The organism is Streptomyces albireticuli (assembly GCF_002192455.1).
Lineage (GTDB): Bacteria > Actinomycetota > Actinomycetes > Streptomycetales > Streptomycetaceae > Streptomyces > Streptomyces albireticuli_B.
This window is the reverse complement of record NZ_CP021744.1, coordinates 7,214,462-7,272,132: the sequence shown is the minus strand read 5'-3', so window position 1 is coordinate 7,272,132 and position 57,671 is coordinate 7,214,462. Positions and strand designations below refer to the sequence as shown.

The following is a 57,671-nucleotide window of genomic DNA, read 5'->3' as shown; positions in this document are numbered from 1 at the left end:
CTTGCCCCGGCGGTGGCAGACCTCGGCGAGGCCGGCGAGGTCCGCGCAGGTGCCGTACGGGGTGGGGCTGGTGACGAGGGCGCCCTCGGCGTCGGGGTGCCGCTCGAACGCCTCGTCGAAGGCGGCGCGGGACGGCGGGTGGGCCAGGTGCAGCTCCGGGTCCCATCGCGGGTCGACCCAGACGGGCCGCACGCCGGAGAGGATGAGCCCCGAGACCACCGACTTGTGAACGTCCCGGCCGATCAGCAGCTTCTGGTGCGGCCGGGCCACCGCCAGCATGGCCGCCTTGACGGACAGGGAGCTGCCGCAGGTGGAGAAGAAGGTGTGCTCGGCCCCGACGGCGTCGGCCATCAGCTCCTGGGCCCGTTCCAGCACGTGGTGGGAGGACGTACGGTCGTCCAGCCCGCTGATGGCCAGGACGTCGTGGGCGAACACCGCGTCCCCCAGGACGGCCCGCACCCGCGGGTCCGCGCCGCGCCCTTGTTTGTGGCCGGGTGGGGTGAAGGGGGTCTGGCCCGTCCTGCCGTAGGCGGCGAGGGCCTCCAGCACCGGCGCGCATGAGTGGTCCATAAAGTCTCCGCTCCCCGTGGAACGCTCGCTCCTTGCCGGGATCCCTGTGCGGGTGACCTGTTTGCCGCAAGGGAAACGCGTCCGACCGGGTGCCGGGCGCGGCCGGAGCCGTGGCCGGGGCTCCGCGAAAAAGGGATGTCTCGGGCCGTGGATCGGGGGCACTCGCCGGGTGACCCGGTTTTCCCACCCCATTCCTGAGGAGAGGTCAGCCATGTCCCAGATCGAACAGTCCATCGAGGTCGAGGTGCCGATCAGCACCGCCTACAACCAGTGGACGCAGTTCGAGGAGTTCCCCCGCTTCATGAAAGGCGTCGAACGCGTCGAGCAGCGCACGCCGACCCTCACCCACTGGGTGACGAACGTCGACGGTGTCATCCGTGAGTTCGACGCGGAGATCAGTGAGCAGATCCCGGACGAACGGGTCGCGTGGACCACGGTGGGCGGCGAGGTCCGGCAGGCCGGCGTCGTCACCTTCCACCGCCTGGACGTCTCCCGCACGAAGGTCATGCTCCAGTTCGACCACGCGCCGGAGGGATTCGTGGACACGGTGGGGGACGTGCTGGGGTTCGTGCGGCGGCAGGCGAAGGGGGATCTGGAGCGGTTCAAGTCGTTCATCGAGGCGCGGGGGTTCGAGACGGGGCGGTGGCGGGGGCGGTGATCTAGCGCGGGTCGCGCGCGGCGACGGCGGCGGGGGTGCCGCCCTGCGGGGGTTTTCCCCACCCCGCCCCTCCCCGGATCGTGCTCAATCGCCGGGCGGGCGGAAAGGGCCCCGCAGGGCCCCCACCGCTCACGTCCGGGACTTGCGCGACTCCGCGATCAGCAGGCCGATCAGGTACAGGCCCCCGACCGTGCCCGTCGCCGTCCCCACCGGCAGCAGCGTCGGCGAGAAGACCCGCTGCACCGCGAAGTCGCTCACGGCCAGCAGCACCGCGCCCATGAGGGCCGCCGGGAGGAGGCCGGGGCCGGAGGAGCGGACGAGGCGGCGGGCGAGCTGGGGGGCGGCCAGGGCGACGAACCAGATCGGGCCGGTCGCGGCGGTGGCGACGGCGGCGAGGCCGACGCTCACGGCCAGCAGCACCAGCCGGGTGCGGGCCGCGTCGACGCCGAGCGCCATGGCCGTGTCGTCACCCATCTCCAGCAGGGACAGCCTGCGGCCGAACCGGAAGGCGACCGGGAGGAGCACCGCGAGCGCGATCCCCGTCATGGCCGCCTGGTCCCAGGTGCGGCTGTTGAGGCTGCCGATCAGCCAGGTCTGCGCCTCCAGCGCGTCCTGGAGGCTCGCCCGGGTGATCAGGTAGGAGTTGACGGCGAGCAGGATGGCGCTCACACCGATGCCGATGACGACGAGCCGGAAGCCCTGCGAGCCCCGGCTGAACGCCAGCAGGTAGACGGCCACGGCGGTGGCCAGTCCGCCGATCAGCGCGCCGAGCGCGATCTGGGCCATGCTGCCGTGGAGCATGACGATGACGACCAGGGCGCCGGTCGCCGACCCGTTGGTGAAGCCGATGATGTCCGGGCTGCCGAGCGGGTTGCGCGACAGGCTCTGGAGGATCGCGCCGCTGACCGCCAGGGCCGCGCCGACGGCCATCGCGGTCAGCAGCCTTGGCAGGCGCAGGGTGTTGACGATGAAGTCGGCGCTCCCCGAACCCTGGCCGACGAGCGCCTGGAACGCCTCCCCGATCGACAGCTCGAAGTCACCGGTGGTGAGGGTGAATCCCATCGTGACGACCAGGGCGGCCAGCAGAACCAGCATCACGGCGAGCGGACGGACCTCGATCCGCAGCGACACCCGCCCGCCCCGGCTGCGCACGATCACACCACCCGGCCCGCGGGTCTTCGGGCGGGCTTCCTGGACGGGGCTCACAGCATGACCAGCTTCCGGCGGCGGCAGAGGGCGAGGAACAGGGGGCCGCCCAGGAAGGCGGTGACGATGCCCACCTGCACCTCTCCCGGGTAGCCGAGGACGCGGCCCAGCACGTCCGCGCCGATCAGCAGGATCGGCGCGAGCAGGGCGGAGTAGGCCATCACCCACCGCTGGTCGGGGCCGGCCACGAAGCGGGCGATGTGCGGCACGGCGAGGCCGACGAAGCCGATGGGCCCCGCGGCGGCGGTGGCGGCGCCGCACAGCAGCATCACGGCGACGGCGCCGAAGAGCCGGGTGCGGCCGACGTGGACGCCCAGCGCCCGGCCCACCTGGTCGCCCATGGCCAGGGCGTTCAGCGGGCGGGCCAGGGCGAGCGCGATCAGGGTGCCGACCACGACGAACGGCAGGATCACGTACACCACGTCGAACTTCCGGCCGCCGAGCGAGCCCACCGTCCAGAACCGGAACTCGTCGAAGGCGCGCGGGTGGAGCAGCAGGACCGCCGAGTTGAAGGCGTAGAGCACCGCGGTGACGGCCGCGCCGGCGACGACCAGCCGGTCGGGTGTCACCAGTCTCCGCCCGGACGAGCCGAGGAGGTGGACGGCGACGGAGGCGAGGGCGGCGCCGAGGAAGGCGAACCACACATAGCCGAGGACCGTGCCGACGCCGAGGAAGGCGATGCCCACCACCACACCCGTCGAGGCGCCCAGGCTCACTCCGAGGAGGCCGGGGTCGGCGAGCGGATTGCGGGTCAGGGCCTGCATCAGCGCGCCGGAGAGGCCGAGGGCCACGCCGACGAGGAGGCCGAGCACGGTCCGCGGGATCCGGTAGTCGTGGATGACGACGGCGGCGCTGGAGCCGTCGTTGTGCCAGAGCAGGCTCCACGTGGCGGTGAAGGGGATGTCCCGGGTGCCGAGCCAGATGCCGGCCAGGGACAGCAGGAGCAGCACGCCGACGGCGGCGAGCAGCCCCAGGCCGCGCCAGAGCCCCGCCGAGGGCCGTCGGGTGGCCGGGGCCGGAGGGCCGCCGGCACCGGTTCCGGGTTTGTCCGGCGCCTCGACTGACAACAAGGGCCTCCCTGGCACTCGGTACGACGGCTGGGACCGGCAACGGAAAGGCCCCGGCAGCGCGACAACTTAGGTAAACCTAATCGAATAACTTCGCCCAGGTCAACGCCGGTTGCCCGGATGGGGGCGGACGCGGTCCGGACCGGCGCGCAACCCGGCCTGACCATGATAGTTAAGGTAGCCTTACCTAACTTATTGCTGTGTCTGTGGAGGTAGAGCGATGCTCGATGGAGGACCGACGGGGGGCGACGTCCTCCGAAGGGCGATCGCGGGCCAACGTCGTCATGTGGCCGGGGCATCGCTCCTGGGCACCGCGCACCAGGCGTGCGAGGCGATGGTCCCGGTCGTCATAGGCCTGGTGATCGACCAAGCGGTGGCCACCGGTTCGTCCGGTGCCCTGCTGCGCTGGCTGCTGGTGCTCGCCAGCCTCTTCCTCGTCCTGTCCAGCTGCTACCGCATCGGCGCGCGGATGGGCGAACGCGCCGGGGAACAGGCCGCCCATCTGCTCCGCCGCGACCTCGGTACCCGGGTGCTCGACCCGCGCGGCGGCGCGGACAAGGACCGGCTCCCCGGTGTGCTGGCCACCATCGCCACGAGCGACGCCAAGCGCGTGGGCGGCGTCGCGACCGTCCTGCCGTACGGGGTGTCCGCGCTCGCCGGACTGGCCATCAGCGCCGTGGCGCTGCTCCGGATATCGGTGCCGCTCGGCCTGCTCGTCCTGCTCGGCATCCCGCCGCTGCTGTGGCTCGGCCACCGCATCAGCCGTCCTCTCGAACGGCGCAGCGGCACCGAGCAGGAGCACGCCGCGCAGGCCTCCGGCATCGCGACCGACCTGGTGTCGGGCCTCCGGGTGCTCAAGGGCTTCGGCGCCGAGTCGGCCGCGGTGGACCGCTACCGGCGGACCAGCCAGGACTCCCTGGCGGCGGCCCTGCGCGCGGCCGGGAGCCGGGCCTGGCACGACGGCGCGATCCTCGCCCTGACCGGGATCTTCATCGCGGTCATCGGGCTCGTCGGCGCGCACCTGGCGATGAACGGTGACATCAGCGTCGGTGACCTGGTGGCGGCCGTGGGCCTCGCGCAGTTCCTCCTCGGCCCCTTCCAGCTGCTCACCTACGTCAACGGCCAGTTCGCCCAGGGGCGCGCGTCGGCGGACCGGATCGCCTCGGTGCTCGCGGCGCCGCCGGCGGTGCCCGCCGGGGCGGCCGCTCCGGCCGAACCCGTCGCCGGGGCGCTCCGGCTGCGCGGCGTACGGCACGGGGCGCTGCGCGGGGTCGACCTCGACATCCGCCCCGGGAGCCTCGTCGGCATCGTCGCGAAGGACCCCGCGACCGCGGCCGACCTGCTGGTCTGCCTGGGCAGGGAGGCCGCGCCCGACGAGGGGTCGATCGAGCTGGACGGCGTCGGCCTGTCCGAGCTGGACCCCGTCGGGACGCGCCGGGCGATCCTCGTCGCCCACCACGACGCCGACCTCTTCGAGGGCACCCTGCTGGACAACGTCCTGGCGGGCGGCGAGGGCGACGCGGCGAGCGCCGCGCCGGCGCTGGCTGCCGCGGCGGCCGACGAGGTCGCCCGCACCCTGCCCGACGGCCTCGGCACGCTGATCGACGAGCGCGGACGGTCGCTCTCCGGCGGCCAGCGGCAGCGCGTCGCGCTCGCCCGCGCCCTCGCCGCCGACCCGCCCGTCCTGGTCGTGCACGACCCGACCACGGCGGTGGACACCGTCACCGAGTCCCGGATCGCCTCCCGGCTGCGGGACCTCCGCGAGGGCCGCACCACGATCCTGGTCACCACCAGCCCCGCCCTGCTCGCGACGGCCGACCGGGTCGTCGTCCTCGACGGGGGCACCGTCACCGCCGACGGCCCGCACACCGAACTCGCGGCCGCCGACGCGGCGTACCGCTCGGTGGTGCTCGCATGACCGCCACCTCGGCTCCGGCCTCCCCCGACGCCACCACGAACGAGAACGGACGGACGATGAGCCCAGCCGGCACACCGGACCGCGTACTCCTGCCGACCGCCACCGGCGCCCAGACGCTCGCCGTCGTCGGCCCGCTGCTGCGGCGCCACCGGGGCCTGGCGGTGGCGGCGGTGACCGTCCTGCTCGTCGGCACCGGCATCGGCCTGCTCACCGCCCCGCTGCTCGGCCACATCGTCGACCAGGTGGTCCAGCGGCGCGGGGCGGACGCCCTGACCCTGCCGATGATCCTCCTCGTCGCGGTCGCCGTGGGGCGCGGCGCCGCCACCGCCGTCGGCAGCTCCCTCGTCGCCCGGCTCGGCGAGACCGTCCTCGCGAGCCTGCGCGAGCAGTTCATCGAGCGGGCGCTGCGGCTGCCGCTCGAACGCGTCGAGAAGGCCGGCTCGGGCGACCTCACCTCCCGGGTCACCGGCGACGTCGCCCTCATCGCGCAGACCGTGCGCCAGGCCCTGCCCGAGTTCAGCCGTTCCGTCTTCACGATCCTGCTGACCCTGGTCGGCCTCGCGGTGCTGGACTGGCGGTTCGCGCTCGTCGTCCTGGTCGCGGCACCCGTCCACTACTTCACCGTGCGCTGGTACATGAGCCGCGCCATCCCCGTCTACGCCGCGCACCGCGTGGCCACGGGGGCCCTCCAGCACCAGCTCCTCGACAGCGTCGGCGGCGTCCGCACCGTGCGCGCGTTCCGGCTGACCGGCCGTCACGTCGATCTGGTCGGGGAGCGGTCGCAGTCGGCCGTCGACCTGGCGCTGCGCGGCAACCGGCTGGTGACGGGCTTCTTCTCGCGGCTCAACATCGCCGAGTTCCTCGGCCTCACGTCGGTCCTCGTCACCGGCTTCTTCCTGGTCGACAACGGCTCCGTGAGCATCGGTACGGCGACCGCCGCCGCGCTGTACTTCCACAGCCTCTTCAACCCGCTCAACGCCGCGCTCGTCCTCATCGACGACGCGCAGTCCGCCGGGGCGAGCCTGGCCCGCCTGGTCGGCGTCTCGACCCTCCCCGGCGAGGAGGAGCCCGACGGGCCCGCCGCGCCCGCGGACGGCTCGGTCCGGGTGACCGCGCTCAGCCACACGTACGTGACCGGCCGCCCGGTGCTGCACGACGTCGACCTGACGGTGCGCGACGGCGAACGCGTCGCCCTGGTCGGTGCCAGCGGCGCCGGCAAGACCACCCTCGCCAAGCTGATCGCCGGCATCCACGAGCCGTCCGGCGGCTCCGTCGCCCTCGGCGGCGTCGACAGCCGGGAGCTGGGCCCCGCGGGCATCCGCCGCGCGGTCACCCTCATCAGCCAGGAGGTCCACGTCTTCGCGGGCACGCTCTCCGACGACCTCCGGCTGGCCCGCCCCGAGGCCACGGACGAGGAACTGCGGGCCGCGCTCGAACGGGTCGACGCCCTGTCCTGGGTGGAGGAACTCCCGGACGGACCGGCCACGGTGGTCGGCGAGGGCGGCCACCGCCTCACGGTGACCCAGGCCCAGCACCTCGCCCTCGCCCGCCTCGTCCTCGCCGACCCGCCGGTCGCCATCCTCGACGAGGCCACCGCCGACGCCGGCAGCGCCGGCGCCCGCACCCTGGAGACGGCCGCGGCACGCGCCCTCTCCGGCCGTACGAGCCTGGTCGTCGCCCACCGCCTGACCCAGGCCGCGACGGCGGACCGGGTCGTCGTCCTCGACGGCGGCCGGGTGGTCGAGTCGGGCACCCACGAGGAGCTCGTGGCGGCGGGCGGGCGGTACGCGGCGCTGTGGGGGGCGTGGGCGGAGAGCCGGCGGGAGGTCGTGCCGGGCTGACGTCCGGCGGTGCGCCGCCGTCTCGACCGCTTGTGCCGAAGGCCCCCGGTGTGTACCGGGGGCCTTACTGATCGTTTCAGAGTGTCGTCCGGGGCCGTCGTAGGCAGGTGATGCCGCAGGCGAGTTCGAGCAGGCCCTGGTGGAGGTCGGCGCGTCGCTCGTAGCGGGTGCGGAGCCGTTCGAACTGGCGCAGCCAGGCGAACGCGCGCTCAACGACCCACCGGATCATGCCCAGTCCGGAACCGTGGGCGACGCCGCGTCGGGCGATCAGCGGTTTTATGCCGCGCTTCCACAGCAGGCGGCGGTACTTGTCGAAGTCGTAGCCGCGGTCGGCGTACAAGCGCCGGGGCTCGCGGCGAGGGCGTCCACGCAGGCCCCGGATCGGTGGGACGGCGTCCAGCAGCGGCAGGAGCTGGGTGACGTCATGGCGGTTGCCGCCGGTGAGCGTGAGGGCGAGCGGGGTTCCGTGGCGGTCGACGATCAGGTGGTGCTTGGAGCCGGGGCGGGCACGGTCGACGGGTGAGGGGCCGACATGGTCCCCCCCTTGAGGGCCCGGACGTGTGAGCCGTCGACCGCGCAGTCGTCCAGGTCCAGCGAGTCCGCTCGGCGCAGTTCGGTCAGCAGGACGGCGTGCAGGCGCGGCCGGACGCCGGCCTCGGTCCAGTCCCGCAGCCGGCGCCAGGCCGTGACGCCGCAGCAGCCCACGCTCTCGGTGGGCACGTCGCGCCAGGCAACACCGGTTCGCAGCACGTACATGATGCCCGCGAGGGCCGCCCTGTCCGGGACGCGGAGTCGCCCGGGATGGCGGTAGCGCCGCTCGGGCGCGGGTGGCAGCAGCGGAGCCACCCGCTCCCACAGGTCGTCCGGAACAAGATCAGCACGCACCCGGACACCCTGTCGACCAAGATCGTCAAACGCAAGACCCACAGCTCAACTCATTCTGAAACGATCAGTAAGTGCAGGCGCAGCGGGCCGGCCGGCCGGACCTGGAGGAGGAGACGTCAGTTCTTCGGGACCGTGCAGCTGGTGGACGAGCGCGGCACCGCGGCGGGCACCGGCAGCGTGCTCATCGGGAAGGTCACGCAGTAGCACTCCGTGCGAACGACGGCGGGGCGGGCGCTCATCACGAGCACCCGCCCCGCCTTTTCCTGTCCGCCGCCCGCGTCGGCTCAGTGCTTCAGCGAGCTCAGGTCGTAGGCGTACGTGCCGACTGCCTGGGCGATGACGTCGATATTGAGGTCGAAGTACTTCTTGTCGATGTTCTTCAACGTGTCGCCCGCGGCGTGGTAGTTGGGGTCGAAGGCCTCCCCGGCCTTCCCGCCCCACTTCCTGGACTGCTCGGGCGACTTGATCTCCTCGGCGCCGGTGGTGGTGCCGCCGGCCGGGATGCCGACCGCGATGAAGGGGCCGTAGTCGGAGCGCCCGTTGAAGTCGTAGCCCTCGTGCTGGACGTGCCGCTTGTCGAGATAGCCGTTGATGAGGCCCTCGATCTGTGCCGAACCGGCCGGGCCGGGGCCTGCTCCCTTCTTGTCGGAGTCGTCGCCGTCGTAGACGAGCTGGGCCGCGTTCGGCGAGGCGATCATGTCGAAGTTCAGATAGAGCTTGATCTGCTTCTGCTGCCGCTCGGTGAGGTTCTTGACGTAGTGCTTCGAGCCGAACAGGCCGAGCTCCTCGCCGGACCACCAGGAGAACCGCACCTTGTTGGGGAGCTGCTTGGGGTGCTTGCGGGTCTGCTTGGTCTCCTTGGCGAGCTTGAGGGCCACCTCGAGCAGACCGGCCGAGCCGGAGCCGTTGTCGTTGATGCCGGGCCCGTCGGGCACCGAGTCGAGGTGGCTGCCGAGCGCGACCACGCTGTCCGGGTTGCCGGTGCGGGTCTCGGCGATCACATTGCGGGTCTTCTTGGCAACGTTCTCGGTAGCCACGTCCAGAGTGACCTCGACCGGGCCCTTGGCGAGCTGCCCGGCCAGCGCCTCACCGTCGGCCAGGCCGATCCCGGCGGCCGGGATGTGGGCGTTGTCCCGCGACTCGACGGTGCCCTGCGCCAGGTCGGTCCCGGAGTGGTTGTAGACGATGATGCCGGCCGCGCCCGCCTTCGCGGCGACGGCCTCCTTCTCCGGGAAGGTGCAGCTGCCGCGCTTCACCAGCGCGATCTTCCCGGTGAAGGTGTCCGAGGCGTAGTCGTCGAGCGAGCAGCCCGGGGTGTCGTCGACGCGGGCGGCCTTCAGCTGGGCGGTGAGCCCGCCGGCCGGGGTCGACCTGCTGAAGGTGTATGCGGCGGTGGGAAGTTGACGCCCGCCCACGGTCAGCTTCTGGCGCAGGGTCTTCGACTCGTAGAACGTGAAGTCCTGGTACGAGACGTCGTACCCGGCGCGCTTGAGCTGCCCGTACACATAGGCCGCCGAGGCGTCGTAGCCGGGGGTGCCTGCGGCCCGGTTGCCGCCGTTGGCGTCGGCGATCTTCTGGAAGGCCTCCAGGTGACGGTAGGCGCTCTCCCCGGACGCCTCCTTGACCAGCTTCCTCGCCAGGTGCTGGTCGTGCTGGTCGTGCGCCCCGCGGGCGACGGCGGGCGTCGCCAGGGACAGGAGCACCGGGGCGGCCGCGAGGGCGGCTATGGCCCGGCTGCGACGGGATACGGGCACGGGAAATCCTCCGGAATGCGGTGCGGTGTCGCCGATGATCGACTCGCTTGCCAGCACCGTAACCAGCGAAAACGACTGTGTAGGGCATTTCTGGGCGAATGCAACGCAGACGCCATGGACTTGTCACAAGTGGGCAGGTGTCCCACACCCCGGACAATGGATTGGACAAGTCCGCCGGCAGGGCGTGAGGCCGGCTCAATTGCGAGCAACGGCCGCAGCCGCTTGATCACCCGGCACACGGTCGCCGGCGAGACGCCGAACAGCGGGGCGAGCTGCCGCATGGTGAGGTTCGTGCGGTAGTGCACAGCCACCGGCAGCACCCGGTCCGCCGGCGGCAGACACCACGGACGACCGCCACCGGGCCCGTTCCCGCCTCGTTCACGCACGACCTTCACCAGGCGCTCGAACTGCCGCATCCGCAGGCCCGTGAACGTCTCCACCCATAACGGCTCAGGCTTCAACACCCCACATATACAGGGGAAATGCCCGCCTCGCCGCCTTCTGCAACACGCTTTACTGATCGTTTCAGAATGAGTTGAGCTGTGGGTCTTGCGCTTGACGATCTTGGTCGACAGGGTGTCCGGGTGCGTGCTGATCTTGTTCCGGACGACCTGTGGGAGCGGGTGGCTCCGCTGCTGCCACCCGCGCCCGAGCGGCGCTACCGCCATCCCGGGCGACTCCGCGTCCCGGACAGGGCGGCCCTCGCGGGCATCATGTACGTGCTGCGAACCGGTGTTGCCTGGCGCGACGTGCCCACCGAGAGCGTGGGCTGCTGCGGCGTCACGGCCTGGCGCCGGCTGCGGGACTGGACCGAGGCCGGCGTCCGGCCGCGCCTGCACGCCGTCCTGCTGACCGAACTGCGCCGAGCGGACTCGCTGGACCTGGACGACTGCGCGGTCGACGGCTCACACGTCCGGGCCCTCAAGGGGGGGACCATGTCGGCCCCTCACCCGTCGACCGTGCCCGCCCCGGCTCCAAGCACCACCTGATCGTCGACCGCCACGGAACCCCGCTCGCCCTCACGCTCACCGGCGGCAACCGCCATGACGTCACCCAGCTCCTGCCGCTGCTGGACGCCGTCCCACCGATCCGGGGCCTGCGTGGACGCCCTCGCCGCGAGCCCCGGCGCTTGTACGCCGACCGCGGCTACGACTTCGACAAGTACCGCCGCCTGCTGTGGAAGCGCGGCATAAAACCGCTGATCGCCCGACGCGGCGTCGCCCACGGTTCCGGACTGGGCATGATCCGGTGGGTCGTTGAGCGCGCGTTCGCCTGGCTGCGCCAGTTCGAACGGCTCCGCACCCGCTACGAGCGACGCGCCGACCTCCACCAGGGCCTGCTCGAACTCGCCTGCGGCATCACCTGCCTACGACGGCCCCGGACGACACTCTGAAACGATCAGTAAGGCGTGGGCGTGGTGGGTACGGGGGCCTGGGCGGCGGTGCGGTCGCCCCGTGCCGGGGGCTTTTTCCCCACCCGCCCCTTCCCGGAACCGGGGGCAAGCCCCCGGGCCCCCGGTTCCGCGCTGACGCGCGGTGTCCTCAAGTGCCGGACGGGCTGAATTTCAGCCCGTCCGGCACTTGAGGACCGGGGTCCGGGGCGGAGCCCCGGTATCGGGAAGGGGCGGGGTGGGGAAGAAGCCCTCCCCGCACGGGACGCCGCACGGGAAAGGGCCCCGCCGGTGGGGAGGAAATCCCTCCCCACCGGCGGGGCCCTTACCTCAAGGCCCGCGCCCTGCGCCTACCCCACGCGCAGCTCCGACACCACCCTCTCCGGGTCGGACACCACCCGCTCCAGCAGCCCCCGCAGCTCCCCCGCCAGCCTCTCCGCCGTCTCCCGGTCGAAGACGTCCGTCGCGAAGATCAGCCCGCAGTGCACGGGCCCGTCCCCCCGCGGTTCGTAGAAGCTGAGGGTCAGGTCGGCCGCCGTGGAGCCCGTCGGGACCGCGTCCAGGGAGCCCAGGCCGCCCTCCAGTTCGGCCAGGTGGGCCTGTTCGTGGTGGATGACCATGACCTGGGGGCCCGCCGGGGCGAGGCCGGTGGCGTGGGCGACGTCGTCGAAGGGGACGTCCTGGCGGTCCAGGGCGCCGAGCGTGGTCTCCCGCACCCGGGTGAGGAGTTCGGTGAAGGAGGGGTCGCCCGCGGTGTCGGTGCGCAGGACGACCGTGTTCGAGAAGCAGCCGACCAGGTCGGTCAGGAGCTCGTCGGTGCGGCCGGCGACCATCGTGCCGATCGGCAGGTCGGTGCCCGCGCCATGGGCGGTGAGCAGCGCGGCGAGTGCCGAGTGCAGGACCATGAACATGCTCGTGCCGGTCCGGCGGGCGAGCTCGTCCACGCGGGTGTGCAGCTCCTCGTCGAGGACGAAGCCGACGACGTCGCCGCCCGGGCCGCCGTGCCCGCGGTCTCCGCGCGCGCCCGGCAGCACCAGCCCGTCCGGCATGCCGCTCAGCGTCCGCCGCCAGTACGCGAGCTGCCGCGCCCCGGTGCTGTCCGGGTCGGCCGGGTCGCCGAGGACCTCGTGCGCCCAGCGCGTGTAGTCCGGGTAGGTGACGGGCAGGGGCTCCCACTCGGGGGCCCGGCCTGCCGTGCGGGCCGCGTACGCCGTGGCGAGGTCACGGAGCAGGGGGACGACGGACCATTCGTCGACGGCCAGGTAGTGCATGGTCAGCAGCACCGCCTGGGCGCCGTCCGGCGCGGTGAGCAGCCGGACGCCCAGGGGTGCCCGCCGCTCCAGGTCCGCGGTCCCGGCCGCGAGCGCGGCCAGGCGGGCCTCCAGGTCGTCGCACCGCTCCTGTTCCAGGGCGGCCGGCGCGGCCGGGTTCTGGAGGACCGTGCCGTCCCGCTCGGTGAAGGCGGTGCGCAGCGGCTCGTGCCGCTGCACGACGTCGGCGAGCGCGGCGTCGAGCGCGGCCGCGTCCAGGCCGCCGGGCGACCGGAGGACGAGCGCGTGGTCGAAGCCCGCGTGGCGGCGGTACACGGTCCAGCGCCACCGCTGGGCGGGGGCGAGCGGCGCGGCGCCGGTGTCGTCCTGCCCGTCCCGGGCACGCAGCCGGGGCCTGCCGGCGCCGGCTCCGGCCTCGTCCAGCTTGGCCGCGAGGCCCGCGACCGTCAGCCCGTCGAAGACGTCACGGATGCTCAGGTCGGTGCCGAACACCGAGCGGATCCGGCCGAGGAGCCGCATCGAGGCCATCGAGTGGCCGCCCAGCGCGAAGAAGTTGTCGTGCACGCCGACGTCGGTGAGCTCCAGGACCTCGGCGAAGAGGTCCGCCAGCCGGGCCTGGGTGGGGGTCGCCGGGCGGCTGTCGCCGGTCAGCTCCGACCAGTCCGGCGCGGGCAGGGCCCGGCGGTCCAGCTTGCCGTTGGGGGTCAGCGGCAGCGGCCCGTCCAGGGGCACCACGAGGGTGGGCACCATGTACTCGGGCAGCATGCCGGCGACGTGGGCGCGCAGGGCGCGCGGGTCGAGTTCCCCGTCCTCCGGGACGGCGTAGCCGACCAGGCGGACGATGTCGCCCTTGCGGTCGGGCACCACGGCGGCCTGGGCGACCGCCGGGTGGGCGGCCAGGGCCGCCTCGATCTCGCCGAGCTCGATGCGGAAGCCCCGGACCTTGACCTGGGTGTCGACCCGGCCGAAGAAGTCGAGGTTGCCGTCCTCCCGCCAGCGCGCGCGGTCGCCGGTGCGGTACATCCGGGCGCCGGGCGCGCCGAACGGGTCGGCGACGAAGCGCTCCGAGGTCAGGGCGGGCCGGCCGAGGTAGCCGCGGGCGAGGCCGCGGCCGGCGACGTACAGCTCGCCGACCACGCCGGGCGGTACCGGGCGCAGGGTGGCGTCGAGCACGTAGCAGCGGGTGTTGGGGTCGGGGGCGCCGATGGGCACCCGGTTGCCGGCCGGGCCGCCGGCCCGCCGGGCGGGCCAGAGCGTGGAGTTGACGGTCGCCTCGGTCAGGCCGTAGGCGGCGATGAGGTCGACCGTGTCGCCCCAGCGCTCGAAGAGGTCCGGCGGCACGGTCTCGGTGCCGACGAGGATCGTCGAGCCCTCGGGGAGCCCGCACTCCGGCGGCAGGGCCGACACCAGCGACGGGGGCAGGATCATATGGGTGATCCGCTGCTCGGCGAGGAAGTCGGTCAGCGCCGGTCCCGCGACGCGGGCCTCGTCGGGGACGAGGACGAGCCGGCCGCCGTGGCACAGCGCCATGGCGAGTTCGAAGACGGCGACGTCGAAGCCGATGGAGGCGAACTGGAGGACCCTGCTGTCGCGTTCCAGGCCCATCCGGTCCACGGCGGTCGCGACCAGGCTGGCGATGCCCTCGTGCGGGACGACCACGCCCTTGGGGCGGCCCGTCGAGCCGGAGGTGTAGATGACGTAGGCGGCTCCGTCGAGGCTCACCGGCGCGGGCTCCGCCGGGGCTCCGGGCGGGCCGTCGAGCGCGGCGGCGGTGTCCGGGGCGTCGAGCAGCAGCACGGGGACGCCGGGTACGTCGGGGATCTTCCCGGCGACGCTTTCGGTGCCCACGACGAGCGCGGCGCCGGAGTCCTCCACCATGTAGGTGAGCCGGTCGGCGGGGTGGACGAGGTCGAGCGGCAGGAACGCGGCGCCCAGCCGGAGCACGGCGAGGACGGTCGCCACCATGTCGACGGACCGGGGGACGGCCACGCCGACGACACTCTCGGCGCCGATCCCGCGCGCGGCCAGCAGCCGGGCGATGCGGTCGGCCCGCGCGTCGAGCCGGGCGTAGCTCACCGAGCGGGAGCGTTCGACGACGGCCACGGCGTCGGGGCGGTCCGCGACCCGGGCCGCGAAGAGGGCGGGGAGGGTGGCCTCCTCGACCTCGCGGGCGGTGGCGTTGAAGCCTTCGAGCACCAGCCGCCGCTCGTCGGCGGTGAGCACGTCCACCCGGGAGACGGGCAGGCCGGGGGCGTCCGCGACGGCGGCGACGAGGAGCCGCAGCCTGTCGGCGAGGCGCTCCACGGTCTCCCGGTCGTACAGGTCGGTGGCGTACTCCAGCCGGCAGCCGAGCGTACCGCCCTCGCCGTCCGCGGCGGTCTCCTCGGTGAAGCTGAAGACCAGGTCGAACTTGGCGGTGCGGGCCTCGAAGGGCACGTACTCCATGTCCAGGCCGGGCAGTTCGAGGGCGCCGGCCACCCGGTTGTGGTAGCCGACCATCACCTGGAACAGCGGGTTGCGGGCGAGGGAGCGGGTGGGGTTGAGCTTCTCGACGACGGCCTCGAAGGGCACGTCCGCGTGGGAGAACGCGGCGAGGTCGGTGTCCCGCACCCGGGCCAGCAGGTCGGTGAAGCTCGGGTCGCCGGTGAGGTCGGCGCGCAGGACGAGGGTGTTGACGAAGAAGCCGACGAGGTCGTCGAGGGCTTCGTCGGTGCGCCCGGCGATGGGTGAGCCCAGCGGGATGTCGGTGCCCGCGCCCATGCGGTGGAGCAGGGCCGCGACGGCCGCGTGCGCGACCATGAACATGCTGGCGCCGCTCTCCCGGGCCAGCTTGCGCAAGGCCCGGTAGGAGGCGTCGTCGAAGGTGAGGGCGTGGTCGGCGCCGGCGAAGCTCGGGCGCGAGGGGCGCGGCCGGTCGGTGGGCAGTTCCAGTTCCTCGGGCGCGCCGTCCAGCGTGGTCCGCCAGAACTCCAGCTGCCGGGCGGCCAGGCTGTCCGGTGCGGCCGGGTCGCCGAGCAGGCGCTCCTGCCACAGGGCGTAGTCGGCGTACTGGACGGGCAGCGGCTCCCAGGCGGGTGCCGCGCCGTCCTTGCGGGCCGCGTAGGCGGTGGCGAGGTCGCGCAGGAACGGGCGGTCCGACCATTCGTCGGTGGTGATGTGGTGCAGCAGGATCACGGCGATGTGGTCGTCGGGGCCGAGCTCGACGACGGTGGCCCGCAGCGGCAGTTCGACGGCGAGGTCGAACGGCCGGGCGACGGCGTCGGCGACGACGCGGGCCGCCTCGGCCTCACCGGCCCGGACGTGCTCCACCACGGGGTGGGCGTCCGCCGGCGGCAGGACCCGCTGGAGGGCCCGGCCGTCGTGGTCCGTGAACAGGGTCCGCAGGGCCTCGTGGCGTGCCGTCACATCGTTGAGCGCCGCCCGCCAGGCGGGCAGGTCGAACGCGCCGCGCAGCCGCATGACCAGGGGGAAGTTGTACGCGGCCGAGGTGCCCTCCAGCTGCTGGACGACCCACAGGCGGCGCTGGGCGTGGGACAGCGGCAGCTCCGCCGGCCGCTCGGCGGCGACCAGCGCCGGCCGGGCGCCCGCCGCGTCCGGCCCGTCGGCGCGGCGCACCAGCTCGGCCACGGTCGGCGCCTCGAACAGGTCGCGGATGGACAGCTCCGCGTCCAGGGCGGTACGGGCCCGGCTGATCAGGCGGGTGGCCAGCAGGGAGTGGCCGCCCAGGTCGAAGAAGTCGCTGTCGGTCCCGACGGGCTCCGGCAGTCCGAGCACCTCGGCGAAGAGCGCGCAGAGCGTCTCCTCCCGGGGCGAGGCCGGCGGCCGGCCGGTGCCGGACCCGGTGTGCCCGGGCGCCGGGAGCGCCTTGACGTCGAGCTTGCCGTTGACGGTCAGCGGCAGGGTCGGGACGGTGACGAGCGCGGCGGGCACCATGTAGTCGGGCAGCTTGGCCTTCAGGTGGGCGCGCAGCCGCCCGAGGAGTTCCCCGGTGGCGGCGTCGGACGACGGCTCCGCCGCCGGCACCAGATAGCCGGTCAGGCGCTTGGTGCCGCCGGTGTCGGTCACCACGACGGCGGCGTGCGCGACCTCGGGGTGGGTGGCCAGGGCGGTGGAGATCTCGCCCAGCTCGATCCGGTATCCGCGGATCTTGACCTGGTCGTCGGTGCGGCCGAGGAAGTCCAGGAGGCCGTCGGGGCGCTGCCGTACGAGGTCTCCGGTGCGGTACATCCGCTCGCCCGGGGCGCCGAACGGGTCGGCGACGAAGCGGGCGGCGGTCAGGCCGGGCCGGTCGTGGTAGCCGCGGGCCAGGCCGGTGCCGGCGATGTACAGCTCGCCGGGGCAGCCGGGCGGTACGGGGCGCAGCATGGTGTCGAGGACGTGGGCCCGGGTGTTGCGGATGGGCCTGCCGACGGTCGGCGCGGGACTGTCGGCGGTGGAGCCGCCGAGGGTGTTGATCGTGTACTCGGTGGGTCCGTAGAGGTTGTAGCCGTAGGTGCCGTCGGTGTCCCGGAGCCGGGTCCAGACGGTGTCGGGCACGGCCTCGCCGCCGAGCAGGACCAGCGCGGGCCGGTGGCACCCGCCCTCCGGTTCCGCGGAGCGCTCCAGCAGGCCCTCCTCGATGAGGAGCTGGGCGTAGGTGGGGGTGACGTTGACGACGTCGACGCGGTGCCGGTCGCAGTAGGCGACGAGGGCCTCGGCGTCGCGGCGCAGCTCCTCGTCGCAGATGTGCACCTCGTGTCCCTCGACGAGCCAGAGCAGCTCCTCCCAGGACATGTCGAAGGCGAAGGAGACGGTGTGGGCGATGCGCAGGCGGCGTCCGCCGGCCGCGGCGATGGCCGGTCCGAAGACCTCCTTCTGGTGGTTGATCTGCATGTTCGTCAGGCCGCGGTAGGGCGTGACGACGCCCTTGGGACGGCCGGTGGAGCCGGAGGTGTAGATGAGGTAGGCGGGGTGCTCCAGCCGGTCCGGCAGGCCGCGGGCGAAGGCGGGCCGTTCGGCGTCGGTGACCTCTGCGTCCGGGAGGGCGGCGAGTTCGGCGGTCACGGCCGGGTCGTCCAGCAGGATCTCCGGTGCCAGGGCGCCCGCCTCGCCGCGCAGGGACGGGGCGACGGCCGTGGTGGTCAGCAGGCACAGGGGCGCGGTGTCCTCGACCGCCATCCGCAGCCGGTCGGCGGGGTGGTCGAGGTCGAGCGGCAGGTAGGCGGCGCCGGTGCGCAGCACGGCGAAGAGTGCCACGACGGTCTCGACGGAGCGCGGCAGCGCCAGGGCGACGGCCTTCTCGGGTCCGGCGCCGCGGGCCAGCAGCAGCCGGGCCATGCGGTTGATCTCGGCGTCCAGTCCGGCGTAGGTCAGGGCGCGCTCGCCGAAGACCAGTGCCACCTCGTCCGGGGTGCGGGCCGCCTGGGCGGCGAGGAGGTCGGCGACGGTGTCGTCGGGCACCGGCTGCCGGGTGTCCTCGCGGGCGGCGCGGAGCGCGGCCCGCTCGCCGGGGAGCAGCAGGTCGACGCCGCTGGTGGGGACGGGTGCGGCGGAGGTGGCGAGGTGGTCGGTCAGCCTCTCCAGGACGGTGGTGAAGCGGGTGAGGACCGTGGTCGCGGCCTCGGCGTCGAACATGTCGGGGCGGGCGGCGAGGGTCACCCGCGTCCGGGCGCCGGGGGTGACGATGAGGGTGAGCGGGAAGTGCGTGCCGTCGACGTTGGAGACGCCGGTGATGCCGTGCCGTTCGCGGAGGGCGGCGGCCCGGTCCTCGCCGTCGGCCGAGCGGAGCACGAACAGGGTGTCGAAGAGGCGGCGGTGGCCGGCCTCCCGCTGGAGCGCGCCGAGGCCCACGTACTCGTAGGGCATGACGGCCGCGCGCTCGGACTGCATCCGGCGCAGGAGGCCGGGCAGGGGCTCGGCCGGGTCGAGGGCGATCCGGACCGGGACGGTGTTGAGGAACATGCCGATGATGTCCTCGACGCCGGGGACCTCCACGGGGCGGCCGGCCACGGCGGTGCCGAAGGCGACGTCGGGGCGGCCCGTCATGGCGGACAGCACCAGGCCCCACGCGGCGTTGAGGACGGTGTTCACGGTGAGCCCGTGCCGGCGGGCGGCGGCCCGCAGCTTGTCGCCGCTCTCCTCGGGCAGCCAGGCGTCGAAGTCGACGGGGATGACGGGGCCGCCGTCGCGGCCGGCGGGGGCGAGCAGGGTGGGCTCGTCGAAGCCCGCGAGCGCCCGGCCCCACTCCCCCATGGCGGCGGGGGTGTCCTGCCGGTCGAGCCAGGCGAGGTAGTCGCGGTAGGAGCCGGCCGGCGGGAGGCCGGTGTCGTCGCCGGCGCGTTCGTAGAGCGTGAACAGCTCCTCCAGGAACAGCCACGCGGACCAGCCGTCCCACACGATGAGGTGGTGGGTGACGACGAGCCGGTCCTTGCCGCCGGGGAGGCGGATGAGCAGCAGGCGGCACAGCGGGGGCGCGGCGAGGTCGAAGCGCTGCCGCCGGTCGGCGGCCAGCAGTTCCTCGACGCGGGCGTCCCGTTCCTCCTCGGGGAGCGCGGAGAGGTCGGTCTCCGTCAGCGGGATCTCGGCGCCGTCCACGATGAACTGCACGGGGCGGGGCAAGCCGTCGCTGGTGAAGCCGGCGCGCAGGCCGGCGTTGCGGGCCAGCAGGGTCCGGCAGGCGGCGCGCAGGCGGTCGGCGTCGACGCGGTGGTCGAGGTCCAGGGCCTCCTGGGACAGGTAGACGTCGAGGGTGCCCACGTCGTAGGTGGCCTCGAAGTACATGCCCTCCTGGAGGGGTGAGAGCGGCCAGACGTCGGCGACGGGCCGTCCGGCGGTGGCCGCCACGCGGCCGGTCTCCTCCGGGGAGAGTTCGAGGCCGACCGGCGGGGGCTCCGGGGCGGCGGTCGGCTCCGGTGTCGCGGAGGCGGCGACCAGCTGGTCCAGGAGTGCTCGCAGGGCGGGGTCGACGGGCGCCCCCGACTGCTGTGCCAGGACGGCCTGGAGCGCGGCGGCGGCCTGTCCGGCGTCGGCGGCGGCGACGGTCACGCCCGCCTCGGCGGCGGGCGCGCCGGCCGGGGGCGCGGGGTCCGGGGCGGGGTCCGGGGCGGCGCCGGCGGCGAGCGCGGCGGGCGTGCGGCGGACGAAGACGTCGCGGGGGCTGATGGCTATTCCCTGCTGTCGGGCGCGGGTGGCGACGGTGATCGAGGTGAGGCTGTCCCCGCCCAGGACGAAGAAGTCGTCGTCGACGCCGGTCCCGGGCAGTCCGAGGACGTCGGAGAAGATCTCGCACAGGGCGCGTTCGCGGGCGTCGCGGGGCGCGCGGCCGCCGCCGGTGGTGGCCGCGGCGGGTGCGGGCAGGGCGTTCCGGTCGAGTTTGCCGCTGGGGGTCAGCGGCAGCTCGGCCAGGGGGACGAGGGCGCCGGGCACCATGGTCGCGGGCAGTTCGCCGGCGAGCGCCGCGCGCAGTGCCTCGGTGTCCAGGGTGGTGCCGGGGGCGGGCACGGCGTAGCCGACGAGCGCGCCGTCGCGGACGGTGACGGCCGCGTGGGCGACACCGGGCTGCCGGGACAGCGCCTCCTCGATCTCGCCCAGCTCGACGCGGTTGCCGCGGATCTTCACCTGGCGGTCGGTGCGGCCGAGGTACTCGATGTTCCCGTCGGGGCGGCGGCGTACGAGGTCGCCGGTGCGGTACATGCGCTCGCCCGGGGCGCCGAACGGGTCGGCGACGAAGCGGGCGGCCGTCAGACCGGGCCGGTCGTGGTAGCCGCGGGCCAGCTGGACGCCGGCGAGGTGGAGTTCGCCGGGCACGCCGTCGGGGACGGGGCGCAGGAAGGGGTCCAGCACGTACAGCCGGGTGTTCCACACCGGGCGGCCGATGGGGACGTCGCGGTCGGTGGCGCCCGTGTAGGGGAACCAGGTCACGTCGACGGCGGCCTCGGTGGGCCCGTAGAGGTTGTGCAGGGGTACGGGCCCGTGTCCGGCGCGGGAGGTGAGGTCCCACCACTTCCGGGCGGTGGCGCCGGTGAGCGCCTCGCCGCTGGCGAAGACCCGGCGCAGGCTCGCCGGCCAGCCGCCGGGGGCCGTGCCGGCCTCCATGGCCTGGACGAACGCGGCCAGCATCGAGGGCACGAAGTGCACGGTGGTGACGCGTTCGGCGTGGATGAGCCCGGCGAGGTAGTCGGGGTCGCGGTGGCCGTCGGGGCGGGCGAGGACGACGGCGGCTCCTTCGAGGAGCGGCCAGAAGAACTCCCACACCGACACGTCGAAGCTCGACGGGGTCTTCTGGAGGACCCGGTCGTCGGCGGCGAGTCCGTAGCTGTCCTGCATCCAGGCGAGGCGGTTGACGATCGCCCGGTGGGTGACGACGACGCCCTTGGGGCGGCCGGTGGAGCCGGAGGTGTAGATGAGGTAGGCGGGGTGGTCGGGGCCGGCGTGCTCGACGGGTGTGTCGGGGACCTCCTCGTCCTGGTCGAGGAGGAGGAGCTCCGGTCCCTCGCCACCGGGCAGCCGGCCGGCCGAGGCGGCGGTCGTGACGACGACGCGGGCGCCGGAGTCGGCGAGCATGTACGCCACCCGGTCGGCCGGGTAGTCCAGGTCCACGGGCAGGTAGGCGGCGCCCGCCTTGAGGACGCCGAGGAGCGCGACCATCAGCTCGGCCGAGCGCGGCACGGCGACGGCGACGCGCTGCTCCGGTGCCACGCCGCGGGCCCGCAGCCGGCGGGCCAGGGCCTCGGCGCGCCGGTCGAGCTCCGCGTACGACAGCCGCTCGCCCTCGTGCACCACGGCGGTGGCCCCGGGGGTGCGCGCCACCTGGGCGGCGAACCCGGCGGCGAGCGTGGTGCCGGGCACGGTGCGCGCGGTGGCGCCGAGCTCGGCGAGGCGCGCGTGCTCGGCCGCGGTCAGCAGGCCGAGCCGGGCGACGGGCAGACCGGGCTCGGCGACGAGGGTTTCCAGCAGGCCGAGGAAGCGGTCGGCGAGCACGCGGACGGCGGGCCCGTCGAGCCGGGCGGCGTCGTGCTTCCACCTCAGGCCGAGGCGGTCGCCCGGCCGGACGACGAGCGCGAGCGGGTAGTGCACGGCGTCGTGGACCTCGACGCCGGTGATGTCCAGGGCGTCGGCCCCCGCCCCGGACCGCTGCTGGTCCGGGTAGTTCTCGAACACCACGAGGGTGTCGAAGAGGTCACCGCCGCCGGCGGTGCGCTGGATGTCGGCGAGGCCGAGGTGGTGGTGCTCCAGCAGCCCGGCGTGCTCGTCCTGGAGGCGGCGCAGCGCCTCGGTGAGCGAGTCGTCCGGCCGTACCCGCATCCGGGTGGGCACCGTGTTGATGAAGAGACCGACGGCCGAGGCCAGCCCGTCGACCTCGGTGGCGCGGCCGGAGACGGTGCTGCCGAAGACGACGTCCGAGCCGCCGGTGAGCCCGCCGAGGAGGAGGCCCCAGGCGCCGTGGACGACGGTGCTCAGGGTGAGGCCGTGGGCGCGGGCGTGGGCGGTCAGGCGCGCGGTGAGCGGCTCGGGGACGCTGGTGTCGAGGTGCTCCGGCCGGGGCTCCGGACGGGTGTCCGTCCCGTCGGTGTCCGGTCCGGTGAGCCGGGTCGGTCCCGGCAGGCCGGCGAGGGCTGTGCCCCAGGCGTCCCGGGCGGCGTCGCGGTCGCGGCCGGCCAGCCAGGCCAGGTGGGCGCGCGGGTCGAAGGGGGCGGGGAGCTCCTCCCCCCGGTAGGCGGCGAGGAGTTCGCGCAGCAGGACGGAGACCGACCAGCCGTCGGCGACAATGTGATGCAGTGTCAGGAGGAGCCGGTGGCGCTCGCCGTCGCGGACCAGGGTGGCCCGGAGGAGCGGCGGGGCGGCGAGGTCGAACCGCTCGGCGCGGTCGGCCCGGAGCAGTTCGGCGAGCGCGGCGCCGGAGGCCTCGGCCTCCCGCCACGGCAGGGTGACGGCGTCGGCCACCCGCTGGACGACCCGGCCTCCGGGGAGCTGGCGGAAGCCCGCGCGCAGCAGCGGGTGCCGGTCGAGGAGGTGCTGGAGGGCGCGGCGGAGCCGGTCGCCGTCGACGGGGCCCGCGAGGTCGAGGAGTTCCTGCACCAGGTACAGGTCGGTGGCGTGCTCGTCGAAGCGGGCGTGGAAGAAGAAGCCTTCCTGGAGCGGGGAGACGGGCAGGGCCGTGTCGTCCAGCTCGACGGGGGCGGCGGCCGGGCCGCCCGTGACCGCGCCGGCGCCGGCCGCGGCGGCGAGCGCGGCGACCGTGCGGTGGCGGAAGACGTCGCGGGGGGTGAGCGCGAGGCCGGCCGCGCGGGCGCGTTCGACCAGCTGGATCGCGACGATGCTGTCGCCGCCGAGGGCGAAGAAGCTGTCGTGGACGCCCACCGAGGGCAGGCCGAGGACGTCGGCGAACAGCCCGGCGAGGGTGGCCTCGGCCGGCGTCGTCGGCGCGGCGCCGCCGGCGAGGGCGGTCCACTCGGGGTCGGGGAGCGCCTTGCCGTCGAGCTTTCCGTTGGGCGTCAGCGGGAGCGGTCCGTCCAGGACCACGACGGCCGAGGGCACCATGTGCTCGGGCAGCGTGCCGGCCAGCTCCGCGCGCGCGGCGGCGACGGCGGCGTCCGTGGCGCGGGGGTCCGCGCCGTCGCCGACCAGGTAGGCGACGAGGCGCTTGGTGCCCCGGTGGTCCTGGCGGACGAGGACAGCGGCCTGGGCGATGCCCGGGGAGGCCATGAAGGCGCTCTCGATCTCGCCGGGTTCGATCCGGTGGCCGCGGATCTTGAGCTGGCCGTCCGCGCGGCCGAGGAACTCCAGGTTGCCGTCCGCGCCCCAGCGGACGCGGTCGCCGGTGCGGTACATCCGCTCGCCCGGGGCACCGAACGGGTCGGCGACGAACCGGCCGGCGGTCAGGCCCGGCCGGCCGAGGTAGCCGCGGGCCAGGCCGCGCCCGGCGACGTACAGTTCGCCCTCGACGCCGACGCCCGCCGGGCGGAGTGCCTGGTCGAGGACGTAGCAGCGGGTGTTGGGGTCGGGCCGGCCGATGGGCACGGGGCCGGGGCGGTCCGGTTCGGCGGACCACAGCGTGGAGTTGACGGTCGCCTCGGTCAGCCCGTAGGCGACGACGACGCGCAGCCGGTCGGACCAGCGGGCGATCAGCTCGCCGGGCACGGCCTCGGTGCCGACGACGAGGACGGAGCCCTCGGGGAGGTCGCAGTCCTGCGGCAGGGCCGACACCAGGGACGGCGGCAGGATCATGTGGGTGGCCCGGTGGGCGGCGATGTAGTCGGTGAGGGCGGGGCCCGCGACGCGGCGCTCGGCGGGGACGACGATGACGCGGCCGCCGACGCACAGCGACATGACCAGGTCCCAGACCGTCACGTCGAAGCCGGCCGAGGCGAACTGCACGACGCGGCTTCCGGCGTCGATGCCGAGCCGGTCGGTGGCGGTGGCGATCAGGCTGCCGATGCCGTCGTGGGTGACGACGACGCCCTTGGGGCGGCCGGTGGAGCCGGAGGTGTAGATGACGTAGGCGGCCTGGTCGAGGGAGACCGGCACGGCTTCGGCCGGGGCGTCGAGGGCGGCCGGTTCGGCGGTGACCGCCGGGTCGTCGAGCAGCAGGCGGGTGCCGCCGGGGTCGTCCGGCAGCTCGCCGGCCAGTTCGCGGGTGGTGACGACGGTCCGCGCGCCGGCGTCTTCGAGCATGTACGCGATCCGGTCGCGGGGGTGGTCGGCGTCGAGCGGCAGATAGGCCGCGCCCGCCTTCATGACCGCGAGCAGGGCGGTCACCAGCTCGGGCGAGCGGGGCAGGGCGACGGCGACGACGTCCTCGGGGCGCACGCCCCGCGCGGTGAGCAGGCGGGCCAGCCGGCCCGCGGCCGCGTCGAGTTCGGCGTAGGTGAGTTCCCGGTCCTCGCAGACGAGGGCGACGGCGTCGGGGGTGCTGCGGGCCTGCCGTTCGAAGGCGGCGGGCCAGGTGAGCTCGGGGGCCTCGCGGGGCGCGGTGCCGAACTCCGTCAGCAGCCGGGTCCGCTCGGCGTCGTCCGTCAGCTCGACGCGGCCCAGGGGGCGGTCGGTGGCGTCCGCCATGGCGGCGAGGACGCGCAGGAACCGGCTCTCGTGGTCGTCGAGTTCCCGCTGTCCGCAGACGTCCGCGTCCGCGTCGAGGCCGACGCGTATGTTCCCGTCCTCGGGGGCGACGACGGTGACGGCGAGGTCGCTGACGCGGCCGAGCCAGACGGGGTGGAAGGAGGTCTCGTGGCCGCCGAAGCGGAAGTCCTCGGCGGCGGGGAGGATGTTGACGGTGGGTCCGACGAGTTCGGCGACGCCGTCGGTCAGACCCAGCTCCCTGGACAGTTCCTCGGCGCGGTAGCGGCCGTGCGCGAGGGTCTCGGCGATCTCGTGCCGGACCGCGTCCACGAGTGCGGCGGTGGTCATGTCCGGGCGGACCGTGACGCGCAGGGGGAGGACGTTGGAGACCATGCCGGGGAGGTCCCGGGTCCCGTCGTCGGCGCGGGCGGTGACCGGCAGGCCGAGGACGAGGTCCCGCTCGCCGGTGGCCCGGTGCAGGTAGGCGGCGACGGCCGCGACCAGCAGGCGGGAGGTGCGGACGCCGAGGGCGGCGGCGGCCTCGCGCACGCGGGCGGTGAGCCCGGGTGACAGCTCGGTCGTGCGGCGGACACGCCGTGTCATGGGCGTGCGGCCGCGCGGGACGAGGCGGACGGGCTCGGGGCGGTCGGCGAGCCGGTCCGTCCAGTGGTCGCGGTCGGCCCGGAACTGTCCGGAGGCGCGGTAGGCGCGGTCGGCGTCGGTCAGCCGGGTGAGCTCCCAGGCGGGGGCCTCGCTGTCCGTGCCGAGGGTGTAGAGCGCGCCGGCCCGGCGGGTGAGGTGGACGACGCCGGCGGCGTCGACGGCGAGGTGGTGGTACCGCTGGTACCAGCGGACGCGGTCGTCGGCCAGCCGGAGCAGGGCCTGGGCGAACAGCGGGCCGTGGGCGAGGTCCGTGGGCCGGTCGCGCTCGGCGTCGGCCCAGGCGTCGGCGGCGGCCTCCGGGTCCGGCTCGCCGCGCAGGTCGACGTGGCGGACCTCGACGGGGAGGCGGCGGACGTGCTGGCGCGGGCCGTCCGGCCCCGTCTCGACGCGGATGTGCAGGGGTTCGGCCTCCTCGGCCGCCTGCCGCACGGCGGCGGTCAGGCGGCCGAGGTCGACGGTGCCCCGCAGTTCCAGGTAGAACGCGATGTTGTACGCCGAGCTGTCCGGCTCGATCTGCTGGGCCAGCCAGATACCGGTTTGCGCACCGGTCAGTGGCAGTCCGGTCGCCTGCGTCCGGGCGGACTCGGCATCACACATGGTCGTCTTGCCTTTCCCTGGTCTTGCGTCTGCTCTGGAGCGTCAGTTCTTGGCGGCCGTCAGCAGCGGCACGATCTCGTCGATGGCGTAGGGGATGGACAGCACCGTGTTGAAGGAGAACGCGGCGCCGACGTCGGGGCCCTCGTAGGGGACGAACAGGTCCCGCTTCTCCTCGGAGACCTTCAGCTTCTTGTAGAAGGGCTCGGCCTTGATGCGGTCGTTGGCCTGGGTGCTGGAGGTGACCCAGACGAGCCGGTCGGCGTCGAGCACGTCCAGCTTCTCGGCGCTCAGTTCGGCGACGTTCCAGCCGGGCTTGGCCAGCTTGTCGATCTCGGGCTTGAGCTTGAAGCCGAGCTCGGAGAAGAAGATCGCCTTGGGGTCGCCCTTGGTGAACGCCGAGTACTTGCCCGCCTCGAAGCTGTCGGCCACGGTCAGCGTCTGCTCGGCGAACTCGGGGTGCTTCTCACGGACCGCCTTGAAGCGGGCGCCGATGTCCGCGATCTTCTTCTCGGCCTCGGCCTCCTTGCCCAGGGCCTTGCCGATCTGACGGGTGGACACCTGCCAGGGCGCCATGTAGTCGGCGTGCCCCTTCGGCTGGGCGACCACCGGGACGCCCATCTTCTTCAGCGTCTCGTACTGCTCCTTCTTCATGCCCGAGTACTGGGCGATGACCAGATCCGGCTTGAGGCCGGCGATCTTCTCCATGTTGTACTCGTCACGTTCGCCCACGACCGTCGGCGTCTGCGAGCCCCACAGGTCCTTGGTCCACGGCCACTTGCCGTACGGCTTCTCCTTGAACCAGTCGACCGAGCCGACCGGCTTGACGCCGAGCGCCAGCGCCGCGTCCTGGTCGGACAGCCCGAGGGTGACGACCCGCTTCGGCGCCTTCTTGATCTCCGTGCTGCCGTACTTGTGCTCGACCGTGACGGGGAAGGCACCGCCGGACCCGCTTCCCCCGGCGGCGGAGTCCTCCTCCTTCCCGGAGTCGCCGCCGCCGCAGGCGGTCAGGGTGAGCGCGGCGGCGAGGGCCACGGCCACGGCGGGCAGCTTGCCGAGGAGCTTCTTCGGAAGGGGAGGCGAACCGTTGGACACAGGGGTCCCTTTCACGTTCAAGGGGCGGGGGCGGGCTGACCGGTCGAGGAGACCGCGGCCGGGCAGGGGCGCGCGGCGGATCGGGAGGATCCGCAGGAGGTCCCGGGAGGCGTGCGGAGACGACGACACGAGATAACTTAGGCAAACCTAACCTAAGTCAGGAGCCCCTGTCGACGGGGGCCTCGCGGCCATCTCGACGGAAGATCCCCGTCGTTGCGAGGTTAGGCAAGGCTTGCTTTACTTGCGAGCGATCAAGCCACCGCCCCAAGGAGGAACCCCATGCGGGTCGTCATGTTCGGCTATCAGACCTGGGGGCACCGCACCCTTCAGGCGCTCCTCGACTCCGAGCACGACGTGGCACTGGTCGTGACGCACCCCAAGAGCGACCACGCGTACGAGAAGATCTGGAACGACTCCGTCGCCGACCTCGCCGAGCAGCACGACGTGCCCGTCCTGATCCGCAACCGCCCCGACGACGAGGAGCTGTTCGCCCGGCTCAAGGAGGCCGACCCGGACGTCATCGTCGCGACCAACTGGCGCACCTGGATCCCGGAGCGCATCTTCAACCTGCCGCGGCACGGCACGCTCAACGTGCACGACTCGCTGCTGCCGGCCTACGCCGGCTTCTCCCCGCTGATCTGGGCCCTCATCAACGGCGAGAAGGAGGTGGGAGTCACCGCGCACATGATGGACGAGGTCCTCGACGCGGGCGACATCGTCCTCCAGCGCGCGGTGCCGGTGGGCCCGAGGGACACCACCGCCGACCTGTTCCACAAGACACTGGAGCTGTTCGGGCCCCTCACCGTGGACGGCCTGGACCTGATCGCCTCCGGGCGCACCGACTGGGTCAAGCAGGACCGCAGCAAGGCCAGTTTCTTCCACAAGCGCTCCACCGAGGACATCCGGATCGACTGGAACTGGCCCGCGGAGGTGCTGGACCGCCTCGTACGGGCCCAGTGCGCGCCGTACCCGAGCGCCTTCACCCACCACCGCGGCAAGCGCCTGGAGGTCGTGGCCGCCAGGGTGTCCGAGGGCCGCTACGGCGGCACACCCGGCCGGATCTTCTACCGGGAGGGCGACGCGGTGGTGATCGTCGCCGGCGCCGACGCCCGGACCGGCCGCAACCACGGGCTGGCGATCGAGCGGGTCCGCACCGAGGACGGCCAGGAGCTGTCCGCGGCCGACTACTTCACCACGATGGGCGGCTACCTCACCGGCCGCCCCTGACCCCTCGACACCGGCCCGCACCCCGCCCCCGCGGGGGTGCGGGCCGGCCCGTTCGGCAGACCTCCCGCGAGCGGCCGGGGCCGGGTCCGGCCCGGCGCGCGGGAGCACGGAAAGGCCGCTCATGAGCACGCACGACGACCGGGTGCGGCGGTACGCGCACCTGTGGTCGACCCCCTCGGACCGGTGGGTCATCTGGCACGCCACCGACGGGACCATGGTCTTCGACACCATGACGAACTGCCCGGAGTTCATCGACGACGGGCCGACCCTGCGCGGGGTCCTGCGCAGGATGCGCGACGCGGGCGCGCCCGAGACGGACGACTATCCGGGCGGCCCCTGCTGAGGCGCGCTCCCCCGCACCCCACCCCCAGTTCACGCGAGTCAGGACCCGCCTGGCTCCACCCGGTGCTGTCCGGGACGCCCCCGGGCGCGAGCGGCGTACCCGCGCGCCCGGAGTGAGGAAAGGACCACCGTGGCCGCGGCGCACTGCCCGACAGCCGTCTCCCCCACCGGCGAGCGGACCCTCGCACCGCCCTCCGTACGGGTGGCGGACCCCGCCGACGCGGCGGAGCTGTACGCGCTGTCGGAGCCGTTCATGCGCTCCGGCGCCCTCCTGTGGCGGACGCCCGGGACGTACGCGGCGACGGCCCGGGAGTTCCTCGTGGCCGAGGACGGCGACGGCGTTTTGGAGGGGTGCGTGGCCCTGCGCGCGTACCCGGGGGACGCTCGGGCCCCGGCCGGGATGCCCGCGGTGCTCCACAACTTCTGTGTGCGCTCCGGGCGTCAGCGGCGCGGGGTGGGGTCGCGGCTGCTGGCCGCGCTGCTGCGGGAGGCCGCCGCGCGGTCGGTCGGCGAGGTGTTCGCGGCGACGACCGGTGGCGGCGAGGCGTTCGTCCGCTGCGGTTTCCGGGAGGCGGACGCCGCGCGGGCGCCACGGGCCTGGGCGGTGTCCCTGGATCCGGGGCGCGGCTCACGGGTCTTCGCCCGTTCCCTGGCCGTGCCGCTCCCCGCGGGGGCGGTACGGGCGCGGGCCGGCGGCCGCGTCGGATAGCGCCCGCCTCCTCGCCGCCCGGAAGCCGTGGGCCCTCGTTGGACGAGGGCCCACGGCTTCCGGGCGGCGACGTCGTTCCCGGCGTTGTGGCGGAAGCGCCGCACAGCCCTCCCGGAGACCCGGGAGGGCTGTGCGGCGCGGTAGCGGCCGGGGTCAGCCGAGCGGTACGGCCGTCAGGTCACCGGCGGGTACGTCCTGTTCGGCGCGGCGCAGCAGCAGCGAGTCGCACATCTCGCCCGAGCGGACGGCCAGTGTGGAGAGCAGCGACGAGGTGATGCCGTGGGTGTGCTCGGTGCCGCCCTGGAGGTAGATGCCGGCGCGGACCCGGTCGGTGGTCAGCACCCGGTGGTCGCGGCCCACGCGCAGCCGGCCGAGGCCATCGGTGAGGCACTCGGCGGCCAGGTCGCCGAGCAGGTCCCGGGGGTCGGCCGGCCGGTAGCCGGTGGCGAGCACCACGGCGTCGCAGTCGAGCACCAGGTCCTCGTCCGCGGTCAGGGAGCGGATCACCGCGCGGGCGCCGCCGGGGATGTCCTGGACGGCCGTGAGGCGGGTCGCGTTGAGGATGCGCAGCCGTTCGTGGCCCTGGACCTTCTCCTGGTAGGCGGTGCGGTAGAGCTGCTCGATCAGGTCGCCGTCGACGACGGAGTAGTTGGTATTGGCGTGGTAGCCGAGCAGTGCCCGCTTGGTGTCCTCGGGGGCGTCGTAGAAGTGGTCCACGGCGGCCGGGTCGAAGATGCGGTTGGCGAAGGGGCTGTCGTCGGCCGGGCTGTAGCCGTAGCGGGAGAAGACCGCGCAGACCTCGGCGTCGGGGAAGGAGCGGTGCAGGTAGTCGGCGGTCTCGGCGGCGGACTGGCCCGCGCCGACCACGACGAAGCGGCGGTGCGGACGGACCGTCAGTTCTGGTGCGCGGAACAGCAGATCACGGTTGTGCCAGACGTGCGGGCCGAGGCTGACGCCGTCCGGGACGCGCGGGGTCAGCCCGGTGCCGAGCACGACGTTGCGGGCGCGCCGGACGGCCTCGCCGGCCGGGCCGGCCACGGCGCGGTGCACGACGCCGACACTCTCCACGGTCCCGTCGTCGCCCGTCACCGGCCGCACGGCGACAGCGGTACGGCCGTACCCGACGGACCGGTCGAACTCGGCGGCGCACCACTCGAAGTAGTCGTGGAACTCGATCCGGGTGGGGTAGAAGCTCTTCTGGTTGATGAAGTCGGCGAGCCGGCCGCGCTCCTGAAGGTAATGCAGGAAGGAGAACCGGCTGCCGGGGTCCCGCATGGTGACGAGGTCCTTGAGGAACGACACCTGCATGGTGGCGCCTTCGAGGAGCATCCCCTGGTGCCAGCCGAACCGCTCCTGGCGCTCCAGGAATCCGGCGCGCAGCGGGCTGCCGGGGTGCCGGCGGTTGTGGCCGTCGATCGCGATGGCCAGGGCGAGATTGGCGGGGCCGAAGCCTATGCCGACCAGATCGTCGATGGGGCCGCCGCCCGTGAGTGCGGTGTCCCCGCGCCGTGCCGACATGCTCGTCCTTTCGCTGTGCCGCCCGGCCCCACGAGAGCTCCAGTGGGCAGCGCAAGAAGTTGATGTTTAGGTAAGCCTAACCTAACTTTCTGGTCGGCTTATATGTCAAGTCCCCGGCCCGTTCGGCATTTGAGGACCGGGGACAGGGCGGCGGCGCCGGCCGCCGCACCGCTCAGGAGCTGTACGCGCTGTTCTCGTGCACGTACTCCGCGGTCAGGTCGTTGGCCCAGATCACCGCCGTCTCCCCACCCGCCGCCAGGTCGGCCGTGATACGGACCTCCCGGCCCCGCATGTCGACGAGGTCGCGGTCGGCCCCGATGGAGCCGTTACGGCAGACCCAGACGTCGTTGATGGCCACGTTGAGCCGGTCCGGGTCGAAGACCGCCGAGGTCGTGCCGATCGCGGACAGCACCCGCCCCCAGTTGGGGTCCTCACCGTGGATCGCGCACTTCAGCAGATTGTTCCGCGCCAGGGAACGCCCCACCTCCACCGCGTCGTCCTCGCTCGCCGCGCCGACCACCTCGATACGGATGTCCTTCGACGCACCTTCCGCGTCCCCGATCAGCTGCCGCGCCAGGTCGTCGCACACCACCCGCACCGCCTCCGCGAACTCCCCCGCGTCCGGCACCACTTCCGAGGCACCCGACGCCAGCAGCAGCACCGTGTCATTGGTCGACATACAGCCGTCGGAGTCGATCCGGTCGAACGTGGTCCGCGTCGAGGCCCGCAGCGCCGCGTCGAGGGCGGGGGCACCGAGATCGGCGTCGGTGGTCAGCACCACGAGCATCGTGGCGAGCCCCGGCGCGAGCATGCCCGCACCCTTGGCCATGCCGCCCACCGTCCAGCCCTCCCCCTCGTACACGGCGGTCTTGTGGACGGTGTCCGTCGTCTTGATCGCCAGCGCCGCGCTCTCCCCGCCATGGGCGGACAACTCGGCGGCCGCCTTCCCGATCCCGGGCAGCAGCTTGTCCATCGGCAGGTACACACCGATCAGCCCGGTGGAGGCCACCGCGATCTCCCCCGCGCTGTGGCCCAGCACCTCCGCCGCCTTCTCCGCGGTGGCACGGGTGTCCTGGAAGCCCCGCGGGCCGGTGCAGGCGTTCGCCCCACCCGAGTTCAGCACCACCGCCGAGACCCGGCCCCCCTTGAGGACCCGCTCCGACCACAGCACCGGAGCGGCCTTCACACGGTTCGCCGTGAACACCCCCGCCGCCGCCGGCCTCGGCCCCTCGTTCACCACCAGGGCGAGATCGGCGTCACCGCTCTCCTTGATCCCGGCCGCGATACCCGCCGCCGTGAAACCCTTCGCTGCCGTGACGCTCATGGAGCCGCTCCCGTGATGTCGCTGTCCCACCACCCCCGACGAGGCTTAGCTTAGGCTAACCTAACTTCCACGGGTGATCACCCTTCGCCGGGCGGGACAACGGCGGGACATGGCGGGGCGGGGCGTGGTCGTCCGGTGGCCTCTACAGGCCCAGACGGCGGTGGCGGGTGCGGTAGTACCCCAGTGCCTTGTCGAACTCGCTCTTGTCGAACTCCGGCCAGTGGACGGGGCAGAAGTAGAACTCCGAGTAGACGGTCTGCCAGGGCATGAACCCGGACAGGCGCTGCTCCCCCGAGGTGCGGATCACCAGGTCGGGGTCGGGCTGGCCCGAGGTGTCCAGGTAGTGGTCGAACTCCTCGGGCCGGATGCCGTCGGCCAGGACGGGCAGGGTGCCCGCCTCCCGGTGGGCGAGGAAGAGGTTCCGCACGGCCCGCGTGATCTCGTCGCGGCCGCCGTAGGCGACGGCGATGTTGACGACCGGGTCGGAGCGGCGTCCCGACCGGCGGGCCAGCCGGACCAGCCCGTCGGCGAGCCGGGCGGGCAGCACCTCCGGGGCGCCGATGATCCGGATGCGCCAGTGCCCGGTGGCGGCTATCTCCTCGGCGATGCTCATGATGACGTGCAGGAGGCCGGTCAGCTCCTCGTGCGGCCGGTGGAGGTTCTCGATCGACAGCGGCCAGAGGGTGACGGTCTCGATCTCTTCTGCGCCGCGGCACCAGGAGAGCAGGTCCAGGACGCGCCGGCCGCCCCGCTGGTACCCCGCCAGGGTGGGGAGGCCGCGGTCGTGGGCCCAGCGGCGGTTGCCGTCCAGGATCACGGCCAGGTGGCGCAGCAGGGGCCTGCCGCCGGCCACGGGAGGCACGAGGGTGTCGCCGCTACCGGTGGTGAGGCTCATGGCATCTCCTGGCCTGGCTCGGCGGAAGGGGACCCGACGCCGGGGAGCGGTGCTGCCCGGTGCCGGGGTTGCTCCTGGTGACGCGCGCTCTTGCCCTCGGTCCGGCCGACCGCCCGTCGGCGCCGGCAGCCGTGCGGGAACTCCCTCCGTACCTTCGCTGATCCGTACCGCTTGCCGGTCGGTGCCCCTTGCCGGTCCGCGCCGCCGCCGGACGCCCCGGCCGGCACACGGCGCGCCGGTGTCCCCGCCGTTCCCCGGGAAAAGGGCAGGCGGACAAGCGGCGCCTCTCCCATGGTCCCCGCCGGCGGGGCGTTCGCGAAGGCGCGCGCCACCCGCGCTTGACGCGTACGCGTTCCTACGAAGTGCGCGGTGGTGCAACCCCCTTCGTAAGCAGCCGTCCGTACGCCAGAGCGAGGACGGGGCGTCGAGGAGTGACGGCCGGGCGCGGTGGGCCCGCCGCGCGGGACCGGTTCAGCGCGCGGGGCACTGCTTCCAGGCGAAGTGGTAAAGGGTGTTGATGCTGCCGTCCGTGGAGTCCATCGCCATGAAGCTGTTGGTCTTCGCCGGGTCGGAGGTGCCCGCTTCCACCCGCAGCTCGGTGTTGATGTTGAAGTACCGCACGGCACCGCACGGCGCGTAGATCAGCGCGTCGATCTCCGTGGTGTCGGAGGTCTGCCAGCCGTCGTTGAGCGGCCCGGCGAACGGGTGGTTCATGTAGGCGGTCTGCGACATGCCCTGGAAGTAGTAGGTGGCCCGCTGGAGGGCGGTGGCCCCCTTCTCCAGGTGTGCGAACCCGCGGTAGTCGGCCTTGGCGACGGCGTAGGTGAAACCTTGGGGGACATGGACGTTCAGGCTGAGCTGACAGTTCTTCCGGGCGTCCGTCGGCTTGGAACCGACGCCCACCTGTGCGACGTAGCTGCTGTACGACACGGTGAAGGCCTGGTTGTCCGGTGAGACGGCCACGTTGGCCGATCCGGCGGGGCAGCCGGAGCCGTTCACGGACACCACATCGATCACGATCTTGTCCGGCGGCGGCACCCCGTCCGTGGCCGCCGCCCCGGGCGACGCCGACACCGCGAGCAGCAGCCCCGCCGCGCCACCCACGACCACCGGTCTCGTCACCGCTCCGCGCAGCCTTCCGCACACCGGTCCGAGGCCCGCCCCGCGCTCCCGTCTGAACTCCGGTCCGAACATGGAGATCCCTCCCACTGCCCCACGGCCCGTTCGAGCATCTGATGTGCTCATGCCACCATCGGTCACCGGATGTGTACAGCACAGGTTGAGCCGATACCACGGTGCCCGGTGACCCGCCCGCGGGGCGGATCACCGGGCACAAGCGTGAGGTTCCCCGCCGTGCGCGCCCGGCGCGACCGGTCAGGGGCACTCCTTCCAGGAGAAGTGGTAGAGCGTGTTGACGCTGCCGTCCGTGGAGTCCATCGCCATGAAGCTGTTGGTCGTGTCGGTGTCGGAGGTGCCGGCGCCGACCCGGAGCTCGGTGTTGACGTTGAGGATCCGCTGCGCGCCGCACGGGGCGTAGACCAGGGCGTCGGCCGCCGTCACGTCGGTCGTCCGCCAGTTGTCGCTGAGCGGGCCGGTGAAGCGGTGCGTCACGGACGTCGTCTGCGACATCCCCTGGAAGTAGTAGCTGGCCTTCTCCAGGCCCGTGGCGCCCCGCTGGAGGTGGGCGAAGCCCCGGTAGTCGGCCTTGGCTATCGCGTAGGTGTACCCCTGCGGGACGTGGATGTTCAGACCGAGCTGACAGTTCTTCCGGAAGTCCGTCGGCCGGGAGCCGACGCCCACCTGCGCGAGGTAGTCGCTGTAGGTCACGGTGAACGCCGTGTTGTCGCCGGCGACCGCGACCGCCGCCGTGCCGGCCGGGCAGCCCGAGCCGTTGACCGACACCACGTCGATCACGACCTTGTCCGGCGGAGGGGTCCCGTCGGCGGCGGCCGCCGACGGTGAGAACGACGCGGCCGCCATCAGCGCCACGGCCGCGCCACCGATCATCACCGGTCTGAACATGGGGTTCCCTCCCACGACTCTGCGGACTCGCTCCGCCCTGTCCTTGCCTCCACGAAAATAGGGCATGTACAAGTCAAGTCAAGCCATTCGGAACCCCTAAGACCGCACGGTGTGCCGGGCTCGGGAAGCGGTTTCCGGCCATGGTGCGCACAGCGGAACACCAGGGCCGGAAGCCGCCGTTCGGTGTACGCGCGGAACCGCCGGGCGGTCGGCCGGTCCCCCCGGCCTGCCTACACCGGCTCGGACACGGGGCGCCTCCGGTCGTCCGGGGCCTCCACCAGGTCGTGGAGGTCCGGCGCCCGCGCGTCGGGGTCGTCCTGCGGGAAGAAGAACGTGAGGGCGAGGGCGCCGGCGGCCAGGACCCCGTAGAGCACGGCGAAGGCCGCCCAGGCGGGCAGCGGGTGCGCGGCGGCCTGGACGGCGCCCGCGCCGACGCCGGCCAGGACGGGGGTGACCACACTGACCCGCCGCACGCCGACCCCCGCGACCAGGGCGAGGGCCACGGCGCCGCCGTAGCCGAGCGCGGTGACGAGGAAGACGCTCGCGGGCCCCAGCTCCGCCCTCTGGTGGTCCAGCCATCCGTAGGCCGCCACGAGGCCCGCGCCGAGGGGGACCAGGAAGCCGGGCAGCAGCGCGCGGCGGCCCTTCGCCGCGTGGTGGAGGCAGAGGCCGGTGGCCGCCAGCGAGACGCCGACGAGGACGGCGAGGTGGGCGGGGTACGAGAACCAGACCCCGGTGCCGGCCATGACGGCGAACCAGGCGCACACGGCCGCCGCGAGCGCCGCGGACGGGGCGACGAGGGACAGGACGAGCGGCAGGCACACGAGCGGCCGGAACAGCTCCATCAGTCCCCGGGCCACGTACGTGCGCGGGCGGTCGCCCGAGGGCTGGAGGGCCCGCCAGGCGACGAGGCCGAGCCGCAGGGCGGCGCGCCGGGGCGCGGGCCGGCGGACGAGTTCGCCGACCGGCTCGGCCCCGACCTCGACGAGGGGGACCAGCCGCTCGTCGAGCGGCCTGTCGTCCGGCGGTGGTGGCGGCACGGGTGTGTCGGGCTCCGCCCCGAGGGGCTCGTCGCGCCCTTCCTCCTGGAGGCTTTCGAGCAGCGGGAGTTCCTCGTCGAGGATCTGCCGCTGGATCCGCTCGGTGACGGCGGCGCGCACGGGGTCCCAGGGGCTTCCCGTGGGCGCGGCGGCCACCGGGGCGTCGAGCAGGCCGGCGAGGGCCGGGTCGTCCGGGCCGGTGTAGAGCTTCGCCAGCCGCTCGTCCGTCGCGACGACGTCCACCAGCGAGGCGGCGGTGTCCAGCCGTCCCCAGGTCCAGTCGTTGAGCCGCCAGCGGACGCTCAGGAAGGAGGCGAAGTTGCGCAGCTCGTTGCCGCCGAGCTTGGCGTCGACCAGGTCCTCCGCGGCGGCGGGGAAGGCCTGCCGGGTGGCCCAGCTGGAGTTGGCGGCCGACACGGTGTGGAAGCGGATGCGGGTGGGTTCGCCCAGCGGGTCGGGGCGCAGGGGCCCGATGAGCACCTCGGCGGCGAGCAGCGCGTCCAGCACGCCGTCCGGGCCGGCGCCCTGGAGTCCCCCGAAGCCCGGCACGGGCCGGCGCACGTCCGCCCCGATCTCGCGGCCCAGGGCGGCCAGGCGCCGCCACACCGGCCCGTAGAGGTCCTCGGGCCAGTCGGCGTCGAGGTCGGCGGTCGCGGGGTTGGCGACGGCGACCGCGGCGGCCAGCCGGCCCGGCCACTCCTGCCAGGCGGCCACGTCCTCGGGGCCCGGCGTGCCCGCCTCGGCCATGACCGCGCCCAGCCAGACGGTGGCCTCGCGGATCCGCCGGACGGGTTCCTCGCCGCACTCGCGGAAGCGCCGGAGCACCAGCCGGTCCCGGACGGCGACCAGCGTGGCGACGGCCAGCCGGCAGGCGTACAGGCGTTCGCGGGCGGCCGGGGACACGGTCTGCCCGGTCTCCTCCGCCGCCTGGATCCCGTCGAAGAGCAGCCGCACGGCGCGGGCCAGCGGCAGCGGCGAGATGCCGTACGCCCGTACGTCCGCGAGCGAGCCGGGCTCCGCGGGGAGCGCGAGCCCGTCGGCGGCCTGGCGCAGCCGCTGGAGGCAGAAGGGCGAGCCGCCGCCGTCGAGCGGGCCGGGCCCCGGTGGCAGGGGCAGCGGGTCCGGGCCGGTGACCTCGGCCGGGTCCTCCAGGAGACGGGCGAACCGGTCGGCCTCGGCCCGCCCGGTCAGCGTCCGGTGGCGGGCCAGCCGGCCGGGCCGGAGCGCCTCCCGCGCCCACCCGGTGGCGGGCAGGGCGGCCACCGGGGCCTGCCGCTGCTCGGCGGCCGACTGGGCGGCGCGCAGGTCGACGGCGTCCTCCCAGAGCGACTCGGAGCCGGCCTTGATGGCCGAGGCCCGCCGGGCGAGCCGCAGCAGCCGGGTCATCCGGCGCTGCTGAACCGGGTGCGCCACGGCGTCCGGGAGCATGGGGGGCTCGGGTTGCAGATAGAGCAGCCAGCGGTCGACCGGCGCCTTCGCGGGCATGCCGGCGATGGCGCGGACGGCCCAGGCGACGGGGATGTTGTCCAGGAGGCCGCCGTCGACGAGTTCGAGGCGGCCGTCGGGCGCCTCGCCGTGGCCCGCCTCGCTGCTGACGGAGCTCATGTCGACGACGTCCGGGTCGTGCGGCGGCACCGTGCTGCCGGGGGCGCCGACGAAGGGCTGCCCCGGCTCGAAGGCGCCGGGGAACGACGAGCTCGTGCGGGCGGCGTAGGCGAGGCGGCGTACGGCGTCCTCCGGGGGCCAGGGGCCGGACGGGCTGCCGAAGTCGGTGAGGAAGGCGGTGCCGGGCCGGTGCCGGAAGCGGAAGAAGGCGCGGGTGCGCCCCACTTCCAGCGGCTGGCCGATGGTGGGGCGCACCCAGTCCTGGCGGGGGGTGACCCGGGTGGCCGTGAGGATCAGGCGTACGGGGCCGCCGCCGGGCCGGTCCGGGGGCTGCTTGCCGATCTCTGTCAGGAGGCTGTCGGCGAGCCGCTCGTAGAAGACCTCGTCGCCGCGGAGCAGGGAGTCCGGGACGCGCGGGAGGTCCGGCGGGGAGTCCGGCGGCTCCGGGAGGCCCGGCAGGCGCGGGGTGCCGGGGCTGCGGGTCAGGGACTCCAGGTCGCCCAGGCGCAGCCACAGGCGGCGCATGTTGTCGCCGAACTCCATGCCGTAGGCCAGATGGCAGGCGAGGAGAGCGCCGTTGAGTCCCCCCGCGCTGGTGCCGGCGAGGACGTCGACGGTCACGTCGTCGTAGCGGCAGAGGTCCAGGAGCGCGCCGTAGCCCTCGGCACCCGGCGCGGCGGCACCGCGCGCCCGGTCCTGGGCCGCCCCGCGCAGCGCGGCGATCTCCCGGCAGCCCCCGCCCATCCAGACGGCGAGGCTGACTCCGCCGCGCATGGCCACCGCGATCCGCAGCTCCTTGGGGACCTGATCCATGGGACCAGCCTGTACGCGGCGGCTCCGCGGCGCACGTCCGTACCCCCTTGAGGGGGTCCGTTTGCGGCCGGCGGTCCCGGCCCAGGGGGTAGACCGGGGCCGCCGGGGGCGTCCGAGGGGGCGGAGCGCCCGAACGGAACACCGGGGGCCGACGAGGAGGTGTCGTCCCTGGATGTTCGTCCATGTCCCGGGGCCGCCGCTTCAGGGGCCCGGGGGTGCCCACGAAGTAAATATATTTACCGCCAAGTAAGCAAGTGCATGAAAAATTTCATGTGTGTTTGGGGCGGAAAACCCCGGTGACACCCGGTGCGGCGGCCGGGCTCAGCCGGTCCGGCGCCGGCGCCGGGTCAGGAGTCCAGGAAGAAATCGTGCTGGTCGGCGGCCTGCTCGTACTTCTCCAGGCGGAGCTGGGTGCGCTCGGGGTCCGCGTCGGCCATCGCCTGGAGGAGGGCCGCCGAGAGGATCCCCGGGGCGGCGTACGAGTCGAAGACGAGGCGCGAGCCGGTGCCGGCGGTGAGCGCCACGTCGGCCTCCTCCACGAGCGGCCCCAGCGTCAGGTCGGTGATCAGCGCGACGCGCAGGCCGGTGCTGCGCGCGGCCCGCATCGCGGCCAGGGTCTCCTTGGCGTGCCGCGGCATCGCGAAGGCGAGCACCCAGGTGCCGCCCGCCTCCCGGGACTGGAGCAGCGCGTCGTAGGCGACGCTGCCGCCGCGGGACACCAGGCGCACGTCCGGGTGGATCCGCCGGGCCGCGTAGGCGAAGTACTCCGCCAGGGAGACGGAGATCCGCAGGCCGAGGACGGTCAGCGGGACCGATGTGGCGAGTTCGCGGCCGATGTCGAGGACCTGGTCGGCGTCGGCGAACACGCGGCGCAGGTGCTCCAGGTTCGCGATCTCGGCGTCGACGGCCGCCTGGAGCTCGTTGCGGCGGACCTCCTCCCTGGCGCCCGGCGCGCCGGCGACCGCGCGCAGCGCGATGGGCTGGAGCGCCTCCCGGAGCGCGGGGTACCCGCTGAACCCCAGCGAGGACGCGAACCGGGTCACCGACGGCTGGCTGACGCCCACCCGCTCGGCGAGGTCCGTGATCGACAGGAACGCGGCCTCGGTGAGGTGGTCGGTGATGTACTGCGCGATGCGCCGTTGCGCGGGGGACAGCCGGTGGCCGCCGAACAGGGCGCGGATCTTCTCCGCGGCGGGCGGCTCCGCCGCCGGGGACCGCGTGCCCGGCGTGATCGCGGACGCCTGCGCGCGTGCCTGCTGCCCTGATGGCACCGGCGTGCCTCCCTCTCCTCCGATTTCCGCTCAACATAGCCCACCCGCCGGTGCCGTCCGCCACGGGCGGACGGCACCCGGACGGGCGGCGGCCCGCGGGCCGCCGGACCGGCTCAGTGGGGGGACGCGGCGGGCTCCAGGACGAGGACGGGGATCTCGCGCTCCGTCTTCGCCTGGTAGTCGGCGTAGTCCGGGTACGCGGCGACCGCGCGCTCCCACCACAGCGCCTTCTCCGCGCCGGTGACCTCCCGTGCGGTCACGTCCCGCCGCACGGGCCCGTCCTGGAGCTCGGCCCTGGGGTCGGCGACGAGGTTGTGGTACCAGACCGGGTGCTTGGGCGCGCCGCCCTGCGAGGCGACCACGGCGTACGCGCCGTCGTGCTCGACCCGCATCAGGGGCGTCTTGCGAATCTTGCCGCTCCTGGCCCCGAGCGTCGTGAGGATCACGACGGGCATCCCCCGCAACGTCGTCCCCTCGGTGCCGCCGGAGCCCTCGAAGAGCTCGACCTGCTCCCGCACCCAGTCCGCCGGGCTGGGCTCGTACTCACCCTCAAGAGGCATGGTCCATCCGTTCCGTCGTCGAGAACGCGTGTCATCCTGCTTCCCCGACCATGACGCACCCTCAGCTCCCTCCGCAATCACGCGCGTACGCGTCGGCCCCACGGGACACGGACGGCCGCGGTGCCGGGTGACGTCCCGCGCCTCGCCCCCGCGCTCCGTCACCCGTCCAGCGCGATGCCGTTCTTGGCCTTCTCCAGGGACTCCTCCGGCGGCATTCCGCCCGGGTTCTCGTCCACGAGCGCCTGGTTGAGGGCGACGAACGGCCGCATGCGGGCCTCGTAGCGGGCGAACGCGGCGGTGTGCTCGCCGGGCGTCCGGCCGAGTTCGGCGGCCAGGACGTACGCGCCCACGAGGGCCAGGCTCGTGCCCTGGCCGGAGAGGGGGGAGGCGCTGTGGCCCGCGTCGCCCACGAGGGCCACCCGGCCGGTGGTCCAGCGGTCCATGCGGATCTGGGCCATCGCGTCGAAGTAGAAGTCGGGCGCGTTCCGCATCGCCTCCAGCAACCGCGGGGTCTCCCAGCCCACATGCGCCAGCCGCTCCGCCATGAGCGCCTTCTGCCGCTCGGCGTCGCGGTGGTCGTAGGCGACCGGCTCCGACCGGAAGCCCAGCGTGGCCCGCAGCTCGCTGTTGGCGCGCACGGGGTAGACGCAGTAGCTCACGGAGTCCTCGGTGAGCCAGACCTCCCAGTCGTCGAGGTCCAGGAAGTTGTCGGTGCTGAACACCGTCAGGTACGCGCCGAGGTGCCGTACGTACCGCTCCTCCGGCCCGAAGGCCAGCCGCCGCACATTCGAGTGCAGGCCGTCCGCGCCCACCACGAGGCCGAACGTCCGCGCCGCGCCCCGCTCGAAGGTGACCCGCACCCCGTCCGCCCGCTCGTCGAGCGCGGCGACGGAGTCGTCGTAGCGGAACTCCACCCCCTCGTCGAGCGCCCGCCGGTGGAGCAGCCCGGTGAGGTCCTCGCGCAGGAGCTCGATGTCGGCGCTGTCCAGCCGCCCGCCGCTGAAGGTCATCTCGGTGGAGCGCCACCGCTCGTCGCCCTCGGGGCCGAGCATCGACATGCCGCGCAGCCGGGTGCGGGCGCCGCGCGCCTCCTCCAGGATCCCGGCCCGGTCGAGGACGTCCAGGGCGACGCCGCGGACGTCTATCGCCTGGCCGCCGGGGCGCACGGCGGGGGCCCGCTCGACGACGGTCGGGGCGAAGCCGTTGCGGCGGAGCCAGTAGGCGAGCGTGAGGCCGGCGACGCCGGCCCCGGAAACGAGGACGGTCTTCATGGGAATCACCTTTCTGTACGACGTATGCTTCTGAATGTACGCCGTACACGCAGGCCCGCCAAGCCCTGCCATCCAGGCATAAGCCAGGGTCTGAGCTAGTACAGACCCGCCGGAGACGCGTGTCTCCCCTGCTAGCCTGTGTACTAGTACAGGATGAAGGAGTCCCTCCGTGGCCGAAAAAAACGTTCCGCCGTACCTGCGCATCGCCGCCGAGCTCCGGCGGCGCATCGCGGACGGCGAACTCTCCCCCGGCGACCGCGTCCCGTCGACCCGGCGGATCGCCCAGGAGTGGAACGTCGCGCTCGCCACCGCCACCAAGGTCCTGACCGCCCTGCGGCAGGAGGGCCTCGTGGAGGCCCGGCCGCGGGTCGGCACCGTGGTCGCCGAGCGGGGCGGCGGCGGCCCCGCGCGCACGTCCCCGGACGAGCACGCGCGCACCGCCGCGAGGACCGCGTCCCCGTCCGGGTCCGCACCCGCGCACGACCGTGAGCTGACCCGCGACCGCGTCGTGGGCGCGGCCGTCGCCCTCGCCGACTCCGAGGGGCTGGCCGCCCTGTCCATGCGCGGGGTCGCCGCCCGGCTCGGGGTCGCCGCCATGTCGCCGTACCGCTACGTGAACAGCAAGGACGACCTGGTGTCCCTCATGGCCGACGCCGTGCTCGCGGAGGCGGAGTACCCCCGCGACGCCCCGGCCGGCTGGCGGAGCCGGCTGGAGCTGGGGGCGCGCACGCTGTGGGCGCTGCACCGCGCACACCCCTGGCTCGCGCAGATCGGGCCCCTCACCCGCCCGCTGGCCGTCCCCTCGCTGATCGCCTACTCCGAGTGGATGCTCGGCGCCCTCGACGGCCACGGCCTCGACCCGGCGACCATGCTGGACCTCAACGCGCTGATCTACAGCTACATCCAGGGCACCGCCGTCCACCTGGAGCGGGAGGCCCAGGCGGCGAGCACCACCGGGCTGACGGACGAGCAGTGGATGGACTCCCAGACCGCCGCCTACGCCGCACTCGTCGCCTCCGGCCGGTTCCCGACGTTCGCCAAGGTGCTCGGGTCCTTCGGGGACGAGGGGTACGACCTGCGCCTCGACGCGATGTTCGAGCTCGGCCTCACCTCGATGCTCGACGGCCTGACCGCGCTGATCGAGGACCCGCGGCGGGCCCGGCCGTAGGCTCCCGCCGCGTACGACCGCGGGCTCCCGGGGTGTGGGGCCCCCGGGAGCCGCCGGCGCCCTACCGCCCGCGCCGGCCGGGGGTGATGACGAAGTCGAAGGTCGCCTGTTTCGCCGGCCCGGCCTGGCGGACGTTCATCAGCAGCGCCGGGTTGAAGATCGGGTCGGTGTTGTTGCGCGGCTCCCCGGGGAAGTAGAGCTGGGTCGTGAGGATCCGGCCGCCGGGCGCCTGGACCTTGACGTGGAGGTGGCGGGTGCGGCCCGGGTAGAGGCCCGGCACGATGGTCGTCAGGGTGAACGCCCCGCGCGCGTCCGTATATTGATGGCCTCTCATCCGGAAGCCCCGGTTGTCGTACGCGCCCGCGTCGTCCGCCTGCCAGAAGTCCATCAGGGCGTGCGCGACCGGCAGGCAGGTGAGCCCGAAGACGAAACCGGAGACCGTGAGCCGGGTGCCCCGGGTCCCGGGCTCCAGCAGGGAGGCGCGCTCCGGGGAGTTCGGCTTGAAGTACGGGCCCTCGGTCTGCGGTGGCGTCGGGTCGTCCCCGTCGTCGCAGAACGGTGTGGGCTCCAGGGGCGCGTCCGAGGGCCGGTGGTCGCGCGCGAGCGCCGCGCCGCCGCCGAGCAGCGCGGGTACCGGCACCGCGACGAGCGCCGCCTTGAGCAGGGTCTTACGGCTGACCGGCCGCCGTCCCACGGCCGCCGCGCCGATGCCGTCGATGCCTCCGGGTCCGCCGGTGCTTCCTATGCCGCCTTCGGCGCCGTGCTCGTCCGTCATGGTCCGCCTCCTGGGGGTGAGTTGGCTCGCTGACGAACCTAGGGACGCGGGCCGTGCGGATCGATGGACTCCGTTCGGTGAACGTGGTGATTCCCTCCGGCCGTACGGCGGAAGTCCCCGGGACTGACCCCCGTCTCGCGCCGGAAGAAGCGGCAGAAGTACGCGGGGTCCGTGAACCCCACCCGGCGGGCGACCTGGCCGACGGTGAGGGCGGAACCGGTCAGCAGCCGCTTGGCCTCCAGGGTCCGCGTGGCGCGGACCAGCTCCCCGGGCGTCCGTCCCGTGGTCTGCTTGACGGCCTCGTTCAGATAGCCGACCGAGACCCCGAGGCGCGCGGCGTACGCCCCGACCGACCGCTCGGCCCCGGCGGTCGCGGTGAGGAGCAGGCCGAACTCCCGGGAGACCGCCGCTGCCCGGCCGGTGCCGGGCCCGGGGCCCGTCGCGCCGGGCAGGCGCAGCGCGCGCACGAGCAGGATGTGCAGATACGCCTCCAGCACGGACGCGTAGCCGTCCGCCTTGGCGGTGAACTCCCGCCCCATCGCCCGGACCAGCCGGCCGAGCCCCGCGGTGTCCTCGCCGTTCGGCCCCCGGGGCAGGTCCAGCCACGGCCGTTCGCCGAGGGCGCGCAGGAGCTGCCGGTCGCCGGGGCGGGAGAGCAGGAAGTCCTCGGTGAACAGCATCACCACGCCGCGCAGCCCGGAGACCCGCTCCCAGTAGTGCACCTGGCCGGGCAGCAGGAAGCCCAGGTGCGGCGGGTCGAGCGGCCGGCGGACGAGGTCGACGACGTGGGCGCCCGAGCCGCCGGTCACATGGACTATCTCGTAGAAGGTGTGCCGGTGCGGGTAGCCCGCCCGGGAGTCGGGCCCGAAGACGTCGAAGGACCCCATGGCGAAGGGCGGCACCGACGGCCGCGGGACCCCCAGCCGGTGCAGCGGCACCGGGTCGGCGGCCGGTGACCCGGCGCGCGTGCGCGTGTCCATGCCTGCCACGCCCCCACCCCTTCGTACGCCGCGGCGCTCCGATGTGGTCCCGGATTCAAGCGCAGGGCGCGGTCCGCCGCCAGAAAGGTATGAGCCGATCGCGCGGGCCGGAACGCGGGGGTGGAGCGGGGCGGCTACAGGTCGGCCAGCGTGCTCTCGACGATGCCCAGCAGGACCTCCCGGTCGTCCTGGACACGGCTCAGGATCCGCAGGCCGTAGTACGCGCTCTGCACCTGCCGGGCCAGGCTCCGGGCGTCCCGCGTGGCGCGGATCTCCCCGGAGCGCTGCCCGGTCTCCAGGACCGCGCGGAGCTCCTCCTCGACGCGGGCGAAGGTCCGGCCGGCCTCTTCCTTGACGTCCGGGTCCACCGCCGCCCTCTCGACGGCCGCGTTGATGGCGAAGCACCCGGCCTGCCCGGTGCCCGCGAGGTCCGCGTCGACGGCCTGGACCATCAGGGCGCGCAGCCGGTCCTTCGCGGTGCCGGGCGAGCGGAGCAGCGCGATCTGGTCGGCCGTGCTCGTCTCGTGGTACCAGCGCAGGGCGCGCAGGTACAACCCGCGTTTGTCGCCGAAGGTGTTGTACAGGCTCGACGGTCCCAGCCCGGTGCTCCTGCTGAGGTCCCGGGTGGACGTGCCCTCGTAGCCGTGCCGCCAGAACGTCTCCATCGCCGCGCGGATGACGCGGCTCTCGTCGAATTCTCTCGGCCTGGCCATGCCCACACGCTAAAGGGTTCGACGCGTTTACGGAAACCAAGGGGCCGAGGCGGCGGCAGAGGCGTACGAGGTGGTCAGAGGCCCCGGCCGGCCGGCGCGGGGCGGGGCTCCGGCACCTCGCGGACCGCGGTACGCCCGGTCACCGCCGCCTGGCCGGCGCGCTGGAGACGGCCGGCCCACAGGACGGCCGCGCACCCGGCCGCGCCGAGCGCGGCGCCGACCCAGGCCACGGACGCGAAGCCGAGTCCGGCGTCGATGGCCAGCCCGCCCAGCATCGGCGCGAGGGTGTTGCCGACGTTGAACGCCGAGGTGTTGGTCGCGCCGGCCAGCGTGGGGGCGTCGGGGGCGAGGGGGAACACCCGCGACTGGAGGGCGGGGTTGGTGACGTACCCGGCCACGCCGAGCAGGAAGACCAGCGGGACGGCGACGGCCAGGTGCCGCGCCGTCAGCGCGAGCAGCGCCGAGACGACCACGAGCGCGCCCAGCCCCCAGGCGAGCGTGGCCAGCGGGTGCGTGGCGGCGGTGCGGCCGCCGATCACCAGGCCGATCAGCCCGCCGGCGCCGAACAGCGCCAGCACGGCGGGCACCCAGCCCTCCGGCAGGCCGCTCACGTCGGTGAGCACCGAGGCCAGATAGCTGAAGGTGACGATGACCGCGCCGAAGGTGAACGCCGTGACGGCGTACGAGAGCCACAGCTGCGGCCGCGCCATGCCGCGCAGCTCGGCCCGGACCGACCGGGGCCGCTCGCCGGCGCTCCCGGCGGGGACGGCCACCAGGGTGCACAGCAGGCTGACGACGGTCGCCGCCGCGACGGCCCAGAACGCCGCGCGCCAGCCGGAGAACTGACTGAGGACGGTGCCGGCCGGCACCCCGACGATGGTGGCGAGCGTGAGCCCGCCGCCGACCACGGCCACGGCCTTGCTCCTGGCCTCCGCGGGCACCAGGGCCACGGCCGTGGTCACGGCCACGCCCCAGAACCCGGCGTAGGCCAGGGCGCCCACGACCCGGGTGGCGAACAGCACCCCGTAACCCGGCGCGAGCGCGCCGACGACGTGCGCGGCGACGAAGACCCCTTGCAGGGCGACCAGAGCGGTCCGGCGCGGCCAGTTCAGGGTGGCGACCGTCAGCAGGGGCGCGCCGACGACCATGCCGATGGCGAAGGCGGAGATCAGCAGCCCGGCTCCGGGGATGGAGACCCCGAGGTCGTCGGCGAGTGCGGGCAGCAGGCCGGAGAGCATGAACTCCGAGGTGCCTTGGGTGAAGATTCCGAAGCCGAGTATGTAGACGGCCAGGGGCATGAACGCGTCCTCCGTTGCGGTGCGGGGCGGCGGCCCGGCCGGGCGGATTCTGAATCATCCGCTTCATAACCGGGCCGCGACACCCCTTGCGTGAGGTCGAACGCTAACACGTTATGGATCACTCGCTCCATAACCCCTGACGATCACACCACCGCCCCTTCCCGGACGGGCTCCGCGCACTCAGCGGCCCTGCAAGGCCTTCACGTTGTTCCCGAAGCTCCACGCCTTCGAGCCGTCCCAGTTGGCAGACCAGGTCATCAGCCCCTTCAGACCGCCCCCGTAGGTGTTCCACGCCTGGGCCACCAGCCCCGGGGTCATATAGCCGCCCCCTGCGCCCGGTTGCGCCGGCAGGCCCGGGACCTGCTTGTCGTAGGGGACCTTGATGGTGGTGCCCTGCACGACCAGGCCCTTGTTCAGGCAGTCCGTCTGCGCGGTGAAGCCCTTCACCGTCCCGGCGGAGTAGGAATCGCCGGAACACCCGTACATGTTCCCGTTGTAGTACTGCATGTTCAGCCACCACAGGCGGCCGTTGTCCGCGTACTTCTTCACGATCGGGAGGTACGCGCCCCAGATCGACCCGTACGTCACGCTGCCGCCGGTGACATAGGCGGTCTCGGGCGCCATCGTGAGGCCGAAGTCCGAGGGCATCCGGGCGAGGACGCCGTCGATGATGCGCATGAGGTTGGCCTGCGAGGCGGACGGCTTGGTGATGTCGCCGCTGCCGGTCAGGCCGGTCTCGATGTCGATGTCGATGCCGTCGAAGTTGTACCTCTTGAGGATCGGCACCACCGTCTCGACGAAGCGGTCGGCGACGGTGCTGGAGCCGAGGTCGATGCCGGCGGCCGCGCCGCCTATGGACATGAGGAGCGTGGCCCCCGCCTCCTTGGCCCGGCACATCTCGGCCGGGGTCGCGACCTTCACGGTGGCGTCCATCCCGTCCTCCCACAGGACGGTGCCGTCCGGGCGGATGACCGGGAAGGCCGCGTTGAGCACGTTGTAGCCGTGGTCGCGGAAACGGGCGTCGGTGATCGGCGCCCAGCCGAACGGCGGATGCACGCCGTTGGCCGCGCCGTCCCAGTTCTCCCAGTAGCCCTGGAGCACCTTGCCCGCGGGCTTCGACTTGACCGCGCAGGTCTCGTCCGCACGGGTGCCCGCCGCCGCTTCGGCGGGCAGCTGGGTGAGAAACACCAGGGCCAGCCCGGCCCCGAGCAGACGTGCCACTCTTCCGGACGTGCCGCTTCTCGTCATGGTCCCTCCACGCTCCCCTCCGGCCGCGCCCGACCGCACCGGGGCGCGGAGACACCCGGAGGGGGCAATCGTCGGAGGGCCCGGGCGGGCCGTCAATAGGTCTGGACCAAGTTGGGGAGATGGGCGCGGCTCACGCGTGGCGTTCGACGGCGACGAACGCGGCGTCGTCGTCGAGGGAGCCTCCCGCGTGGGCGAGCAGGCTCTCGTGGATCAGCTGGACGAGCCGCCGGGGTTCGGTCTCGTTCCAGGCCCCCACGTTCCCGGCGAGGTCGTAGAAGGCGCCCTGGGAGTCGCGCGCTTCGACGACGCCGTCCGTGTAGAGCAGGAGCACGTCGCCGCCGCGGTAGGAGAACGTCTCGGAGGCGTAGTCCTCCTCCGACAGCTCGCCGCCCACCCCGAGCGGGAGCGCCGGGTCACCCGCCGTCAGGAAGGTGACCTTCCCGTCCCGCAGGAGCAGCGGGGGCGGGTGGCCGCAGCTGATCAGCCTGACCAGCTCCTCGTCGGCCGGGACCTCCACGATCGCGGCGGTCACGAAGCTCTCGCCGTCGTCGGGCGCGCCGGTGGGGTCCACCGTGTTCCAGTAGACGGCGTTGTGCAGGTGCGCGACGAGCCGGGCCAGCGGCGGGTTGCGGTGGGCGGCCGCGCGGAAGGCCCCGAGCAGCAGGGCCGCGTCGCCGACGGCGGGCAGGCCCTTGCCGCGCACGTCCCCGATCAGGAAGCGCGTCCCGTACCGCCCGGGCGCCACCGCGTAGAGGTCGCCGCCGATCTGCGCCTCCGCCTCCGCCGCGACGTAGACGGACGCGATCCGCAGCGCGCCGACCCGGTCCGGGAGCGGCCGGAGCAGGACCTTCTGTGCGACGTCGGCGATCCAGCGGACCTTGAGCAGGGCCCGTTCGTGCCGTTCGTGGACGGCCCGGAAGGCCACGACGAAGAGCGAGACCAGGAAGAGCGCCACGGTCTGGGTCTGGTGGTTGGCCGTCGTCACCCCGCCGAGCAGCGCGCTGAGCAGGATCTGGGCGCCCACGGCGAGCACCCCGGCCAGGGCCGTGAGCCGGACGCCGCCGATCATGGCGGTGAGCGCCGGCGCCACCACGAGCAGCGGCCCCAGCTGGATGTCCTTGCCGGTCACCAGGTCGAGCACCATGATCACCACGATGAGCCCGAACGGTACGGCGAGCAGCGCGGGGCGGTGACGCCACGGCTGCCCGAGACCCGGCGGACGGAGCTGGAGGCGCATGACTCCTGCTTACCTTCCCGGCGCACCGGGTGCCTCTCCGGCGCGTCCGACACGCCTCCGGCCCCGCGCTTTCGGGCCCCCGCCCGGGGGCCCGGTCCTGGGGTTTCCGCCCTGGGGTTTCAGTTCTGGGATTTCAGTTCTGGGATTTCAGTTCTGGGGTTTCAGCGCGACATCGGGGCTGGACTCCGCCGGGAGGCGGTGGGCGGGGCAGGTGTCGAGGACCTTCCGCATCGCGGCGCCCTCCTCGGCGGTGACCCAGAGCTTGTACTCCTTCTTCACCGCGATCTGGCGTGCCACGTAGGGGCAGGCGTACGCCTTGTTCGGCGGCAGCCAGGCGGCGGCGTCCTTGTCGCCCTTGGCCCGGTTGGCCGGGCCGTCGGCCGCGATGAGGTTGAGGGGGTCGTTGGCCAGGGCCTCACGCTTTCCCTGGGTGAGCTTCTGCGCCCCGGTCCGCCACGCGGCCGAGAGGGCCACGGCGTGGTCGATGTCCACCGAGGAGGACGGGCGGCCGCGCTGGAAGGAGATCGTCCTGCCGGTGTACGGGTCCGCGAGCGTGCCCGAGGTGATCACGCACTTCTTCCCGCCGTCGAACACGGGGTCCTTCAGGTCGCGGCGCAGGATGTCGTTCCGGGTGTCGCACTTGTTGCCCGAGCCGGGGGCCTCCGTCTTGTCGGACCAGGCCGGGCCGAACGACTTGGCGCGGTCGTAGCCCTCCTTCGACGCGGCGGCCTTCACGGGCAGCTCCGCCAGCGCCGCCCGGGCGGTGCCCGGTTTGGCGTCGCTGCCGGAGCGGCGTTTTTCGTCCTCTTCGCTGGAGCAACCCGTCAGGGCCCCCAGCAGCAGGAGGGAGAGCGCGGAGAGGGCGGCGGAACAGGCGCGGAATCGGGTACGGGCACGAGGGCGCAACGGAACCTCATCTCCTCTGCGCGGGTCCCTCCGGCCGCCGGCGCGGAATCGCGGCGGAACCGCTGCGGGCCCGCGGGAAAACTCCGGTCCGGGAAAGCTGTGCCCTGCCCTTCCGCCGGAACCACCGGCTTCTCTCCGCGCCTCGACGCATCCGGGGATCCCGCCCCGGCGGGCCCGCGCACCGGCGTACGCACGAGAGGGAAAGGGGCGTCCGGCACCCGCACGCGACGCGGCCACCGCCCGTGAGGACGGTGGCCGCGTGCTGCCCGGGGCCCCGGGTGCCCGGCGAGGTGCCCGGGGCGCCCCGGGCCTACTTCTTCAGCGAGCAGGTGGCCTTGGCGGTCTTGCCCGGGTCGCTCTCGGAGCGTGCCGTGAGGACGACCTTGCCGTCCCGGTCGGCGCCCGCCTTGGCGTTCACCGCGACCTCGACGGGCACGGAGGAGCCGGCCTCGGCGGTGGCGAGCCGGTTGGGGAGCCAGGCGGACCAGCCGCGTCCGGCGGCCGTGGCCGACAGCCGGTACACGTCGGAGGACAGGTACGGCCCGGCGTCGGTGGCGCGGCCGGTGTTGGCGAGGGCGAAGGTGCACACGGCCCGGCCGTCGGCGGGGCGGCCCTGGGCCTTGCCCTGGCCGAGCGCGAGCCCGCGGGCCTGCGGGCCCGCGCCGTCCAGGGACTTGACGCCGATGCTGTAGGACAGCACGCCGACGGCGTCGCGCCGCACATCGAGGACGTAGAAGTGCAGCCGGTTGGCCCGGTCGACGTACTCGTACGAGCTGCCCGAGTCGGCTCCGGCGTGCAGGAGCGCGTCGCTGAGCTGCCGGTAGTCCCCCATGGTGATCTTCTGCGGGGTGCCGTCGGGGCGCAGGAAGTCCACCATGCCGATGTCCTCGGGGTGCGCGTCGATCACCCAGGCGAAGGGGGCGCGGTCCGCGTTCTTGGTCTTGCTGAGCAGGACCCCGTTGTCGGGCGTGAAGGAGTCCATGCCCATGCGGTCGACGACCTCGACGGTGTAGTTGTCGTAACCCCCGCCGTCGCAGAGGGGATCGGTGGCGCGGTCGCAGGTGGGTGACAGGTCGCGGCCCATGGTGATGTTGACGCCGGTGAGGCCCTTATCGCCGGGCGGCGCGGAGCGCGCGGTGACGCGGGCGACGACGGGCCCGGAGTCCTTGAGGGCGTCGCGGTCGAGGCGCAGGACGTTCTTCTCGTCGACGATGCCGAGTTTGAGCTTGTCCCGGAGCACGTGCTGGGCGCCCATCGAGCCGCCGGCGGTGGCGGGGACCTGCCAGCGCGTGTGCGGTCCGCCGGGGCCGTTGAACGAGCCCCGGGAGAGCATGCCCCAGATGCCCGTGTAGGCGCGGCTCAACGGGGTGCCGTAGGGGTTGTTGTAGTTGTCCCCGATGCCCAGGATGTGGCTGAGTTCATGGGCGAAGGTGGCCATGCCGGAGCTCTCGGCCTGGGTGGACGAGCCGTTCGCGGCGTTGGGCCAGATGCGGGCGGCGGCCTGCCAGGACGTCCACGGCACGTAGCGGGTCTTCGCGGCGTTCCCGCCGCCGGGGATGGCGGAGGGCGGGCCCCAGGCCGCGGGCACGTCCTGCGGGGACGCGAACTTCATCTGGCCGAACTCCTGCCAGGCGGAGGACTCGTCCACCCCCGCGGTGAGGTAGAAGACGAAGTCGAACTCCGCGGCCTTGTCGGCGCCCACGTCGGCGACCCAGTTACGCTTGCCGTCGGTGCGGATGTCCTTGCCGCAGGAGTCGCCGACCGGGCAGGCGCCGGGGTTCATGCCGGGCTCGATGCCGTACTGGTAGGACTTCCACGGCATCCGGTAGACGCCGAAGGCGGTCAGGTCCACGCCGACGCGGCCGCCGGAGTCCTCCATCCAGTACTCGTTGATGGTGTGGCCGTGGTTGAGGGCGCCGGGCTTGTTGAGGAAGTCCTCGTAGAACCGGGGAACCTGCGCGCGGGGGATGCCGGACGCGCTGGGCAGCGGGTTCCCGAACCGGGCGGCGCCGGGCGGTTTGCTGACGGAGAACTCCTCGTCGGGGTAGTCCAGGAGCACCAGGGCGCCCTTGAACATGCGCTTCGTGGGCTTGAGATCAGGGTCGGCCCAGTGCGTTCCCGGGACCGAGCGGTACTCGGCCCAGGTCATGTCGTCGGGGTTGCGCCAGTTCTGCGGATCGATCGGCTGGACGAGGGGCGGTCGGACCCGGGGGACGTCGGGCGTCGCCCGCGCGGGTCCGGCGGCGACGACGGCCACGACGCCGAGGAGCAGGGCGACGATACTCGACCGCCGTAATCGGCGTGCGCGTCTGGGGCGCGGGAACACGGCTCACCTCTTGCCTGAACATCGTCGGATGCGGACATGACAAGCTGTTTGTTCGAGTGTGCCTAGCGTGGCCAAGGTAGAGCTGAGGGAAGGCAGGACGCCAGAGTGCAGGCGTGACGTTCGTGAGGCGCCCCGGTCCAGGAGCCGCCCGCCCGGGGCGCGGCCCACGGCGGTCACGTGCGGCACGAGGGCGTACGTACGTCCGCCGCGGCGCGGCGGGTCCTCGCCGCGATCAGGTCGCGGCTCCTCCGGCCGCCCGCCAGGAGCGGCCTCAGGCGCCGGAGGGCCGGACAGGCGTGTCCCGCCGCCTGTCCGGCGCGTGGAAGGCTGCTAGGGCGACCCGGCCCCCACCGGCTCGCGGGCCGTCACCGGGCCCGGAGCCCGTCAGTACTCGATGCGGAACATGTAGCGCCGTTTGTCCGGGCCGTGTCCCCGCACCGCCTCCAGGTGCTGCGAGAACCGCGTCGTCACCGTGGCGAGCGCCAGCGGGCCGATCGCTCCCCGCGCCGCCGCGGGCACGCCCGGCAGCCGCAGCTCCGCCGTGTCGATGTAGTGGGCCTTCTTCGTGTGGCGGTCGAGGAAGGCCCGCGCGCGTTCGGCCAGCGGGCGGGTCGCGTCCTCGCCCAGGAAGAGCAGCACGGCCTGCTCCTCCGTGACGATCTCGAAGGCGCCGTGGAAGAACTCGCCCGCGTGGAAGGCGGCGGCGTGCTTCCACTGCTTCTCCAGCAGATGGCACATGGCGAAGGCGTAGGCCTCGCCGTACTGGGGGCCCGAGGCCAGCACATAGGTGACGGGTTCGTCGGCCAGCGCGGTGGCGAGGGCGTGGTTGAGCTCCTCGGTCTCCTCCAGCGTCGCGAACAGCGCCTCGGGCAGCGCCTCGTACGCGGCGCGGACGGCCGCGTGGTCCCCCTCCGCGCCGGCCGCCTCAAGGAAGGCGTGGGCGAACTGGCCGAGCAGGACCTGCCGGGGCGCGACGACGGTGTCGTTGCTCCCGTAGGTCCAGGCCGCGTCGGACATCCTGGCCAGCGGGCTGTCGGCGGCGCGGGTGACGGCGGCGACGCGGGCTCCGGCCGCGCGGGCGAGGCGCGCGGCGGCGAGGGACTCCTGGGTGGTCCCCGTGTGCGAGCTGACCAGGACGACCGAGCCCGCGCCCAGAGTGGCCGGCCGGCGGTGGGTGAACTCGGCGCTGGTCATGCACCGCACGGGGAACGGCGCCCCGGCCTCCAGCAGGAAGTGCGCCGGGCAGGCGTCGGCCAGCGCGCCCCCGCAGCCGACGAGGAAGACGCCGGTCACGCCCGTCGCGACGGCCTCGGCCGCGAAGTCGCGGACGGCCCCGTTCCGGCCGAGCGCGAGGGCGACGGAGTCCCTGAAGTCCTGGGGTATCGGCTGGAGCCGGGCGGAGGTGGTGGTCACGGGTGCCCCTCATCGTCGAAGGCGCGGCGGGAGTGCCGGTCGGTGTCTGGCGCCTTTCCCTTACCCGCCCCTTCTCGAACCGCCTCCGCCCCGGGCCCCGGTCCGGGAAGGGGCGGGACCGGGAAGAGCCCCGCCGCGGCCGGCTAGCTCGGGCGCCGCCCGTGTGTCACGCCCCAGCGCAGCTTCCCGCCGCGCGCGGCCTCCACCCACACCGGCAGGTTCTCCAGCAGATGGCCGACGTACGCGTCGCTGACGATCCGCCGGAGCTCCTCGGCACGCGCGCCGGTCTCCGCCGTGAGCCGCGTGTAGTGGGTGAGCAGTTGCTCGCTGTGGTCGTCGAAGCCGACGTCCGTCAGCGCGAGTTCGGTGAGCCGGTCCCGGTAGGAGGACGGGGTCGCCAGCGCGTCCACGCCGAGCCGGGACACGGCCGGACGGAGCGCTTCCGCGGGGACGTCCTCGGCGGCCATGATGTCGGTGAAGGCCAGCGCGCCGCCAGGCGCGAGGACCCGTACCGCCTCGCCGAGCGCCTTGTCCCGGTCGTCGCTGTGGCAGAGGGCTTCCAGGGAGCAGACGGCGTCGAAGCCGCCGTCGGGGAAGGGGACGTCGTGGAACGAGCCGGTGACGACCTCGACGAGGCCGTCCAGACCGCGCTCGGCGTTGGTGGCGCGGTGCCGTTCGTTCTGGGCGGCGCTGAGGTTGAGCGCGACGACGCGGCAGCCGAAGCGCTCCGCCAGGTAGCGGGCGGTCCCGCCGTAGCCGGAGCCGAGGTCCAGCACGGAGCGGCCGGGGCCGAGCCGGTCGGCGAGCTTGTCCGCCACCCGCTCGACGGTGCGGCGGGAGGCGTCCGCGACGGGCTCGTCCGGGTGCCGGTAGATGCCGGTGTGGATGTCCTCGCCGCCCCATACGGAGCGGTAGAAGGCGTCGACGTCGGTGGAGTCGTAGTAGCGGCGCGTCGCGTCCTCGCCCGCGCCCGGCGTGCTGGTGTCCTGGCTCATCGGTGCTGACCTCGCTCGTCGCTCGTCGTCGACCGGGACCGGCCGGGTTCAGCCTCCCCACCCGGCCGACGGTGATCACAGGGACGAACCGGCCAATGTTCGATCAGCTCCGCGGGCACCGCGCCCCGGACCCCGGCGTCACTGCCCTCCCGCGAGCTCCCCGCTCAGCGCGCCGTGCAGCTTCGCGCTCGCCCCGTCGAGGCCGGTGATCTCCACCGTCTTGCCGCGCTGCGCGTACTTGGCCTCGACGGCGTCCAGCGCGGCCACGGAGGAGGCGTCCCAGACGCGCGCCCCGGAGAGGTCGACGACGACCGTGCCGGGGTCGCCCGCGTAGTCGAAGCGGCCGGTCAGGTCGTCGGACGAGGCGAAGAAGAGCTCGCCGGTCACCGTGTAGACGACCCGGTCGCCGCCGGGCGCGAGGGCGGCCTCGACCCGGACGGCGCGGGACACCCGCCTGGCGAAGACGGCCATCGCGGCGAGGGAGCCGACGATCACGCCGACGGCGAGGTTGTGCGTGGCGACCACGCAGCCGACGGTGACGACCATCACGGTGATCTCGCCCGCGGGCATCCGCCGGAGGGTCCTCGGGGCGATGGAGTGCCAGTCGAACGCGGCCACCGACACCATGATCATGACGGCGACGAGGGCGGCCATGGGGATGTCGGAGACGACGGGGCCGAAGACGACGCACAGCACCAGCAGGAACACCCCGGCCAGGAACGTCGACAGGCGGGTACGGGCGCCGGACACCCGTACGTTGATCATCGTCTGGCCGATCACCGCGCAGCCGCCCATGCCGCCGAGGAAGCCGGTCACGATGTTGGCGACGCCCTGGCCCATGGACTCGCGGGTCTTGTCGGAGGGGGTGTCGGTGAGGTCGTCGACGAGCCGCGCGGTGAGCAGCGACTCCATCAGGCCGACCAGGGCCATCGCCAGCGCGTACGGGGCGACGGTGGTCAGGGTCCCCACCGTGAGCGGCACGTCCGGCAGGCCGGGCACCGGCAGCGCGGAGGGCAGGTCGCCCCGGTCCCCCACCGTCGGCACGGCGATGCCCGCGGCCACGGTCACCACGGTGAGGACGACCACGGAGACCAGCGGCGCGGGCACCGCCTTGGTGATCCTGGGGAACAGCACCATCAGCCCGATGCCGGCGGCGACGAGCGGGTAGACGGCCCAGGGCACGTCCCGCAGCTCGGGCACCTGGGCCAGGAAGACCAGGATGGCCAGCGAGTTGACGAACCCGACCATCACGCCGCGCGGGACGAACCGCATCAGCTTCGCGACGCCGAGCGCGCCCAGGGCGATCTGGAAGACACCGGCGAGGATGACGCAGGCGATCAGGTACCCGAGCCCGTGCTCCCGGTTCAGCGGCGCGATGACGAGGGCGACGGCCCCGGTCGCCGCCGAGATCATGGCGGGCCGGCCGCCCACGACGGCGGTGGTGACGGCCATGGTGAACGAGGCGAAGAGGCCGACGCTCGGCGCGACCCCGGCGATGACCGAGAACGAGATCGCCTCGGGTATCAGGGCCAGCGCGACGACCAGGCCGGCCAGCACCTCGGTGCGCAGGACCTTCGGGGCGAGCCAGGACGGGCGGGAGCCGCGCCGCCGCGCGCCCCGGGACGATATGGAGGAGGGCAAGAAGAAGTACCTGTCGGGATCGGGCTCCGCCCGGGGCCTCGTCGGCCGGGCACGGTAAGGGGCCGGGCAGCACCGGCGCCAGGCAACTTTACCCGCCGGCCCCCGCCCGGCCCGGCGTCCCGCGCTCCCCCCGGACCAGGCGGCGGACCGCTCTGTTCCACGTCCTCGCCCCGGTCCGTCGGCGCGATCGAGCGCATGAATCCGGCCACTTGGCGCGCTCAACGACGTGATCGCCACTGGTGGGGCGGGTGTGACGCGTGAGAGGTTCGCGCCATGCAGGCCCCCGAGCCGTCCCGGCCGTCCCGGGCCTGCCGAAGCTCTGGTGCGGGACGATCACGCTGCGTGAGGCGATCGTCCGAATATCGGACAGGCGGATCGAGTCTTCGCCCGCTTGCCCATACTCGTAACCCCCGATCTCGCATATTGGACAGGTACGACCATGAGCCGGACAGTCCCGTCCCCTCCCCCGCCGACCGAGACCGCTCCGCAGCAGGGCACCCCGCTGTCGAACGGACTCAAGCAGCGGCACCTTTCGATGATCGCCCTCGGCGGTGTCATCGGCGCGGGCCTCTTCGTGGGCTCCGGCGCCGGCATCGCCGCGGCCGGCCCGTCGATCGTGCTGGCCTACGCCGTATCCGGGCTGCTCGTGATGTTCGTGATGCGCATGCTCGGTGAGATGTCCGCCGCGAACCCGGTCTCGGGCTCCTTCTCCGTTCACGCCGACCGCGCGATCGGACGGTGGGCGGGCTTCACCGCCGGCTGGATGTTCTGGACCCTGCTCGTGGTGGGCGTGGCGATCGAGGCGATCGGCGCGGCGCACATCGTCCAGGGCTGGCTGCCGGGCACCCCGTCCTGGATGTGGGTCCTGATCTTCATGGCCTTCTTCTGCGGCAGCAACCTGGCCGCGGTCTCCAACTTCGGCGAGTTCGAGTTCTGGTTCGCCGCGCTGAAGATCGCCGCCATCGCGGCCTTCCTGGTCCTGGGCGTGCTCGCGGTCATGGGCGTGCTGCCCGGCAGCGACTCGCCGGGGTCCGCGCACCTGCTGCACGACGGCGGCTTCCTGCCCAACGGCATGGACGGGCTGCTCATCGGGCTCCTGGCCTCCCTCGCCGCGTACGGCGGCCTGGAGACGGTGACCATCGCGGCCGCCGAGTCCGAGAACCCGGTCAGCGGTGTGGCGAAGGCCGTGAGGACGACGATGTGGCGGATCGGCATCGTCTACGTCGGCTCGATGCTGGTGATCGTCACGCTGATCCCGTGGAACGACGGGGCCGTCACGGCGGACGGCCCGTACGCGGCCGTCCTCGACCGGCTCGGCGTCCCCGCCGGCGGCCAGATCATGAACGTGGTGGTCCTGATCGCGCTGCTGTCGGCGATGAACGCCAACATCTACGGCTCCTCGCGCATGGCCTACTCGCTGGTCTCG

The 57,671-nt window shown here is 73.6% G+C and carries 37 protein-coding genes and 1 pseudogene (2 of these 38 running past the window's edge); 9 read left to right on the top strand and 29 right to left on the bottom strand.

The features are described from left to right. Positions 1-570 carry the 5' end (the start) of an aminotransferase class I/II-fold pyridoxal phosphate-dependent enzyme gene (locus SMD11_RS31255; protein ID WP_087929641.1) on the bottom strand. 906 nt of this gene lie to the left of the window's left edge, so 570 of the gene's 1,476 nt are visible here — the first part of the coding sequence; it begins with the start codon at positions 568-570; its stop codon lies beyond the left edge, outside the window. A 211-nt stretch (positions 571-781) separates the two neighbouring features. Here SMD11_RS31255 and SMD11_RS31250 point away from each other — a divergent pair, with 211 nt between their 5' ends. Further along, entirely contained in the window at positions 782-1,228 is a 447-nt protein-coding gene (locus SMD11_RS31250; protein WP_087929640.1) for an SRPBCC family protein, read from the top strand. A gap of 129 nt (positions 1,229-1,357) precedes the next feature. Here SMD11_RS31250 and SMD11_RS31245 read toward each other — a convergent pair whose 3' ends face one another. Continuing rightward, a complete protein-coding gene (locus tag SMD11_RS31245; protein WP_234366247.1) occupies positions 1,358-2,434 on the bottom strand; it encodes a FecCD family ABC transporter permease in 1,077 nt (358 codons plus the stop codon). Continuing rightward, a complete protein-coding gene (locus SMD11_RS31240) occupies positions 2,431-3,501 on the bottom strand; it encodes a FecCD family ABC transporter permease (RefSeq protein WP_087929639.1) in 1,071 nt (356 codons plus the stop codon). The genes SMD11_RS31245 and SMD11_RS31240 overlap by 4 nt, the downstream gene beginning before the upstream one ends. Positions 3,502-3,721: 220 nt before the next feature. On the opposite strand from SMD11_RS31240, the gene SMD11_RS31235 reads away from it, so the two are divergent. Both SMD11_RS31235 and SMD11_RS31230 read left to right on the top strand, forming a co-directional pair. After that, complete coding sequence (locus SMD11_RS31235) at positions 3,722-5,419, top strand: ABC transporter ATP-binding protein (protein ID WP_087929638.1); 1,698 nt, start codon at positions 3,722-3,724, stop codon at positions 5,417-5,419. After that, entirely contained in the window at positions 5,416-7,260 is a 1,845-nt protein-coding gene (locus SMD11_RS31230; protein ID WP_087929637.1) for an ABC transporter ATP-binding protein, read from the top strand. The genes SMD11_RS31235 and SMD11_RS31230 overlap by 4 nt, the downstream gene beginning before the upstream one ends. Positions 7,261-7,336: 76 nt before the next feature. On the opposite strand, the gene SMD11_RS31225 is transcribed toward SMD11_RS31230, so the two are convergent. The 4 genes and pseudogenes from SMD11_RS31225 to SMD11_RS31215 form a co-directional block, all read right to left on the bottom strand. After that, positions 7,337-8,145 (bottom strand): IS5 family transposase gene (locus SMD11_RS31225; RefSeq protein WP_087929636.1). Its coding sequence is split into 2 segments (ribosomal slippage): positions 7,337-7,806 and positions 7,806-8,145, totalling 810 coding nucleotides; the frame shifts between segments, so codons are not numbered across the junction. 116 nt (positions 8,146-8,261) lie between these two features. Beyond that, positions 8,262-8,384, bottom strand: a complete 123-nt coding sequence (locus SMD11_RS36930; RefSeq protein ID WP_267896874.1) for a hypothetical protein — start codon at positions 8,382-8,384, stop codon at positions 8,262-8,264. Between the two features lie 45 nt (positions 8,385-8,429). Next, positions 8,430-9,899 (bottom strand): M28 family metallopeptidase, encoded by a 1,470-nt coding sequence (locus SMD11_RS31220; protein ID WP_234366246.1) that lies wholly within the window; start codon positions 9,897-9,899, stop codon positions 8,430-8,432. A 178-nt stretch (positions 9,900-10,077) separates the two neighbouring features. Continuing rightward, a pseudogene (locus SMD11_RS31215) lies at positions 10,078-10,372 on the bottom strand (helix-turn-helix domain-containing protein); the annotation flags it as partial. 111 nt (positions 10,373-10,483) lie between these two features. Between SMD11_RS31215 and SMD11_RS31210 the strand changes: the two are divergent. Then, positions 10,484-11,292 (top strand): IS5 family transposase gene (locus SMD11_RS31210; RefSeq protein ID WP_087929636.1). Its coding sequence is split into 2 segments (ribosomal slippage): positions 10,484-10,823 and positions 10,823-11,292, totalling 810 coding nucleotides; the frame shifts between segments, so codons are not numbered across the junction. A gap of 347 nt (positions 11,293-11,639) precedes the next feature. On the opposite strand, the gene SMD11_RS31205 is transcribed toward SMD11_RS31210, so the two are convergent. Together SMD11_RS31205 and SMD11_RS31200 are read right to left on the bottom strand one after the other, a co-directional pair. Further along, positions 11,640-25,856 carry a non-ribosomal peptide synthetase gene (locus SMD11_RS31205; protein WP_087929635.1) on the bottom strand — a complete coding sequence of 4,739 codons (14,217 nt, stop codon included), beginning with the start codon at positions 25,854-25,856 and terminating at the stop codon, positions 11,640-11,642. A gap of 42 nt (positions 25,857-25,898) precedes the next feature. After that, positions 25,899-26,948, bottom strand: coding sequence for an iron-siderophore ABC transporter substrate-binding protein (locus SMD11_RS31200; protein ID WP_234366245.1), 1,050 nt, complete (start codon positions 26,946-26,948; stop codon positions 25,899-25,901). A gap of 279 nt (positions 26,949-27,227) precedes the next feature. Between SMD11_RS31200 and SMD11_RS31195 the strand changes: the two genes are divergently transcribed. The 3 genes from SMD11_RS31195 to SMD11_RS31185 all read left to right on the top strand — a co-directional run bounded on the left by SMD11_RS31195 (position 27,228) and on the right by SMD11_RS31185 (position 29,226). After that, positions 27,228-28,175 (top strand): methionyl-tRNA formyltransferase, encoded by a 948-nt coding sequence (locus SMD11_RS31195; protein WP_087929634.1) that lies wholly within the window; start codon positions 27,228-27,230, stop codon positions 28,173-28,175. Between the two features lie 121 nt (positions 28,176-28,296). After that, the gene (locus tag SMD11_RS31190) at positions 28,297-28,518 is read left to right on the top strand and encodes a hypothetical protein (RefSeq protein WP_087929633.1); all 222 of its coding nucleotides are present in this window, start codon (positions 28,297-28,299) and stop codon (positions 28,516-28,518) included. A 129-nt stretch (positions 28,519-28,647) separates the two neighbouring features. Continuing rightward, complete coding sequence (locus SMD11_RS31185) at positions 28,648-29,226, top strand: GNAT family N-acetyltransferase (RefSeq protein WP_234366244.1); 579 nt, start codon at positions 28,648-28,650, stop codon at positions 29,224-29,226. A gap of 153 nt (positions 29,227-29,379) precedes the next feature. On the opposite strand, the gene SMD11_RS31180 is transcribed toward SMD11_RS31185, so the two are convergent. From SMD11_RS31180 to SMD11_RS31140, 9 genes are all read right to left on the bottom strand, one after another. Further along, positions 29,380-30,744 (bottom strand): lysine N(6)-hydroxylase/L-ornithine N(5)-oxygenase family protein, encoded by a 1,365-nt coding sequence (locus tag SMD11_RS31180; RefSeq protein ID WP_087929632.1) that lies wholly within the window; start codon positions 30,742-30,744, stop codon positions 29,380-29,382. Positions 30,745-30,916: 172 nt separating this feature from the next. Beyond that, complete coding sequence (argJ, locus tag SMD11_RS31175; RefSeq protein ID WP_087929631.1) at positions 30,917-32,068, bottom strand: bifunctional glutamate N-acetyltransferase/amino-acid acetyltransferase ArgJ; 1,152 nt, start codon at positions 32,066-32,068, stop codon at positions 30,917-30,919. A gap of 142 nt (positions 32,069-32,210) precedes the next feature. Continuing rightward, positions 32,211-32,963, bottom strand: a complete 753-nt coding sequence (uppS, locus tag SMD11_RS31170) for a polyprenyl diphosphate synthase (protein WP_087929630.1) — start codon at positions 32,961-32,963, stop codon at positions 32,211-32,213. 471 nt (positions 32,964-33,434) lie between these two features. After that, positions 33,435-34,085 (bottom strand): DUF4360 domain-containing protein, encoded by a 651-nt coding sequence (locus SMD11_RS31165; protein ID WP_234366243.1) that lies wholly within the window; start codon positions 34,083-34,085, stop codon positions 33,435-33,437. 252 nt (positions 34,086-34,337) lie between these two features. Next, positions 34,338-34,985 (bottom strand): DUF4360 domain-containing protein, encoded by a 648-nt coding sequence (locus SMD11_RS31160; RefSeq protein WP_087929628.1) that lies wholly within the window; start codon positions 34,983-34,985, stop codon positions 34,338-34,340. A gap of 230 nt (positions 34,986-35,215) precedes the next feature. After that, complete coding sequence (locus SMD11_RS31155; RefSeq protein WP_087929627.1) at positions 35,216-38,443, bottom strand: DUF3376 domain-containing protein; 3,228 nt, start codon at positions 38,441-38,443, stop codon at positions 35,216-35,218. Between the two features lie 347 nt (positions 38,444-38,790). After that, positions 38,791-39,714 carry a MurR/RpiR family transcriptional regulator gene (locus SMD11_RS31150; RefSeq protein WP_199843994.1) on the bottom strand — a complete coding sequence of 308 codons (924 nt, stop codon included), beginning with the start codon at positions 39,712-39,714 and terminating at the stop codon, positions 38,791-38,793. A gap of 113 nt (positions 39,715-39,827) precedes the next feature. Further along, positions 39,828-40,274: a nitroreductase family deazaflavin-dependent oxidoreductase gene (locus tag SMD11_RS31145; protein WP_087929625.1), complete on the bottom strand. Its 447-nt coding sequence runs from the start codon at positions 40,272-40,274 to the stop codon at positions 39,828-39,830. Positions 40,275-40,432: 158 nt separating this feature from the next. Further along, positions 40,433-41,545, bottom strand: coding sequence for an FAD-dependent monooxygenase (locus tag SMD11_RS31140; RefSeq protein WP_087929624.1), 1,113 nt, complete (start codon positions 41,543-41,545; stop codon positions 40,433-40,435). Between the two features lie 169 nt (positions 41,546-41,714). Between SMD11_RS31140 and SMD11_RS31135 the strand changes: the two genes are divergently transcribed. Beyond that, complete coding sequence (locus tag SMD11_RS31135; protein WP_087929623.1) at positions 41,715-42,713, top strand: TetR/AcrR family transcriptional regulator C-terminal domain-containing protein; 999 nt, start codon at positions 41,715-41,717, stop codon at positions 42,711-42,713. Between the two features lie 61 nt (positions 42,714-42,774). Here the strand turns inward: SMD11_RS31135 and SMD11_RS31130 are convergent, their stop codons facing one another. From SMD11_RS31130 to SMD11_RS31080, 11 genes are all read right to left on the bottom strand, one after another. Further along, positions 42,775-43,488, bottom strand: coding sequence for a dioxygenase (locus SMD11_RS31130; RefSeq protein ID WP_087929622.1), 714 nt, complete (start codon positions 43,486-43,488; stop codon positions 42,775-42,777). Positions 43,489-43,526: 38 nt separating this feature from the next. Continuing rightward, positions 43,527-44,468 (bottom strand): helix-turn-helix domain-containing protein, encoded by a 942-nt coding sequence (locus tag SMD11_RS31125; RefSeq protein ID WP_087929621.1) that lies wholly within the window; start codon positions 44,466-44,468, stop codon positions 43,527-43,529. 134 nt (positions 44,469-44,602) lie between these two features. After that, entirely contained in the window at positions 44,603-45,181 is a 579-nt protein-coding gene (locus tag SMD11_RS31120; protein ID WP_199843993.1) for a TetR/AcrR family transcriptional regulator, read from the bottom strand. 74 nt (positions 45,182-45,255) lie between these two features. Then, positions 45,256-46,479, bottom strand: coding sequence for a Cmx/CmrA family chloramphenicol efflux MFS transporter (locus SMD11_RS31115; protein ID WP_087929619.1), 1,224 nt, complete (start codon positions 46,477-46,479; stop codon positions 45,256-45,258). Positions 46,480-46,659: 180 nt separating this feature from the next. Further along, positions 46,660-47,727 (bottom strand): chitinase, encoded by a 1,068-nt coding sequence (locus tag SMD11_RS31110; protein WP_087929618.1) that lies wholly within the window; start codon positions 47,725-47,727, stop codon positions 46,660-46,662. A gap of 130 nt (positions 47,728-47,857) precedes the next feature. After that, positions 47,858-48,964 (bottom strand): PP2C family protein-serine/threonine phosphatase, encoded by a 1,107-nt coding sequence (locus SMD11_RS31105; protein WP_087929617.1) that lies wholly within the window; start codon positions 48,962-48,964, stop codon positions 47,858-47,860. Between the two features lie 147 nt (positions 48,965-49,111). Then, on the bottom strand, positions 49,112-49,870 hold the full coding sequence (locus SMD11_RS31100) for an HNH endonuclease family protein (protein WP_087929616.1): 759 nt from the start codon (positions 49,868-49,870) through the stop codon (positions 49,112-49,114). A gap of 310 nt (positions 49,871-50,180) precedes the next feature. Further along, positions 50,181-52,127 (bottom strand): M6 family metalloprotease domain-containing protein, encoded by a 1,947-nt coding sequence (locus tag SMD11_RS31095; protein ID WP_234366242.1) that lies wholly within the window; start codon positions 52,125-52,127, stop codon positions 50,181-50,183. Positions 52,128-52,580: 453 nt separating this feature from the next. After that, positions 52,581-53,609, bottom strand: a complete 1,029-nt coding sequence (locus tag SMD11_RS31090) for an SIS domain-containing protein (RefSeq protein ID WP_087929614.1) — start codon at positions 53,607-53,609, stop codon at positions 52,581-52,583. Between the two features lie 143 nt (positions 53,610-53,752). Further along, positions 53,753-54,604 (bottom strand): SAM-dependent methyltransferase, encoded by an 852-nt coding sequence (locus SMD11_RS31085; RefSeq protein ID WP_087929613.1) that lies wholly within the window; start codon positions 54,602-54,604, stop codon positions 53,753-53,755. A gap of 138 nt (positions 54,605-54,742) precedes the next feature. Beyond that, positions 54,743-56,245 carry a SulP family inorganic anion transporter gene (locus SMD11_RS31080; RefSeq protein ID WP_087929612.1) on the bottom strand — a complete coding sequence of 501 codons (1,503 nt, stop codon included), beginning with the start codon at positions 56,243-56,245 and terminating at the stop codon, positions 54,743-54,745. Between the two features lie 439 nt (positions 56,246-56,684). Here SMD11_RS31080 and SMD11_RS31075 point away from each other — a divergent pair, with 439 nt between their 5' ends. Next, positions 56,685-57,671: the 5' portion of an amino acid permease gene (locus SMD11_RS31075; protein ID WP_087929611.1), read on the top strand. 417 nt of this gene lie beyond the right edge of the window; the window shows 987 of its 1,404 coding nt (coding positions 1-987); the start codon lies at positions 56,685-56,687; the stop codon falls past the right edge of the window.

Bases quoted from the DNA above. Each gene is read 5' to 3' on its own strand.
- SMD11_RS31205 (WP_087929635.1), bottom strand. From the start codon at position 25,856: ATGTGTGATGCCGAGTCCGCCCGGACGCAGGCGACCGGACTGCCACTG.
- SMD11_RS31235 (WP_087929638.1), top strand. From the start codon at position 3,722: ATGCTCGATGGAGGACCGACGGGGGGCGACGTCCTCCGAAGGGCGATC.
- SMD11_RS36930 (WP_267896874.1), bottom strand. From the start codon at position 8,384: ATGAGCGCCCGCCCCGCCGTCGTTCGCACGGAGTGCTACTGCGTGACC.
- uppS (WP_087929630.1), bottom strand. From the start codon at position 32,963: ATGAGCCTCACCACCGGTAGCGGCGACACCCTCGTGCCTCCCGTGGCC.
- SMD11_RS31250 (WP_087929640.1), top strand. From the start codon at position 782: ATGTCCCAGATCGAACAGTCCATCGAGGTCGAGGTGCCGATCAGCACC.
- SMD11_RS31110 (WP_087929618.1), bottom strand. From the start codon at position 47,727: ATGACGAGAAGCGGCACGTCCGGAAGAGTGGCACGTCTGCTCGGGGCC.
- SMD11_RS31105 (WP_087929617.1), bottom strand. From the start codon at position 48,964: ATGCGCCTCCAGCTCCGTCCGCCGGGTCTCGGGCAGCCGTGGCGTCAC.
- SMD11_RS31160 (WP_087929628.1), bottom strand. From the start codon at position 34,985: ATGTTCAGACCGGTGATGATCGGTGGCGCGGCCGTGGCGCTGATGGCG.
- SMD11_RS31190 (WP_087929633.1), top strand. From the start codon at position 28,297: ATGAGCACGCACGACGACCGGGTGCGGCGGTACGCGCACCTGTGGTCG.
- SMD11_RS31115 (WP_087929619.1), bottom strand. From the start codon at position 46,479: ATGCCCCTGGCCGTCTACATACTCGGCTTCGGAATCTTCACCCAAGGC.
- SMD11_RS31195 (WP_087929634.1), top strand. From the start codon at position 27,228: ATGCGGGTCGTCATGTTCGGCTATCAGACCTGGGGGCACCGCACCCTT.
- SMD11_RS31155 (WP_087929627.1), bottom strand. From the start codon at position 38,443: ATGGATCAGGTCCCCAAGGAGCTGCGGATCGCGGTGGCCATGCGCGGC.
- SMD11_RS31230 (WP_087929637.1), top strand. From the start codon at position 5,416: ATGACCGCCACCTCGGCTCCGGCCTCCCCCGACGCCACCACGAACGAG.
- SMD11_RS31085 (WP_087929613.1), bottom strand. From the start codon at position 54,604: ATGAGCCAGGACACCAGCACGCCGGGCGCGGGCGAGGACGCGACGCGC.
- SMD11_RS31125 (WP_087929621.1), bottom strand. From the start codon at position 44,468: ATGGACACGCGCACGCGCGCCGGGTCACCGGCCGCCGACCCGGTGCCG.
- argJ (WP_087929631.1), bottom strand. From the start codon at position 32,068: ATGAGCGTCACGGCAGCGAAGGGTTTCACGGCGGCGGGTATCGCGGCC.
- SMD11_RS31140 (WP_087929624.1), bottom strand. From the start codon at position 41,545: ATGAAGACCGTCCTCGTTTCCGGGGCCGGCGTCGCCGGCCTCACGCTC.
- SMD11_RS31120 (WP_199843993.1), bottom strand. From the start codon at position 45,181: ATGGCCAGGCCGAGAGAATTCGACGAGAGCCGCGTCATCCGCGCGGCG.
- SMD11_RS31130 (WP_087929622.1), bottom strand. From the start codon at position 43,488: ATGACGGACGAGCACGGCGCCGAAGGCGGCATAGGAAGCACCGGCGGA.
- SMD11_RS31180 (WP_087929632.1), bottom strand. From the start codon at position 30,744: ATGTCGGCACGGCGCGGGGACACCGCACTCACGGGCGGCGGCCCCATC.
- SMD11_RS31145 (WP_087929625.1), bottom strand. From the start codon at position 40,274: ATGCCTCTTGAGGGTGAGTACGAGCCCAGCCCGGCGGACTGGGTGCGG.